The 57,671-nt window shown below is 36.4% G+C and carries 54 protein-coding genes and 6 pseudogenes; 42 read left to right on the plus strand and 18 right to left on the minus strand.

Annotated features, from left to right (window positions below):
• Window positions 1–220 precede the first annotated feature (220 nt).
• Window positions 221–1,198: an HD domain-containing protein gene (locus ABES52_RS02585; protein WP_429648641.1), complete on the plus strand. Its 978-nt coding sequence runs from the start codon at window positions 221–223 to the stop codon at window positions 1,196–1,198.
• A 102-nt stretch (window positions 1,199–1,300) separates the two neighbouring features.
• Here ABES52_RS02585 and ABES52_RS02590 read toward each other — a convergent pair whose 3' ends face one another.
• Entirely contained in the window at window positions 1,301–1,918 is a 618-nt protein-coding gene (locus ABES52_RS02590) for a YczE/YyaS/YitT family protein (protein ID WP_429648643.1), read from the minus strand.
• A 222-nt stretch (window positions 1,919–2,140) separates the two neighbouring features.
• Between ABES52_RS02590 and corA the strand changes: the two genes are divergently transcribed.
• The 3 genes from corA (at window position 2,141) to ABES52_RS02605 (ending at window position 4,114) form a co-directional block, all read left to right on the plus strand.
• Window positions 2,141–3,106: a magnesium/cobalt transporter CorA gene (gene corA / locus ABES52_RS02595; protein ID WP_429648645.1), complete on the plus strand. Its 966-nt coding sequence runs from the start codon at window positions 2,141–2,143 to the stop codon at window positions 3,104–3,106.
• Between the two features lie 284 nt (window positions 3,107–3,390).
• Window positions 3,391–3,774 (plus strand): YmaF family protein, encoded by a 384-nt coding sequence (locus ABES52_RS02600; protein ID WP_429648647.1) that lies wholly within the window; start codon window positions 3,391–3,393, stop codon window positions 3,772–3,774.
• Window positions 3,775–3,913: 139 nt separating this feature from the next.
• The gene (locus ABES52_RS02605; protein WP_429648649.1) at window positions 3,914–4,114 is read left to right on the plus strand and encodes a hypothetical protein; all 201 of its coding nucleotides are present in this window, start codon (window positions 3,914–3,916) and stop codon (window positions 4,112–4,114) included.
• A gap of 535 nt (window positions 4,115–4,649) precedes the next feature.
• Here the strand turns inward: ABES52_RS02605 and ABES52_RS02610 are convergent.
• A complete protein-coding gene (locus tag ABES52_RS02610) occupies window positions 4,650–5,516 on the minus strand; it encodes a C39 family peptidase (protein WP_429648651.1) in 867 nt (288 codons plus the stop codon).
• Between the two features lie 132 nt (window positions 5,517–5,648).
• Here ABES52_RS02610 and asnB point away from each other — a divergent pair, with 132 nt between their 5' ends.
• Window positions 5,649–7,547: an asparagine synthase (glutamine-hydrolyzing) gene (gene asnB / locus ABES52_RS02615; protein ID WP_429648653.1), complete on the plus strand. Its 1,899-nt coding sequence runs from the start codon at window positions 5,649–5,651 to the stop codon at window positions 7,545–7,547.
• Between the two features lie 31 nt (window positions 7,548–7,578).
• Here the strand turns inward: asnB and speD are convergent, their stop codons facing one another.
• Window positions 7,579–8,391: an adenosylmethionine decarboxylase gene (gene speD / locus ABES52_RS02620; protein WP_429648655.1), complete on the minus strand. Its 813-nt coding sequence runs from the start codon at window positions 8,389–8,391 to the stop codon at window positions 7,579–7,581.
• Between the two features lie 144 nt (window positions 8,392–8,535).
• Here speD and uvsE point away from each other — a divergent pair, with 144 nt between their 5' ends.
• Entirely contained in the window at window positions 8,536–9,501 is a 966-nt protein-coding gene (uvsE, locus tag ABES52_RS02625; RefSeq protein ID WP_429648657.1) for a UV DNA damage repair endonuclease UvsE, read from the plus strand.
• Window positions 9,502–9,829: 328 nt separating this feature from the next.
• Window positions 9,830–10,168 (plus strand): hypothetical protein, encoded by a 339-nt coding sequence (locus ABES52_RS02630; RefSeq protein ID WP_429648659.1) that lies wholly within the window; start codon window positions 9,830–9,832, stop codon window positions 10,166–10,168.
• A gap of 439 nt (window positions 10,169–10,607) precedes the next feature.
• On the opposite strand, the gene ABES52_RS02635 is transcribed toward ABES52_RS02630, so the two are convergent.
• Genes ABES52_RS02635 through ABES52_RS02645 form a run of 3 tightly spaced genes read right to left on the minus strand, consistent with a single transcriptional unit; the run spans window position 10,608 to window position 12,861 of the window.
• Window positions 10,608–11,279, minus strand: coding sequence for a GNAT family N-acetyltransferase (locus tag ABES52_RS02635; RefSeq protein ID WP_429648661.1), 672 nt, complete (start codon window positions 11,277–11,279; stop codon window positions 10,608–10,610).
• Between the two features lie 5 nt (window positions 11,280–11,284).
• A complete protein-coding gene (locus tag ABES52_RS02640; RefSeq protein ID WP_429648663.1) occupies window positions 11,285–11,971 on the minus strand; it encodes a GNAT family N-acetyltransferase in 687 nt (228 codons plus the stop codon).
• Window positions 11,972–12,003: 32 nt separating this feature from the next.
• Window positions 12,004–12,861: a carbon-nitrogen hydrolase family protein gene (locus tag ABES52_RS02645; RefSeq protein ID WP_429648665.1), complete on the minus strand. Its 858-nt coding sequence runs from the start codon at window positions 12,859–12,861 to the stop codon at window positions 12,004–12,006.
• Between the two features lie 144 nt (window positions 12,862–13,005).
• On the opposite strand from ABES52_RS02645, the gene ABES52_RS02650 reads away from it, so the two are divergent.
• Window positions 13,006–13,134: a hypothetical protein gene (locus ABES52_RS02650; RefSeq protein ID WP_429648667.1), complete on the plus strand. Its 129-nt coding sequence runs from the start codon at window positions 13,006–13,008 to the stop codon at window positions 13,132–13,134.
• A 91-nt stretch (window positions 13,135–13,225) separates the two neighbouring features.
• Here ABES52_RS02650 and hxlR read toward each other — a convergent pair whose 3' ends face one another.
• Entirely contained in the window at window positions 13,226–13,591 is a 366-nt protein-coding gene (gene hxlR, locus ABES52_RS02655) for a transcriptional activator HxlR (RefSeq protein WP_429648669.1), read from the minus strand.
• A 281-nt stretch (window positions 13,592–13,872) separates the two neighbouring features.
• Here hxlR and ABES52_RS02660 point away from each other — a divergent pair, with 281 nt between their 5' ends.
• Both ABES52_RS02660 and ABES52_RS02665 read left to right on the plus strand, forming a co-directional pair.
• A complete protein-coding gene (locus ABES52_RS02660; RefSeq protein WP_429648671.1) occupies window positions 13,873–14,481 on the plus strand; it encodes a class I SAM-dependent methyltransferase in 609 nt (202 codons plus the stop codon).
• 184 nt (window positions 14,482–14,665) lie between these two features.
• Entirely contained in the window at window positions 14,666–15,172 is a 507-nt protein-coding gene (locus ABES52_RS02665; protein ID WP_429648673.1) for a ferritin, read from the plus strand.
• 234 nt (window positions 15,173–15,406) lie between these two features.
• On the opposite strand, the gene ABES52_RS02670 is transcribed toward ABES52_RS02665, so the two are convergent.
• Entirely contained in the window at window positions 15,407–16,081 is a 675-nt protein-coding gene (locus tag ABES52_RS02670; RefSeq protein WP_429648675.1) for a L,D-transpeptidase family protein, read from the minus strand.
• Window positions 16,056–16,934 (minus strand): hypothetical protein, encoded by an 879-nt coding sequence (locus ABES52_RS02675; protein ID WP_429648677.1) that lies wholly within the window; start codon window positions 16,932–16,934, stop codon window positions 16,056–16,058. Before ABES52_RS02675 ends, ABES52_RS02670 begins: the two co-directional genes overlap by 26 nt.
• A gap of 133 nt (window positions 16,935–17,067) precedes the next feature.
• On the opposite strand from ABES52_RS02675, the gene ABES52_RS02680 reads away from it, so the two are divergent.
• The 3 genes from ABES52_RS02680 (at window position 17,068) to ABES52_RS02690 (ending at window position 18,116) form a co-directional block, all read left to right on the plus strand.
• Window positions 17,068–17,628: a hypothetical protein gene (locus ABES52_RS02680; protein ID WP_429648679.1), complete on the plus strand. Its 561-nt coding sequence runs from the start codon at window positions 17,068–17,070 to the stop codon at window positions 17,626–17,628.
• Window positions 17,625–17,765, plus strand: coding sequence for a hypothetical protein (locus ABES52_RS02685; protein ID WP_429648681.1), 141 nt, complete (start codon window positions 17,625–17,627; stop codon window positions 17,763–17,765). Before ABES52_RS02680 ends, ABES52_RS02685 begins: the two co-directional genes overlap by 4 nt.
• An 87-nt stretch (window positions 17,766–17,852) precedes the next feature.
• Entirely contained in the window at window positions 17,853–18,116 is a 264-nt protein-coding gene (locus ABES52_RS02690; RefSeq protein ID WP_429648683.1) for a hypothetical protein, read from the plus strand.
• 158 nt (window positions 18,117–18,274) lie between these two features.
• On the opposite strand, the gene ABES52_RS02695 is transcribed toward ABES52_RS02690, so the two are convergent.
• Window positions 18,275–18,784, minus strand: coding sequence for a YhcN/YlaJ family sporulation lipoprotein (locus ABES52_RS02695; RefSeq protein ID WP_429648685.1), 510 nt, complete (start codon window positions 18,782–18,784; stop codon window positions 18,275–18,277).
• Between the two features lie 89 nt (window positions 18,785–18,873).
• Between ABES52_RS02695 and ABES52_RS02700 the strand changes: the two are divergent.
• The 7 genes and pseudogenes from ABES52_RS02700 to ABES52_RS02730 all read left to right on the plus strand — a co-directional run.
• Window positions 18,874–19,359 (plus strand): annotated as a pseudogene (locus tag ABES52_RS02700) (DJ-1/PfpI family protein); the annotation flags it as partial.
• A gap of 44 nt (window positions 19,360–19,403) precedes the next feature.
• A pseudogene (locus tag ABES52_RS02705) lies at window positions 19,404–20,171 on the plus strand (ArsA-related P-loop ATPase); the annotation flags it as partial.
• Window positions 20,172–20,333: 162 nt separating this feature from the next.
• Window positions 20,334–20,615, plus strand: a complete 282-nt coding sequence (locus ABES52_RS02710) for an iron-sulfur cluster biosynthesis family protein (RefSeq protein WP_429648687.1) — start codon at window positions 20,334–20,336, stop codon at window positions 20,613–20,615.
• A 516-nt stretch (window positions 20,616–21,131) separates the two neighbouring features.
• A pseudogene (locus tag ABES52_RS02715) lies at window positions 21,132–21,623 on the plus strand (N-acetyltransferase family protein).
• Between the two features lie 366 nt (window positions 21,624–21,989).
• Entirely contained in the window at window positions 21,990–22,655 is a 666-nt protein-coding gene (locus tag ABES52_RS02720; RefSeq protein WP_429648755.1) for an HAD family hydrolase, read from the plus strand.
• Window positions 22,656–23,223: 568 nt separating this feature from the next.
• Entirely contained in the window at window positions 23,224–24,081 is an 858-nt protein-coding gene (locus tag ABES52_RS02725) for an AraC family transcriptional regulator (protein WP_429648689.1), read from the plus strand.
• Window positions 24,082–24,468: 387 nt separating this feature from the next.
• Window positions 24,469–24,633, plus strand: a complete 165-nt coding sequence (locus ABES52_RS02730) for a hypothetical protein (protein WP_429648691.1) — start codon at window positions 24,469–24,471, stop codon at window positions 24,631–24,633.
• A 364-nt stretch (window positions 24,634–24,997) separates the two neighbouring features.
• Here the strand turns inward: ABES52_RS02730 and ABES52_RS02735 are convergent, their stop codons facing one another.
• The 4 genes from ABES52_RS02735 to ABES52_RS02750 all read right to left on the minus strand — a co-directional run bounded on the left by ABES52_RS02735 (window position 24,998) and on the right by ABES52_RS02750 (window position 28,749).
• Window positions 24,998–25,651: a carboxymuconolactone decarboxylase family protein gene (locus ABES52_RS02735; protein WP_429648693.1), complete on the minus strand. Its 654-nt coding sequence runs from the start codon at window positions 25,649–25,651 to the stop codon at window positions 24,998–25,000.
• Between the two features lie 73 nt (window positions 25,652–25,724).
• Complete coding sequence (locus ABES52_RS02740; protein ID WP_429648695.1) at window positions 25,725–26,198, minus strand: DinB family protein; 474 nt, start codon at window positions 26,196–26,198, stop codon at window positions 25,725–25,727.
• Between the two features lie 472 nt (window positions 26,199–26,670).
• Entirely contained in the window at window positions 26,671–27,531 is an 861-nt protein-coding gene (locus ABES52_RS02745; protein WP_429648697.1) for an oxidoreductase, read from the minus strand.
• Between the two features lie 18 nt (window positions 27,532–27,549).
• Window positions 27,550–28,749, minus strand: coding sequence for a DNA polymerase IV (locus ABES52_RS02750; RefSeq protein WP_429648699.1), 1,200 nt, complete (start codon window positions 28,747–28,749; stop codon window positions 27,550–27,552).
• Between the two features lie 564 nt (window positions 28,750–29,313).
• Between ABES52_RS02750 and ABES52_RS02755 the strand changes: the two genes are divergently transcribed.
• The 6 genes and pseudogenes from ABES52_RS02755 (at window position 29,314) to ABES52_RS02780 (ending at window position 35,477) form a co-directional block, all read left to right on the plus strand.
• On the plus strand, window positions 29,314–30,327 hold the full coding sequence (locus ABES52_RS02755) for a LacI family DNA-binding transcriptional regulator (RefSeq protein WP_429648701.1): 1,014 nt from the start codon (window positions 29,314–29,316) through the stop codon (window positions 30,325–30,327).
• A 20-nt stretch (window positions 30,328–30,347) separates the two neighbouring features.
• Entirely contained in the window at window positions 30,348–31,886 is a 1,539-nt protein-coding gene (gene gntK / locus ABES52_RS02760) for a gluconokinase (protein ID WP_429648703.1), read from the plus strand.
• Window positions 31,887–32,154: 268 nt separating this feature from the next.
• The gene (locus ABES52_RS02765; RefSeq protein WP_429648705.1) at window positions 32,155–33,498 is read left to right on the plus strand and encodes a GntT/GntP/DsdX family permease; all 1,344 of its coding nucleotides are present in this window, start codon (window positions 32,155–32,157) and stop codon (window positions 33,496–33,498) included.
• 65 nt (window positions 33,499–33,563) lie between these two features.
• Window positions 33,564–33,848: an HU family DNA-binding protein gene (locus tag ABES52_RS02770; RefSeq protein WP_429648757.1), complete on the plus strand. Its 285-nt coding sequence runs from the start codon at window positions 33,564–33,566 to the stop codon at window positions 33,846–33,848.
• 113 nt (window positions 33,849–33,961) lie between these two features.
• Window positions 33,962–34,984 (plus strand): annotated as a pseudogene (locus ABES52_RS02775) (IS1595 family transposase).
• 55 nt (window positions 34,985–35,039) lie between these two features.
• Window positions 35,040–35,477, plus strand: coding sequence for a GNAT family N-acetyltransferase (locus ABES52_RS02780; RefSeq protein WP_429648707.1), 438 nt, complete (start codon window positions 35,040–35,042; stop codon window positions 35,475–35,477).
• A 443-nt stretch (window positions 35,478–35,920) separates the two neighbouring features.
• On the opposite strand, the gene ABES52_RS02785 is transcribed toward ABES52_RS02780, so the two are convergent.
• On the minus strand, window positions 35,921–36,139 hold the full coding sequence (locus ABES52_RS02785; RefSeq protein ID WP_429648709.1) for a hypothetical protein: 219 nt from the start codon (window positions 36,137–36,139) through the stop codon (window positions 35,921–35,923).
• 387 nt (window positions 36,140–36,526) lie between these two features.
• Between ABES52_RS02785 and ABES52_RS02790 the strand changes: the two genes are divergently transcribed.
• From ABES52_RS02790 to ABES52_RS02805, 4 genes are all read left to right on the plus strand, one after another.
• Window positions 36,527–36,694 carry a hypothetical protein gene (locus ABES52_RS02790; RefSeq protein ID WP_429648711.1) on the plus strand — a complete coding sequence of 56 codons (168 nt, stop codon included), beginning with the start codon at window positions 36,527–36,529 and terminating at the stop codon, window positions 36,692–36,694.
• A 486-nt stretch (window positions 36,695–37,180) separates the two neighbouring features.
• Window positions 37,181–37,834 (plus strand): TerC family protein, encoded by a 654-nt coding sequence (locus ABES52_RS02795; RefSeq protein WP_429648759.1) that lies wholly within the window; start codon window positions 37,181–37,183, stop codon window positions 37,832–37,834.
• 577 nt (window positions 37,835–38,411) lie between these two features.
• Window positions 38,412–39,473, plus strand: coding sequence for a PQQ-dependent sugar dehydrogenase (locus tag ABES52_RS02800; RefSeq protein WP_429648713.1), 1,062 nt, complete (start codon window positions 38,412–38,414; stop codon window positions 39,471–39,473).
• Window positions 39,474–40,071: 598 nt separating this feature from the next.
• Window positions 40,072–41,565 carry a flavin monoamine oxidase family protein gene (locus tag ABES52_RS02805; protein WP_429648715.1) on the plus strand — a complete coding sequence of 498 codons (1,494 nt, stop codon included), beginning with the start codon at window positions 40,072–40,074 and terminating at the stop codon, window positions 41,563–41,565.
• 641 nt (window positions 41,566–42,206) lie between these two features.
• Here ABES52_RS02805 and desB read toward each other — a convergent pair.
• Window positions 42,207–43,292: a Delta(10) desaturase DesB gene (desB, locus tag ABES52_RS02810; protein ID WP_429648717.1), complete on the minus strand. Its 1,086-nt coding sequence runs from the start codon at window positions 43,290–43,292 to the stop codon at window positions 42,207–42,209.
• Between the two features lie 491 nt (window positions 43,293–43,783).
• On the opposite strand from desB, the gene ABES52_RS02815 reads away from it, so the two are divergent.
• From ABES52_RS02815 to ABES52_RS02825, 3 genes are all read left to right on the plus strand, one after another.
• A complete protein-coding gene (locus ABES52_RS02815; protein WP_429648719.1) occupies window positions 43,784–43,927 on the plus strand; it encodes a hypothetical protein in 144 nt (47 codons plus the stop codon).
• A gap of 721 nt (window positions 43,928–44,648) precedes the next feature.
• A complete protein-coding gene (locus ABES52_RS02820) occupies window positions 44,649–44,801 on the plus strand; it encodes a hypothetical protein (protein ID WP_429648721.1) in 153 nt (50 codons plus the stop codon).
• Window positions 44,794–46,548 (plus strand): ABC transporter ATP-binding protein, encoded by a 1,755-nt coding sequence (locus tag ABES52_RS02825; RefSeq protein ID WP_429648723.1) that lies wholly within the window; start codon window positions 44,794–44,796, stop codon window positions 46,546–46,548. The genes ABES52_RS02820 and ABES52_RS02825 overlap by 8 nt, the downstream gene beginning before the upstream one ends.
• 306 nt (window positions 46,549–46,854) lie before the next feature.
• Here the strand turns inward: ABES52_RS02825 and ABES52_RS02830 are convergent, their stop codons facing one another.
• Entirely contained in the window at window positions 46,855–47,130 is a 276-nt protein-coding gene (locus ABES52_RS02830) for a transposase (protein ID WP_429648725.1), read from the minus strand.
• Between the two features lie 457 nt (window positions 47,131–47,587).
• Here ABES52_RS02830 and ABES52_RS02835 point away from each other — a divergent pair, with 457 nt between their 5' ends.
• From ABES52_RS02835 to ABES52_RS02860, 6 genes and pseudogenes are all read left to right on the plus strand, one after another.
• The gene (locus tag ABES52_RS02835; protein ID WP_429648727.1) at window positions 47,588–48,301 is read left to right on the plus strand and encodes a Type 1 glutamine amidotransferase-like domain-containing protein; all 714 of its coding nucleotides are present in this window, start codon (window positions 47,588–47,590) and stop codon (window positions 48,299–48,301) included.
• 51 nt (window positions 48,302–48,352) lie between these two features.
• Window positions 48,353–48,814, plus strand: a pseudogene (locus ABES52_RS02840) (N-acetyltransferase family protein).
• Between the two features lie 129 nt (window positions 48,815–48,943).
• Entirely contained in the window at window positions 48,944–49,225 is a 282-nt protein-coding gene (locus ABES52_RS02845) for a hypothetical protein (protein WP_429648729.1), read from the plus strand.
• A 135-nt stretch (window positions 49,226–49,360) separates the two neighbouring features.
• Window positions 49,361–49,564 (plus strand): hypothetical protein, encoded by a 204-nt coding sequence (locus ABES52_RS02850; RefSeq protein WP_429648731.1) that lies wholly within the window; start codon window positions 49,361–49,363, stop codon window positions 49,562–49,564.
• 276 nt (window positions 49,565–49,840) lie between these two features.
• Window positions 49,841–50,402, plus strand: a pseudogene (locus tag ABES52_RS02855) (GNAT family N-acetyltransferase).
• 428 nt (window positions 50,403–50,830) lie between these two features.
• A complete protein-coding gene (locus ABES52_RS02860; RefSeq protein WP_429648733.1) occupies window positions 50,831–51,271 on the plus strand; it encodes an SRPBCC family protein in 441 nt (146 codons plus the stop codon).
• 388 nt (window positions 51,272–51,659) lie between these two features.
• Here ABES52_RS02860 and ABES52_RS02865 read toward each other — a convergent pair whose 3' ends face one another.
• Entirely contained in the window at window positions 51,660–52,892 is a 1,233-nt protein-coding gene (locus tag ABES52_RS02865; RefSeq protein ID WP_429648735.1) for an MFS transporter, read from the minus strand.
• 702 nt (window positions 52,893–53,594) lie between these two features.
• Here ABES52_RS02865 and ABES52_RS02870 point away from each other — a divergent pair.
• The 3 genes from ABES52_RS02870 to ABES52_RS02880 all read left to right on the plus strand — a co-directional run bounded on the left by ABES52_RS02870 (window position 53,595) and on the right by ABES52_RS02880 (window position 57,269).
• Entirely contained in the window at window positions 53,595–54,359 is a 765-nt protein-coding gene (locus ABES52_RS02870) for an ABC transporter ATP-binding protein (protein WP_429648737.1), read from the plus strand.
• Entirely contained in the window at window positions 54,349–56,310 is a 1,962-nt protein-coding gene (locus ABES52_RS02875; RefSeq protein ID WP_429648739.1) for an ABC transporter permease, read from the plus strand. The genes ABES52_RS02870 and ABES52_RS02875 overlap by 11 nt, the downstream gene beginning before the upstream one ends.
• Window positions 56,311–56,819: 509 nt before the next feature.
• Window positions 56,820–57,269 (plus strand): hypothetical protein, encoded by a 450-nt coding sequence (locus ABES52_RS02880; RefSeq protein WP_429648741.1) that lies wholly within the window; start codon window positions 56,820–56,822, stop codon window positions 57,267–57,269.
• Window positions 57,270–57,671 lie beyond the last annotated feature (402 nt).

A 57,671-nucleotide genomic window follows, 5' to 3' on the forward strand; every position in this document is an offset into this window, starting at 1 on the left:
GCTACGCTCAAGTATGGGTCTTGCCTGGCTTCTTGTTCCCGCTGAAGTCGCCGCCTTTCGCTTCATGTTAATAACTTGCTAAAAATCAACAATGACATATAACATAGCCAATACATAAATAAGGGTTCAATGGTCTGAAAGATGCTTGTCATCTCAATGATTTTGATTAACTTGACCATGAGTATTTATCAAAAAAATAAATATGATAGAGGTGGACAGTTTGAAAGTAACAGATATCATTTATGGGGACTATATAATAGAAGGGGTTCTTGAAGAACTAATCATGAGTAAACCAGTCCAAAGGTTAAAAGGAATCTATCAAGGCGGTGCCAGTTATTTAGTCAATGAGAACTGGAATGTGACACGTTATGAACACTCAATTGGTGTTATGCTTTTAATTCGGAAACTTGGCGGCTCATTAGAGGAACAAATTGCAGGATTACTTCACGACATTTCTCACACAGCCTTCTCACATGTGATTGATTTTGTCCTGGAAAATAAAGAGGAAGATTACCATGAAAAAATATTTGAGCGTGTCATTGTGAATTCTGAGATTCCTTCTATTCTTGAAAAACATGGATACGATTATAAAGACATCTTATTAGACGATTCAAAGTGGACCTTATTAGAACAACCTGCACCTGAATTATGTGCGGATCGAGTAGATTATACTTTACGTGATATGTACCAATACGGACATATTTCATTGAAAGAGGTAAAACATTTTTTGGACCATTTAACAGTTATTAATGGTAGAATGTACCCGAAAGATATTAAAACGGCTGAATGGTTTGTAGAAACTTATTACAAAGAAGTGATTGATTTTTTTATGAACCCTTTAAATGTGTATGGTTATGATATGCTAGCGAAAACGATAAAATTAGCATTAGATAAAAATGTGATTCGTCTTAATGATTTACTTGGTACAGACGAAAGTGTATTAAACACCTTACTTTCGTCTGAAGACCGAGAGATCCGAAGTCTGTTAAAGAAAATTCATCGTCATGTACATGTAAAAGAAGATAAAAACGACTATGATTTCCATCGTAAAAATAAAGTGCGTCTGATAGACCCTTCCGTACCTTATGAAAATAAGTTAGTAAGAGCCTCAACATTATCAACAAAAGTAAAAAGCATGGGGAAACAAGCGTACCAAAAGGCTGTTACTGGAATGTACGTAAAAGTAATTTCTAACTAATAACCCATTTATCCCTAAAACAAAAAGGACTTTTATGGTTTGGAAGTCCTTTTTGTTTATATATATCAACAATTACTGTGAACATAAAGACAGCTTATAGGGTTATTTCACAATAGGTTCCTGCGTAATTTTTTGTAATAAATTTTCAAACTTTGGATAGAAGTATTGAACGACGAATCCTAATGTAAGAGTAACCATAATCGTTCCTATTCCGATGGCACCTTTAAAAATGAAGGCAAGGGTTAACGCAAATCCTTCACTAATGATTCGGGCAGTGCGCAATTTTAACCCAAAGCGTTGATGAATGGCGACCATGAGCGTATCCATCGGACTTGCTGGGAATTTGGCTTGTAAATAAATGGCGATACCAACTCCTAATGTTAGAATACCTGCAATTAAGTAACTAACTTGCAAGAAAAGATTATGAGGTGTAAATGGTTCTAACACAATTAGCAACCAAAAGTCAATAAGCGCACCAATAACAAAAATAGTAGCCGCAGCAAGAATTTCTGGTTTTTTCTTTAATAAAAAGGAATTGATAAAAATAAGTACAATTCCGTTAATAAAGATACATGTACCAACGGTGATACCAAAGACGTTCGATTCACCAACCGCAAAAGCATCCCACGCAGCTGCTCCAAGACCTGATTTAATAATTAAACCTACGCCTAACGTTAAAATGAATAAACCAACTATAAAAAATAATGCACGTTCTTTCATTCAACATTCTCCCTATTTAAATATTATGATGTCAGTCGTCATACCTCTTAAGCGGTTACATATGAGAATGATACTTAAATGAGTGATGAAAAGCAAGTAGAAATATATGAAAAAAAAGTGAAGTGAGTGTGGGAACATACTTTTAATAATTCCGATTTTAAATTTTGGAATAGATGAAATTGGTTACACTAACAATAATGCGCTTTTATTAGGGTGATTCAAATGATTCGAACGGTAGCAATCTTAGATGACTATACAGTCGTAAAAAACATTTCATTGGAACAACTTCATGAAAAAAACGTCCAATGGTTTTGGACAGATTTTAACAAACCTTTAAAAGAGGAAATGATGCAGTTAAAAGAGTTTTTTCAATTTCATCCGCTAGCCATTGAAGATTGTATTAATCAGCTTCAGCGCCCTAAATTAGATTATTATGATGACTATGTATTTTTTGTTATTCATTCATTGCAATCTAACCCATTAAAGAAATACGAAATGGACATTTTTTTAGGGACACATTTTATCGTTACTTTTCATATGGAAGATTCCAATGCATTAAATCAAGTTTGGTACCAAATAACGAATGAAAAGGTAACGGGGAGTTGGAGTCCAAACTATGTATTATATCGTTTAATCGATAAAACAGTGGACGAGTTTTTTCCTATTCTTTATGAATTAGAAGAACGAATTAATCGACTAGAAGATCGGCGTGCGTATAAAACCTATGAAAATAAAAGTATTGAACAACTTTTGGACCAACTCTTTCGGGCAAGAAGCGAGCTGTTATTTTTAAGGCAAACAATCAACCCAATGAGAGACTTAATTTATCGGATGATTAATTCAAGGCACCTGCAATGGATGCATGCAAAAGAAGCGTACTTTATGGATATATACGATCACTTAATTCGCCTAATGGATAAAATTGAATCTAATCGAGAAGTAACTTCAGATATTCGAGATAATTACTTATCAGTTAGTACTCATCGGACGAATCGAATTATGCAAGTGTTAACGGTCATTACGACCATTTTTATGCCGTTGTCGTTTCTTGCAGGTATTTATGGGATGAACTTTTCTTACATGCCGGAATTAGAATGGAAATATGGATATTTCATTGTCTTAAGCATCATGTTTTCATTAGGTATTGGCATGTATCGACTTTTTAAACGAAAAGGGTGGTTAAAATAATTTGTTATCAAGTAACTTAAGATGAAGATTTTAAGTCTCAATTAATGATGAAGATTTTAAGTCTCAATTAAATTAGAAATTCACTTTGATTTAGTAAAACATGTAAGAGATGGTTGGTAACATTAGTTACTATTTCAGTCTATTCTATTTTGTATTTAAATAACCTGCTACGAACTAATATGTTTATTGATTTTTTAACAGGCGGGAAGTGTAATTAAATCAAGCATTATACGGATTGTAGATGAATAAATTATAATGAATGTTCACGGAAGGGAGGGGGATAGATGGAAATTCGAGTTTTAGGTTTTCTTTATGAATCAACCGATGATACATCTAATCACGAATTACATTCCCATCAACTTTATATTACTTCTTGGGATGGAAAGCCGTTACATTCACACAAGATTTCAGGTGTCACATCATTTGATGCAGGTCATAACCATAAATATGCTGGAATGACTGAACCTGCACCTAGTGGAGTTCCTCATAAACATAAGTATTTAACCATTACCTCGTTTGATAATGGGCATAGGCATAAAATTAAAGGTGTAACTGGACCAGCGATTCCGTTACCAGGGGGAGGACATTATCACAAATTTAGTGGAGTAACATCTCGAGATGGAGACCCTCCACATACTCATAAATATTTCGGAAAGACAAGTCCATAAAAAAGAATGGGTGAAGCTTGGATCATCATTAATGATCCGGTTTTTTTTATTTAACCGAATTAATTGTATATGCCTATACAAAACCAACTTTTCATGAATATGATGTTGACGATTAAAAATAATTTAGGAGGTTTAATTAATGTCACAAAATAAAAAAGAAAAAGTGATTCACGTTGATAAACTGACTATTCATGCAAAAGAGGTCGAGTTCATTCATGATCGAATGAGAGAAGATTTCCCTAAGAGAGATCCATGGGATTTTTTTTGGAGGCGGCCACGGAAGGATGAGCTAAATAGTACAGATACAGATGTTCAAGAAGCACGCGAGGGACAAAATTAAGATGAATTTCATGCATAAAGAAAAAAAATAATGTATTCGTCGAATTTAAGTTTTTTTTTTAACTTTATTCATTATTGTGCATTTATCAAAAATATAACTCCAAAGATTTTAGCCCTTTTCAATTCATTTACCATTCATATTAAATGGTAATAAATAGTGAAAGCGACGAGGAAAAATGCCGGTAAACTATTATTTCTCCAATCTCTTAACGGCCCTAGAGGATTTTTTATCCCGTTCTTTTACATTGTTTCCTTGTTCTTATCAGCCTTTTTCTTCTTATGGACAATTGTTTTATAGCACAAGTATCTTCTTATGGATCTTTGTGCTTTTTTTATTTACAAAAAATAGAATTGTATTTTACAAATGGAAAGGAAAGGTCATTCTAACCTGTTTTTCATTTTTTTTATTATTAACTTGGAGAAAAATAAACAGAAGACAAACATAAACCATCCCCTCTACAAATCTGAAGAGGATGGTTTATTGAATGAGTTAATAAACTTTGTAAAATTAAATTTTTGAAGAAAAAATGAACATATTATTTCATTTTAATAGTGATTGCTTGCCTTCCCATTTGTTCCCACGCTTCAATAAATTCCTGTTTTGGTGCTTTTTTATTTTTCGTCCCGGTTAATGGGTCATTAAAATATATAAATTGTTCATCAAAGCCAGTAATTAATACCGAATGCTCCCGATAAGTGATTTTAATGGGACCTTTTGGTGTTTGCCATTCTACAAATTCATTAGGTGGGAGTTCACGATAAGTCGTATTTGTAATTACCCAAACTGGTGAACCGTTTAATAAATACGGATAGATTTCTTCAAACGACTGTCCGGTTAAATCCACGATTTGATTCGGTAAATACTTTTCCGCTAACTCTTTAATTGGTTTATGATATACGCCTAATCCCGGATTTTCTTTCGTATACATATCCCCAACGAATCCTTCATTTGGATGCCCGAAAAATATTTTTCCATTACGTCTTTGATAGGGAGTTGGATCTTTCTTTACTTCTTTAGCCAAGGTCATCTTATCGACAGACACTCCCGCATCATTTAATAACATCGCCAAACTCGTGACCTCACATCCTCTTGGAAGTTCCGGAAGTTGAGACATAATCGGTGCATCAATTAGCACGGAACTAATTTGGGGAGGATCTTGTTCTTCCAAAAAAACAGCACTTTCATTAAACACTATCTTTTGAGTAGATGTCTCTTGTGTAATTTTTTTAAATGTATGGATGGATTTGTTATTATTGATATAATATTGTAATAATGATAATAATAATATAAAAATCATTATAATACCTACAAGAGGAACGTGATTAGGTTTTTTATTTCGATAATAAAGAAGTATGGCCATTGAACAAACAAAAAAAGCAAAGAAAAAAATAGGTTCAAACATATTCAGTGAAACTCCTTTAGTGAAAATAGACAAATAAGGTAGATTAAGGTAAACAAGTTAATCATATAATATATACTACTCAAAATGCTAGGTTATAATTTTAATTTTTTGATAAATTAGGAGGGCGACATTATGTGCGGCTTTATTGGTTGCATCCATGATGTTCCAAAAACAGTGGATGAGACATGGAAAGAAACGTTTCAACAAATGAATAATATGATTACACATCGAGGACCCGATGATTGCGGTTACTATTTCGATGAACATGTGAATTTTGGTTTTCGCCGTTTAAGTATTATCGATCTTGAGGCTGGACACCAACCATTATCCTACGAAAATGAACGCTATTGGATTATCTTTAATGGGGAAATCTATAACTATATAGAACTAAGAGAACAATTACTCGCCAAAGGATATGAATTTACGACACATTCAGATACTGAGGTAATCATTGCACTTTACAGTGATGAAAAAGATAAAGCGGTTGAAAAGCTACGCGGTATGTTTGCGTTTGTTATTTGGGACAAACAAGAAAAAACGATTTTTGCTGCAAGAGATCCATTTGGAATTAAACCGTTTTTCTACATGGAGCAAGGTGAACGGACGTTTTTCGCATCGGAAAAGAAAAGCATTTTGCACGCATTAGAAAACGATGTACTGAACTACGTTGCACTGGATCATTATATGACGTTCCAATATGTTCCGGAACCAATGACCATGTCGGAAAGGATTAAAAAGTTAGAACCAGGTCATTATATTAAGAAAAAAATCGGAGAAAAATTAACCATTCATCGTTATTGGAAAGCACAATTTCAACCAATCCAACAATCAGAAGACGAACTGGTAAAAGAAATACGCAATGCCCTGTTTGATTCCGTTAAGGTTCATATGCGAAGTGACGTACCGGTAGGTTCATTTTTATCCGGAGGAATTGATTCTTCCTTTATTGCGGCCATTGCGAAGCACTACAACCCACAGATTAAGACGTTTTCTGTCGGCTTTGAACGAGAAGGATTTAGTGAAATTGATGTAGCGAAAGAAACCGCTGACAAATTAGGTGTTGAAAATATTAGCTATGTGATTACACCTGACGAATATATGCAAGAATTACCGAAAATTATGTGGCATATGGATGATCCTTTAGCCGACCCAGCTGCAGTACCCCTTTACTTTGTCGCACGTGAAGCACGAAAACATGTAACTGTTGTGCTTTCTGGTGAAGGTGCAGACGAGTTATTTGGCGGATATAACATTTATCGTGAACCACAATCTTTAGCGATGTTTGACGAAATGCCAAATACGTTAAAAGCGGCTTTAAAAACAATTGCAAACATTCTTCCAGAAGGAGTAAAAGGGAAAAGCTTTCTGGAACGAGGAACAACGCCAATCGAAGAACGATATATTGGAAATGCAAAAATGTTTGGAGTAGAAGAAAAACAAGAGCTGCTCGTTGGGCCACATCGAGGATTGGATTTTAAGGAAATAACAGCTCCTTACTATCAAGAAACAACACAATATCCGCCCGTCAATCGCATGCAATACATTGATATACATACATGGCTACGCGGAGATATTTTATTAAAGGCAGACAAAATGACGATGGCGCACTCATTAGAATTACGTGTTCCGTTTTTAGATAAAGTTGTTTTTGATGTGGCAGCTAAAATTGGTCCTGACATGAAAACGGCTCACAACACAACCAAATATATTTTACGGAAAGCGGCAGAAGGAATCGTTCCTGATCATGTGTTAAACCGGAAAAAACTTGGTTTCCCAGTTCCTATCCGTCATTGGTTAAAAAACGAAATGTATGATTGGGCGAAAAACTTAATAAAAGAAAGTGATACCGATTATTTACTAAATAAAAATGTACTTTATCGTTTATTGGATGACCATTGCAGTAATAAAGGAGATTATAGCCGTAAAATTTGGACGGTGCTCGTATTTATGATTTGGTACCAAGTGTTTGTAGAAAAGAAATATAATTTCTCAAATATTTACAATAAAGAAAAGGAATTACTTTCAATCTAATGAGTATTGGCACCCAACGATTGGGTGCTTTTTATTTTCTTGGCATATTTTTACCATAAAAAATTTCATCCATTTCATGATTTATTTTTGCTGTTATTTCATCGATTTCTTTTTTAGTTAGTTCTTCTTTTGAATAGCCAAAAAGATAATGATCGATATTAAATTCTCTAAGCTTACATTTCGTATGAAAGGTATGTTCCTGATAAACATTAACATCAATCATATCGTATTTGGATTGAATATCTTTTGGAATAAAATTTTGAATCGACGTAATATCATGATCGATAAATAATTTATGCCCATTGATATCACGTGTAAATCCTCTTACACGGTAATCAATAATCATGATGTCGGCATCAAAAGAATGAATAAGGTAATTCAATGCTTTCAGCGGAGAAATTTCTCCACATGTTGAAACATCTATATCTGCACGAAATGTACTTATTCCTTCATGAGGATGATATTCTGGATACGTATGCACAGTGATATGGCTTTTATCAAGTGAACATACGACAGAATTAGGTAAAGGACCTGGTGATTCTTTATAGGTGTCTTCGGGCACTTCAACAACAGGACCTTCTGAAACAAGCATTGTAACACTTGCCCCTTGTGGAACATAATCCTGATTAGCAATATTTAATATGTGTGCACCGATCAAATCAGATACCTTTTTTAAAATGGACGTTAACCGTTCTGCGTTATATACATCGTCAATGTAATTAATATAAGCTTCTCGTTCATTTTTCGTTTTGGTGTAACAAATATCATACATATTAAAGCTGAGCGTTTTTGTTAGATTGTTGAATCCATGTAAGGTGACGTGAGGATTCCTTGTAGTACTCATTGACATGGTCTCCCTTTTCCTTTTTTCTTAGAATCCCAATAATCGAAAAGAATCATGCAACTAATAAAAACAATTGTTCACTAAGTCGATTAATTGTTTTTGAACAAGACATACTATGGTTAACCAAGAATGAGGTGGCGAATGATGACAATTGTTAGACTTGGTTATGTCGCAATGAGTGTTCATTTACAAAATTGTTCCCCGTCACAAACAATGACATTTGCCCAATTTCAAAGAATACCTGATTGTGATGCTGCTATTCGGAAGTTAGAACGGATTGCGGTTTCAAATTTAGAAAATTGTTTACGGTTATTAAAGCATAATCTTGCTCATGATATTCGTTTTTTTCGATTAAGCTCAAAACTTATTCCTCTTGCCAATCATCAAGAATTAGAGGGGTGGAATTATATCCAGCCTCTTCGTGCCATATTAAAAGAAATTGCCGAATTTTTACATAAACATCCTATGAGAGTGGATTTTCATCCCGATCATTTTGTCTTATTAAATTCTCCCGATTCAGAGATATTAAAAATGTCTATGAAAACATTACGCATCCATCAATTGTTGTTAAACGGAATGAACATTCCATCAAAACATCGATGTGTGCTCCATATAGGAGGAGGGTATAACGATAAAGAAAAAGCGTTAGAACAATTTATTCATAATTGGGCATTTGTACCAAATGATTTACAAGAAATGATCATGTTAGAAAATGACGATACCACATTCACGTTAGAAAATACGTTATATTTATGTGAAAAACTAGAAATTCCCCTTGTTTTCGATTTACACCATCATTTAGCCAATCACGATAATAGTGATTGGAAACCTCAATGGGAAAGAATTGTTGAAATATGGAAACATTCACCATTACCGCTTAAAATGCACATCTCAAGTCCCCGAAGCGATCAAGATTTTCGTGCCCACAACGATTTTGTTGATCCGGACATGTTCATGCGATTTTTACATGACATTAAAGGTACAGTTCCACAAATCGACTGCATGATTGAAGCAAAACGAAAAGATGGAGCGTTATTCCAATTAGTAAACAATTTAAAAGGATATCCAGAAATTGAGTGGATCGATCAAGCAACTTTTTCTATTCAATAACTGAGAAAATATTTAGCATACAGTTAAGGGACCTTATTGGAAAGGTCTTTTTTTCGTGAAAGGCTTTTATAAATAGGATGAATTATTGGTGGAACAGTTTTTTACTTGTAAAAAAGAGTGGTCCTATTTGAAAGGTATGCCGTAGCGACTGGATGCTAGGGGATTAATCGTGGGTTGGTTTATCCATGGAACTATATAAAGAAAATTTATAAATCAAATAGATTGGACAATATCACTCGTCAGAAATCTCAAAAATATAAATCCACCCTAATATATGACTGCATACTTCCGAAAACTATATATTGTGGAAACTAAAGGGGGTAACATGATGTTAGCATTTTGGAAAAGGATCCATGGGATTAACTTATGGAAATTAAACAGAACGTTACTTAAAATGTCAAAATCTAAAATATCGTTAGAAGAACAAATGAACAACGGGATGATAACAATTCACTTTGAATCAAGACATTCGGAATTTCTTATTGATAATGAACAAAAGAAAGAGATTGAAGAATCGATTCAAAAACTGGAAGGTTTCGAGATTTTACGGTTAACTTTGTTAGAAGAAATTGTACCGGTTTATAAAGAGCAACGTACCTTTGGCGGGGTATCGAGATGGCTTGAGATTCGTACGAAACAAATGAATGAAGAACATGCAGCTTCTTAATTGGAACATCATTCAAAAAGAGCAGCCTTCACTTTAGCTGCTCTTACGTTTTTTTATTGTAGTTTCGATCGTATTGGCCATTGCCCAGAAGTTTATTCCTTCATTATTTATCATGGGTGTACAACAAACTTTCCTCTCTAACTTTTTTGAAGGGTGGCTTTCGTTTTATATTCGGAAGAACCACTTGAGAACGAACAGGAAAAGCAACGTTTACATTATACCTCGCAGAGATTACGAGAATTCATTTCAACTATTGAAAAGAAAGAGTAGAACCTTTCTAATCTACAATAATATCATTATGTAAACCATGATAATTCTTTAGATCTTGACCTCAATGATAGAGAAAGGTCATATTAGAAATAAAAGTCGATTTTTCCTACAAAGAGGAAGAATCGACTTTTAAATCTTAACTCCGTTTATCGTGTGTGTGCTTGAGAGATTAAATATTTAATAGTGATACAGTATCGTTCTCTTCTAAATTTTCTACCATTTCATACCAAGACTTCGGTTTGTTCGATAAGACAGAATAATAACGTTTTAAAAATTTCACAACTAGCTCAGCTGGAAGTTTATTTACGTTATCGTCCATTGGAAGAAAACAAAGGTCGAGCCCTGTAACAGCCTCTCCATCATTGTTCCAAGATGGGTGAACATAAGGGAAGTCAAGACGCTTATATCCAAGATGAGACAATACTTCACGACGTACGTATGGATCCATTGGCTTAATTCCGCCAAATTCATAATGCTCGACTCGGTAAGGATCATAAATTTCAGCAAACATTCCAAATAACTGTTTTCCGTTGGCACAGGCCCAAGCGTTCAAATCCTCTAATCGCTTTTGTGCTAAAAATCGACCGATACCAAGTCCTGCTTGGCCAATGATCGTAAAATCTGTCATGGCGACATTTAAATCTTCATAATAGCGGTACTCAGTCGCACCTACGACTTTTCCTTCGTGGACAGCCACACACACACGAATTCCCGGATCCTCTAGAGGCTCTTTCCATTGATCGAATGCTAATACTTCTTCAGGAGGAAATACCTCTTGCATCAATTCGTGCATTTTTTTAAATAAAGGGTCCTCAATACTTGTCATTCTCCGAAATTCCATTTTCATCATTCTCCTTGTGAAGGTTTGGCGGTATGAAAAGGATTTTTCCATTCCATTAGTGCTGCATAGTTACAAGATTCTTCGTCCTCTAAATAGTTAGCCACCACTTGAACAGGGGTACGTCCGCAGCGAAGAAGGAAGGTAATGACAGGGTCCTTTAATTCACCTTTTACGACCGCTTCAAGGTATTGTTCGGCCGTCATCTCATGAGCTTTTTTATGATAGCCAGGCATTCTCCCTCCGCCTAACAGACGTTCTAATCCAAGTTGAATAACGACTTCATACATGGATTGCATTAGCCATTTTCCTAATCCTAATTTGCGGTAGGCTGGGCGTACGCCAATATCAACCACATAAAGCGTATTTCCATTCGGATTATGGTTCCGAATATATCCATTATCGGTGATTTCTTCCCATGTATGAGCCGGATGATTTGGGTCAAAGTCTACAATTAGTCCAGTCATCGACCCAGCGATTTCCCCATCTACCTCAACACATAAGGCTCCTTCTGGAAAGAGCGTCACATGGTTTTTCAACTGCTCTGTGTTCCACCATAATTCAGACGGGAAGGGAGGGGGAAAGCTTTCCTGTTGAATACGGATTAAGCCAGGAAAGTCATTTTCATCATAATTTCGAATGACCGCCGGGACGGGCCGATCTTGGTCAAAGACGTAAAACTCCTTACGATACATGATTCACCCTCCTTGTAAAGAGCTAAGTCTTTTTATTTCCAATCCGGATAAAGGTCAGTTCGGCGATCGCGCCATGTAGTAACAGAACCACTTTCACGAACTTGATATAACAGTTCTAAATCAAGATCAGCGGTCACAATCATATCGTGGTTGATTTCCCCTTCGACCAAGATGCCGCGTGGAGGAAACGGAATATCATTCGGTGTAATGACTGCCGCTTGGCCGAAATTCGCGCGCATAAAGTCAACTGTAGGAAGGGAGCCGACTGTACCAGTGGTAACGACATACACTTGGTTTTCGACTGCTCTTGCATGGCTAGTGTATCGAACACGATGGAAGCCATGACGATCATCGGTGCAAGAAGGACAGAAAATAACATCGGCACCTTTCGCTTTTGCCATGCGAACGATTTCTGGGAATTCGATGTCATAACAAGTCAACATGGCAATGGTTCCTTTTTCCGTTTCGAATACTTGTAGCCCATCGCCAGGTGACATGTTCCATTCTTTTACTTCTGTAGGCGTAATATGGAGTTTTGCCTGTTCAGCGACTCTTCCGTCTGGATAGAACAAATGTGCCACGTTGTATAATCGGTCCCCTTTACGGATGACATGGGTTCCTCCGATGATATGCATCTTTGTTTTCTTAGCCAAATCGATAAATAAAGTCCGATACTGTTCTGTAAAATCAGGGAGATCTTGAATTGTTAAAGGTTGTCCTTGATCATTACCAATGGACATCAGCTGAGTGGTAAAAAATTCTGGGAATAAAACGAAATCAGCATCAAATTCTTGAGCTGTTTTAATATAATGCTCCACTTGTTGAGCAAATTCTTCAAAAGATTGGATGGTATGGAGATGATATTGAACGGCTGAAACTCTTAGTTTCATCAGCCTCCTCCTTTCTTGTCATCAAACTATGAAAATTTAGATGGCTATGATAATGTTATTATTAGGCAAATCATTTGTTTTCACAAGTACACACTTTCATGTAACATAGTGTAAAAAAGTATACTATAGTGAATAAAAGAAATAGTGGACTCTAAGAAATCTGTAGAAGTGATGACAGTCATCGATGTAGGATACAATCAAACGGGCAGCGGATTTTTTATAAAAATGGCTGCCCGTTCGTTGCTGGCTGTTTCTTTATCGCTATTTGGATAGGCTTGTATCTATACAAAAATTTGTACGCCAATTAAAGAACTGAATAAATGGTAAGAGAAGGTTAGTTTCGAGACTTTAAGGAAGAACGTATTTATTTGGCGGACTCGTTGATTTTTACATGGTCCTTCACGACCGTCTCCAAATAGTTTTTTCCCCATTCATACATAGCATCGAGAATAGGTATAAGACTTTTTCCATGTTCAGTTAGTGAATATTCCACTTTTGGTGGAACAACGGGATAAACTTTGCGATGAACAATTTGGTCTGCTTCCAGCTCTCGCAACTGGTTAACAAGCATTCTTTGGGTAATCCCTGGCAAAAGTGACTTTAACTCACCAAACCGCTTTGTCCCGCCTTTACCTAGATGCCATAATATAAGCATTTTCCATTTACCACCAATGACAGCAAGTGTCAATTCTTTTTCACAGTTATACGTCTTGCCACAAACATGTCCCATTTATTCCACCTCCATTGACTATTATAACCATTCGTATACTTAATGTCGCTACATGCTCATAAAATACATACTATTTATGCATCTTGATCCCATAATTACCATAAATATGCTTTTTTTACATTATAGTATGTTTTAGAACTACATAATAATAAAGTGTAAATTTTTTAAGGGGAATTATAGAGACAAAGTTTTTCAACAAATAAATCTACTTGTTTATTTTCTTACTCGAATACATCAAACATTCTTATTAATAACTGAACATAACTAAGGGAGGAGAGAAAATGAGAAACATCTTGCAAAATTTTTTCGGCCGACCACAAGGTTTTTTAGGAAGCATTGGTGGAAGGATTATGGCATTTACGAATAAGGAACTTAACGAATGGACATTGTCATTATTGAATATACGAAGTTCTGATAGGGTATTAGAGATCGGATTTGGTCCCGGAATCGCAGTAGAGAAGATAAGTAATATTATCAAAGAAGGAATAATCGTAGGAATTGATCCTTCAGAGATAATGCTTTCTCAAGCGCAAAAGAGAAATGAGGTGGCCATAAGCGAAGGAAAAGTAAAGCTACATCTTGCAGAAATTGAGAATCTGCCTGTATTTGACGAGACATTTGATAAAATTTTTTCGATTAATTCAATTATTTTTTGGAATCAACCTATAAAAAGACTAAAAGACTTACGCAAATTGATGAAGCCAAACGGATTGATTGCCATTACAATCCAACCACGCTCTAAGGAGGCTAATAATGAAATCGCACTCGAGGAAGGTAAAAAATTAGTACAGTATCTCAAAGAGGCAGGGTTTTCACAAATTCATCTGGAAGTCAAAGAAATGAAGCCTGTTTTAGCTGTATGCGCTATAGGTGTTAATCCATCGAGTTAGCAATCCGTTTGCAAATAGTTCCATTACTTTGTAAATAATAACAAAATGATCATTGAATTTATGATCGAATCAATATAGTTTATACAAAAAAAGTCAATTTGTAAGTAATATTTTTGTCTTTAAGGTAATCTAATGAATAAGTCACATGATTTAGCAATCATTCATTATGAAAGGAGAACTCCACATGCCGAGCCAAAAGCTTGTTAACGCACTTGTTGAACAAATGAATTATGAATTCGAATCAGCCAATATTTATTTAGCGATGGCAGCATACTGTCAAGCGGAAAATTGGGATGGGTTTGCGAACTTCCTTTTAGTTCAAACAGAAGAAGAACGCTTTCACGGAATGAAAATTTTCCGTTACTTAAATGATATTGGGGAGCGTGCGATGATTACGGGTTATGATACTCCGAAAAACGATTTTGAATCGATTTTAGACTGTTTTGAGTCTGCTTATGAACACGAAAAAGAAGTAACTAAGCGCATTTATGCTCTTTCTGACTTAGCCCTAGATGAACGAGATCACGGTACGATTCATTTCCTTAAATGGTATATTAATGAACAAATCGAAGAAGAAGCGATGTTTGATCACATTATTGTTCAATTAAAACGGCTTAATAACGATACCAATGGTATGTTTTTACTTGATCGTGAGTTTGCTGCAAGAACATTTACTCCTCCACAAGAATAAAATTTGGAAAAAATGGGGAAATGTTCAATTCGACCTTTTCTTTCAAATAGGATTGTCCCAAGAAACTAATCGTTGTTTTTAGTTTCTTTTAAATGGAGATGGGGATTAGTAAAGCTTGGAACGAAAATCCAAGCGTTTTTCTATTTAAGAAAAGGGTAAATGTGTAAAAAAGCAAGAATGACATTCATGTGCATTAAAATGTTAATGGTAATTGTGAAAAAAGGGAGGGACCAATTATTCTAAAATACCTAATAATATATACTCTCTTTTAGTTACTACACCCGTTTCTGGTAAATGATGAACTCTTTGAAATAAATGAACAGCTCTCTCAGTTGTCTTATCAAAAATTCCATTTACCTTCCCATGATAAAAGCCCATTAGTTTTAGTCTTTCTTGGACGATTTGAACCATATTCCCTTTTGAACCGAGAGATAAATTTTTTAAATCTCCATTTCCAATACCTGTGATAGGTCCTACTATATGTACAACCGTACCTTTAGATACGATTTCAAATAACTCTTCCACATCCTCGTTTCGCATTCTGATACAACCACTGCTTACATTATTACCGATCAACCAAGGTTTATTTGTTCCGTGAATTCCATACTCTCCCCAAGGTACGTTTAATCCTAACCAGCGAGTGCCAAAACCACCTCCCCACGATCTAGATTTTTTGGTAATCATAAATGTTCCAATAGGCGTAGGCGAATCCTCAGTTCCAGGTGATATTTTATATCTCTTGATGACTTTTTCACCTTCAATTACGTAAAGCTCTTTCGTCCATAAATCAACCTTAATGAAAATTTTTTGAATTTTTTCACTGTGGACTTCACTAAATGGAGATATAGTTAAAAAGATGACCATAGAAATAAGAACAAAAAAATTAGTTCTTCTTATTTTGTTTTTCATCTCGATATAACTCCTTCAAAAAGTATTGTCCGTCTATATACCAGCGATCAATGATACTATCTCTTCTAATAATGAAATGGATATCCATTTTTTCTCTACCTTTATTTCTCTTATAGAATTCAACTTCAACTGGGATTTTCATTAAGATTTGTTCATTCATGTCGTTCACAGGTGATAATGACCTATTTGTGATCTTAAAATAAGTAAAATCGTTTATTATTTTGGTCAACGGAGATAGGGTCTCTTTCGCAACCGTTAGTTCTAATAGTTGGTGATCGTGAGTGTTAATAGCTATTGCAAATATTTGAATTAGTTCATATGGGTCGATGCGATTCATGTAATCATGAATCTTTCCACCAGCTTTTAATATCATTATTTTATGAGATAAATCCATATGATCTGATCGATGGGTTGTACTTCCCCAAAAATGAATACAAAAATGTCCCGGAAAACCATTTTTAATAGCACCTGCACCATGAGGCATTCCATGCATGGATGCAGCAATCATCTGGTCATCAATAAGAACGATGATGGCTCTCCTATTCCAACTCCATTTTCCATTGTATATTTCTTTCATTATTTTTGTGTCTTTTCTACTTAGTGGTTGGACATCAGCATGCTTATTTCCCGCTCTTCTTTGAACTCTAAATTGTAAACCTGTTTCCACATCAACAACTGTAAAAGTTGTTCCTTTAGGCAGAATTTGATTGGCGATATCCCAATGCAAAACTTCAATCATATAACTAATAGGGGTATCGTTGTCTTCATAATAATCTTCATTAGCTAATGCTTTCATTGGAAGGATCAAAAAAATAATAGAAAGGATCATCATATGATATCTTAACTTCATCATTACATATACCTCACATTACATAAATTTCTTTTTTATTTTTAGCTACAAGAAAAACGAAATTGACGGTAATTATTAGAAATTGATGTTTGTTTAAAAATTGGACTCGGAGAACAGGGAGAAGATAATAAACTGAGTGAAAATAGGTTCGACCAAAATGGCGAATGACGAAGATAAGATGGCTTTTCTTTTAGAGGTTTTTGTAAGAAGACTTAGCTATTATAAACAGAAGATAGACAGTCATATATCTACTGTGGACTGTTTATTTGAAATTATTGTGCGCGAGGAGGAAACGATCAAAGAACTACTCTTACAGGAAATAAAAGGGAAAGAGAAGATCGGCCGCGGAGATTTTGCTCATTTTTTGTTAAGAGGGCTCGAGTTCGTGCGAAACAATCCGATCATTCGCCGCGTTTATTTTGAAGGAGAACTTGACATGCTGATACGAAAGCTGCCGAAGGAACGAATTGAAAACCACATGGAGAAAGATGCCCATGTACTTTTTCCGCTATTGGAAGAGTGGGAGAAAAAAGGGATGTTAAAGGAAACGAATCGTGATGTCATAATGAGTGTCATTCGTGCTTATTATTTTGCCTTCGTTCATGAGCAGCAAATAGGCTCTGAACATATTTTGCAAACAGCGCAATTTCTAGCAGAAGCGATCGCTGAAAAACTAATAAAGGATAAAGAGCAATGATTGAAGTGAATGAGGCCGTGAAATTGTTTGTAAATAACACCAATGAATGGTTTTGGGTGCAGTTTGTTATTGGTTTATGTATTCATATTTTGGTTATTGATTTACTGTTGAAGAGATTTCAACGAATGATTGGTTGAATCATGATAAAAGATGATGAGAACCTTTTATATTATTACCTATTTAGAGCAAACTATTAGAAACTTATTAAATACAGGAGTGGGAGCATGAAATTACAGGGAGACATTATTTCTGGTGAGTTTAATCAGCTGAAGAATGAATTTTATTTACAAAGAGTGAAACATTTTACGACAAATTCAACACTTAATGAAAATCAGTTAAAAACACTTTATGATTATTTAAATAAACATAAAAATGAAGGTGATGGACAAATCCTTACTTTGTATGATCAAATGCCTGTCCGTTTGAGTCAAGAAGAAATCAACCAATTGATGAATGAGCTGGATAAAATAAAGAATTGGTTTCATTAATGATAATTAATCAAAGCGGGGGAATTGAGTATTAAAATTTGTTATTATTTAAAATGAGATGATAAATCACATGATAATATTCAGAACGTAAACGATATTCTTTTATCTGTTTGTAAATTAAAAATGGAGGAAATAATGATTATTTCCTCCATTAATATTTATCGTGCGTTTGGAAATACACGCAGAACCATTTCATTAAATTCTTCAAAAAGTCCTTCGATTGGTTCTCCACGTTGAAGTTTATTTGTATAATCGGTCATACGATCAACAAAATCAGGGTTCGTTGAAACAAAAACATTTTGAATATTTCTGTCTGCTTGTTTTACTGCGTTTGAAATTTTATTTTCAACAGCTCTTGTCATTTCCCCTTTTGGTTGATCATCAAGCATTACTGCAACATAGGCATTGCGATTTGTGACAATGACATTTGCTTGGCGTACTCCTTCTAAGTTTTCTACACGATTAGCGGCTTCTTCTGCTATTTCCATTCTAGTTTGTTGGTTCGTACGGGGGGTTATATCCTGAGCTCGATTGTTGTCCCTTTGGTCATAGCGGACATTTTGTACATTGTTGTCCATATTCCTTGCTTCATCGTTAAAATTTGTTGCACAACCAAATACAAGTGGAATGGTTAAAGTAAATGTTATCACTAACTTTACATGTTTCATCAATATTCAATCCCCTTTCAAAATGATATTTATTGTTAATTTGCTTCTATTTTTCTTTTTTATGTACTGAATAGAAAGTATTTAGAGAAAAAAACGAAAAAGTTGAGTTAATCATAAAGAAACTCGATGCAAATATTAATAAATCAGGTTTGACAGATCGAGTTCATTCGTACATTGATGAGATAAGTCATGCGGATGCAGTTTTATTTGCGAGTGGTCCAGGAATAAGGAAGCTTTGTAATGATGAAAATTATCTAAAAAGATTAAAGATAGACCCATCTAAACAGTTGGTAGGTTCTATGTGTTCAGGCTCTCTTATTTTAGGAGCTCTTGGTTTGTTAAACGGCAAGAAAGCAACTACATATCTAACAGCAAAAAGGGAGTTAGAGAAGTTTAATGTTTATGTAGTTGAAGAATCATTTGTTGTTGAAGGTAATATTGCAACTGCAGCTGGTTGTTTAGCAGCACAAAATTTAGTTGGATGGTTTATTGAAAGGCTTTTGAGTAAGAAAGTAAGAGATGCAGTAATAAATTTAATTCATCCTGTTGGACAGGGGTTATCTTTGAATGATTAACTTATTAGCAGGTAGCGAATGTTTAGTGAAGCATTTCTACTCCGAGAGGTGGCGTAGGCAAAACAACCATTGCTTCGGCCATCGCGGTGGGGTTAGTCGAAAAAGGACATCGGGTTCACTTAACAACCACGGACCCTGCAGCCCATTTGGATTTTATGTTTCCAAATCAAAATCATGATGTAAAGGAACTTCTTACCATCAGTAAAATAGATCCAAAAGCAGAAGTAAAAGCCTATTCACAAGAGGTATTGTCAAAGGCGCTGGAAGAGTTAGAGGAGGAAGAACTCGCTTATTTAGAAGAGGATTTAAAGTCACCTTGTACGGAAGAAATCGCTGTATTTAGAGCGTTTGCTGAAGTAGTCGCCAAATCCGAAGGAGAAATCGTGATTATTGATACAGCTCCAACGGGACATACCTTACTCTTATTAGATGCGGCTCAATCCTATCATAAAGAACTAGTCCGTTCGACTGGAGAAGTACCTGAGAGTGTCGCGAAGTTACTGCCCCGTTTACGAAATCCAAAAGAAACGAGTGTTGTTATTGTGACTTTGGCAGAAGCAACACCTGTTCTAGAGGCACAACGCTTACAGGAGGATTTAAAAAGAGCAAACATTGAGCCGAAATGGTGGGTTATCAACCAAAGCCTATATGCAACCGAAACGATTGATCCCGTATTAAGAGGAAGAGCACATGCTGAAAAAACATGGATTCAGAAAGTCCAACAAGAATTAGCTTCTCATTGCGCTGTTATCCCTTGGCAGCCAGAAGAGAAAATTGGATACGACAAGGTAAAAGAATATACTCAAGATTAACAAAGCTGATCCTACCCGGAGAGAATCGTATGATAAAAATACCGTACATCACAAAAATCAAATTTTTATCGGTGGAGCAGCATGAAATGAAAGAAATATTGAAACGTTTGTTTCACCTGAAGGTTAACGAAAAACTACTTATTAAGAAAGGATAAGGGAAATATGGTGATTACTGATCAAGCAAAACTAGCATTACAAGATATTTTAAAGGAAAACGGTAAAGAAGGGATTCGTCTTTACTCTGCAGGTGAAGGATGTTGCGGTCCACAACTTGGTTTATCATTAGAAGATCCTCAAACTACAGATCGGGTGGAGAAAATTAATGGTATTCAGGTAGCGATTGATGAGCAAGTGTCTTCTATCATCGAAGGAATTACACTAGATGCAGAGGAAACAGGAGAAGGTATCCATTTTGTCTTATTAGGGTTAAATCAAAGTTGTTGAAATCAAATTAAATAGGCTAAAAAAGCTGACGACGTAAAAAAAGTTGTCAGCTTTTAATTTAAGCTAATAAATATACTTCAAATATTAAAATAAAAGTTTGCATTAAAAGGCAAAGCATTGAGACCAGTCATGGTGCTCCTTATTAGCTCAGAACTGGCAGGCTTACCGGAATGAACATATTACACACTATCTTTAGAAAGAATCTAGTCTTATCGTTTGTAGGTTTGTCATGACGATGCCGACGTGATCAGAATCTTTATTATATTCCATTGAAGGAGGAACTTCATTTGAACATGTTGAAAATTATATTTGTCAATTAATAAGAGAGAAAGGGTGGTACTATTCAAATCATTGAAGTGAAAGAAAGCCAAGATGATGCAAAAAAAAGATGTTATTAATAGTGAATGCTGCCCATTTTCATCTATTTGTGATTGTTGTTAATTGTATTTTGAAAAGCGTTATGGCCCATAGCTAGTTCCTTTACTGTATAGAATTTTGAAGGAGTTGATTAATCGTTTGAATATTCGTGGCTTTTGTAAAGAGGATTGGTTGCAAGTGAAGGAAATTTACGAGCAAGGAATGGCAACAGGACAAGCAACGTTTGAAACGGCAGTACCATCATTAGAAAAATGGGAATCGACTATTGCCGCAAATTAATGTTTAGTTGCTGAAGACGAAGAAAGCATTCAAGGCTGGTGTAAGATAAGTAAAGTATCTGATCGCTGCGTGTATGAAGGAGTGGGGGAGGTTAGTGTGTATGTTCGAGAAGTGAGTCGAGGAAAAGGAGTTGGCAAACAACTTTTACAAGCTATTATCAAAGAATCAGAGGAAAAAGGCTTTTGGACATTAACTGCTGGCATTTTCCCTGAAAACATACCAAGTTTACGTTTACATCAAAGTGTTGGATTTCGTAAAATCGGCATCCGACAACGGATAGGAAAGTTAAATGGGGTATGGCGTGATGTCGTGTTACTCGAACGTCGTAGTCAAATTGTGGGTATGGATTGATATGACTATTAGGTGAAATTACTATTTGCCTATAAAAATAGTGACAGCGTTATTCTAGGATTCGATTTCAAACCAAATAATTCTGTCAAAAAATTAGAACTATGTATAATGGTGTCATTTAGCCAAGTGATAATCATTGTAAAATAAAAATTAAATTATGATTCAAGTGTTCCATTTTCACGGTCATGCACTATGAATTACTTTTGACAACAAGCTTGATTTCAACTTTTGGAAAACAACAACCAAGCCGGATATATGTAAACTTTCCATTGATGGAAATTTCAATTATTGATTGTGTACTATTGATTGTGTACGGTTGTGGAAAGACTCGTATTTTACTAATTTTTATGGAGGAAAAAGAAGTTGATTAAAGCACTAGTATTTGATTTTGATGGATTAATTGTAGATACTGAGTCACTTTGGTTTGATGTGTATAAGGAGGTACTAGTCGAATATGACTGTGAGTTAAAGTTAGAAGATTTTGCATTAAGTATCGGAACGAAAGATGACGTGTTGTACGAGCGACTGACCAAAATAGCACGAAAGCCTATCAATCGTATAGAGATCGATCGAAAAACACATGAGCGGTATCAACAACAAATGAGTCAATTACACCTACGTGAAGGGGTAAATGAGTATTTAAAAGCGGCAAAAGAACTTGGTTTGAAAATAGGTCTGGCATCTAGTTCAAGCAGAAATTGGGTGCAAGGCTTTTTAGAGAAGTTTAACATCAAGGAATTTTTCGAAGTTGTAAAAACATCAGATAATGTTAAAAAAGTAAAGCCTGATCCTGAACTCTACTTACAGGCCATTCAGGAACTTGGAGTGAAACCATACGAGGCTTTGGCCTTTGAAGACTCAAAAAATGGTCTGATAGCAGCTACTAAGGCAGGGTTACATTGTGTTATTGTCCCAAACTCAGTTACCAGCTTTTTAGACTTTTCCGGACATTTACACCGCCTATCATCCATGGAAGAAATTGAATTAAAGGATTTGTTGCATTTAATCGAATCCAAATTAGTGAAAGAATGAAAAATAATTTAGCTGAAGATGATGTGTTTATTGAAGCTATAAATAAAATAGGGTATAAATTCGTATAATAGTTTCCTGAAAAGGCGTTTTTTTTTTAGAAAAGGACAATGGCGAGCAGGTACTACCCATATACATATAAACGAGTATAAAATCAAACATTAGAATGATAATATTGTGTTAATAAATTATCGGCAGTTATGTTCAATAACAATATAAAGGTAATTGCGTCCTGTTATAAATCACCCAAGTGGGAGCCACGGGTTTGATGTTCGTGATGATAACAAGACATCTCGTATAGCTATTGAGCGAGTTTTGGAGTTCTGTAGAGAACATTTGATTCAAATTGAGGATATTGATTAAATCTTAATTACTTCAGAAAACGTTGGTTCGATTTATAACATCAATAAATCAAGCTAGCTTCAAAATAGTCTTCAACAGACTGGTGCCATTCTTTAATAAGAATCGGCACTTTTTCATTTTATAAGCGAAACCGCAAAAAAGATCAAAAAGTTAATCTTCGTATAAGTATAATATGGATAAAAGGAATAAACAGGAAGTGGTGAAGATCTTGAGTTACTTAAAGCAAATACAAAGGGCGGTTGATTATATTGAAGAAAATCTAAGTAACGAACTATCGATTACGGAGATATCACAACAGGTAAATTTCTCAATGTACCATTTTCATCGAATTTTTCAATCCTTTGTTGGAGAGTCATTAACAGAATATATAAGAAGGCGCAGGCTAACGGCTGCAGCTCACTTACTTAGAAACACAAATCTTCGCATTATTGATATCGCTAGCGAATATGGATTTAATTCTCAAGAAGCATTCACGAGAGCATTTAAAAAAATGTTTGGCATCACCCCCGGAATGTATCGCAGACAAAAACAGAGACTTTTGCTAAAAGAAAAACCGCGTTTAACAATTTCAATGTTAAAACATTTTGAGGGAGGCTTATTAATGGAACCAAGGATTGTAATTAAAGAAGGATTTACTGTAGTCGGCATGAAGTGTTCAACTACATTAAAAAACAATAAAGTTCCACAGTTGTGGGATGAATTTCTCTCAAGAATACATGAAATAAAAAATAGATCAGATGATAAAGTAGCCATGGGAATTAGTGAATTTTGCAAGAATCCACATGACGAAGAATTCACTTATGTTGCATGTGTACCTGTAATGAGAATCGACGAAATCCCCGAGGGAATGGTAGTAAAGACCGTTCCGAGAAATAAGTACGTTGTTGTTACGCACAAAGGGAGTCTGGAAACGCTTGGGAACGCATATGATTTTATTTATGCTACTTGGCTTCCAAAGTCGGGTTATGAACTTGCCGAAGCGGATGATTTCGAAGTGTACGATGAGCGATTTCTTGGACCAGAAGATGAAAAGTCTGAGATTGATATATATGTACCCATAAAATAGCGTTGTGTATAAACTTAAAGGGTAATATTTGATTACCTTTAATCGGATAGGGTACTAGACTAAGAATTATTTCATAAATTTGGTATTAATATAATTTATTAAGCAAAAGAGCGCGATGCTTAAATAAGGCATCGCTTCATATGTTCAATCGGGGCCAGCGTCCCAGTAATAAAATGGGGCCTTTTCTTTCTCAAGAAACTAGGGATTGGCTGCTTTTTTTGATCACAATTATTAATAAGAGGTTTTAAAGAAATGAGTGCGTTACGAGGGAGATTATAGAGTGAGATTAGTCTAATAATAATATATTTGGGGTAATGAATAGGTAATTGGTAAAAATAAGAATGACTGGACAGATTCGCTCGTTAATGATTTAGAAAGGAGAAAAAAATGGACAAAAAACGAATGGAGAATAAACAATCTAAAGAGTTAAAAAAGAAGCCGGAAGATGATCTTTATGGAATCGATACTGAGACTAGCTTACAGTCAGTTAACTTCGCAACAACTGAAAATCCTTATTTAAACCAACATTCCCAAGAAGAGCCTGATGACTAAAAAATTTATCGTTTCGATTTTAAGCATATAACGATTTTAAACCCTAGCACGCTTCATTAATGGGATGGACCATTCCATGGAAGACCGGAGTTAGTCGAACAAATGACAGAAGAATTAAGAGAATTGCTAAAGTAATCAATATCACTCAAGTTCATGTTTTTTCTCTAAGCGAAACGTTGCAGCTAGCAAACTTCTTGAGAATCCGAAAACGTTGATGGATTAACGATATATAACATCCTGTATAAACAATAAATTCAGAAATACTAAAACCCCTTGAGCTTCAAGGGGTTTTGTAGAATAGAACTACCGAAAGAAATAATGATGATGTTAACTAATTTTTATAGAGGACATTCAAGAGGGGGACTTATTCACCATAGCTCTGAATCATATTCGCGATATGAGTATAAGCACCACCTGCTCGTAAAGCGGCTGCTACTAGAATAGCCTCCGAGAGCTCTTCTTTAGTCGCACCTTCTTTTTGAGCAGATTTTGTATGAACGTCAATGCAGTATGGACATTCCGTGGTATGGGCTACAGCAACAGCTATTAACTCTTTTAGCTTAGCACTCAATTTTCCTTCTTTGGTCGCTGCATTGCTAAAATTGTTAAATGTGCTAAAACCATCAGGGGCCCATTGTTTCAAATTAGCTAGTTTTTTTAGGTTCGAACGGCGGTAGAGGGTGTCATCTGCTTCCTGATCTAGTGCATTTTGCATATGGGTACTATGAGTCATTGCCCCACCAGCTTCAATAGCAGCTGTTACAAACGCTGCTTCCACCAATTCTTCAAGGGATGCGCCTGCTGCTTTTGCATTACGGGTATGCACATCAATACAATAAGGACATTCAGTAGCGTGTGCCACAGCGACCGCGATGATTTCTTTCTCCTTCTTTGTAAGCGCGCCTTCTTCCATCACAGCATGGTTAAATTTTTGAAAAGCTTGATATTGTTCAGGAGCTAATTCTCCCAGCTTAGCAAGATGACGTAAATTTTCCTTTTGATATAAGTTGTTTGCCATTATTCTCCGTCCTTTCTTTATGGTTTTAGAGTTAATTTTTTAAAATCCGTTGTATTATATGTAGATGGTCTGGTTATTTAGAAGAAATCGATCGATATAATCGCTTAATGGTTTCGACATGTAATGCTTCATGGTAAAAGCTAAACAATAATGTCTCACCCAATGTGTAAAACGTAATGCCTGCTCGGTTTGTAAATGGAGTTGGCAGTTTTTCATGCAAACGTCCTTGAATAAAGTCTTTTATTCTTGTTTTTTGTTCTGTCAAGACCACGGCAATCTCTGCTAATGATGGCGGCGTTCCTTCCCATTCTGCCGGTTTCGTTCCGGCACCGAAAAACTGCTCATATTCTTTTGGAATACCCATTTCTTCTCCTAAAACTCGAAAGACGAGCTTTTCCTGAACGGATGCAATGTGACCAAAGTTCCAGCGAATATTGTTGTTAAAACCTTTTGGAACGATATCCGAAATCTCTTCTGGAATTTTTTTTATCATTTGCTCAGTAATCCCACGCACGGTTTCCAAATGACGAATAATTGTTGGTTCCAAGAAAAACCCCTCCCAACTTTTTAAATGATCCTAGAATAACTATTTCTTGGTCTTCACGTTTATTCCTTTCAATAGGAAGATTTTTTAGGTTTGAATTCTGGTTTCGGTACGAAAATAAATGCAGAAATTAAAAAAACATAAATTTTTCCTGGTTCTAGTGTAAAAAATCAATTAAAAACCTAAGACATTCTGACTAGTAAGGACAAATGATAAAATTTAAATATTCTACGTGATTGGGAGGGAGATTAAATGTTATTATTTAGATGGTTAAGCGGAAGAAGAAAATAGCTCTTTAATTAAAATAGTATCTGTTATCAATTGTTGTTGATTTTTGACCAAAAGAAAAACCGCATGATGAGCGGTTAATTGAACGATTGAACCCCATGTGAAGTAACTAAATATATCGTTAAACTGTTACTGAACTGACAAACCCGATTCTTTATCTCCATGTTTTTGAACTAAAGTTTCACCATCATGAATCTCCCCATAACCGTTTCGTTATCATCCGCTCCCACCAGTTCCACGGAAGTACATTTTTTAAGATAATTCCTAATTTCACGCCTTTGCCAACCGGATACCGCAATTTTGGAGAGGGAGACTTTGCCACTTGCACAATCTGTTGGATCACTTCATCCGGAGGAGGTGCCGTGTCAGCAACGTGGTTGACATATTTCCATATGGACTTCACCTTTTTAACATAAGGGGAATTCGGATTGATCGTTACCGCTCCTAACCCTTTTGACCAGATATCCGTTTTATAGGATCCCGGTTCAATCAACACAACATGAACGCCGTACGGTAGCATCTCCAAACGCAAAGACTCACTGAATCCTTCTACCGCAAACTTGGATGCTGCATAAGGCCCCATAGAAGGGAATCCGATCCGTCCGCTGATACTGCTTATATTCACAATCTTGCCGCTTCTGCGTTCTCTCATCGACGGCAAAACCGCTTTTGTAACTGCTACTAAACCGAAAAAATTGGTTTCAAATTGCCGCCGCCATTCTTCAACAGCAAGTTCCTCCGTGAAGCCGCCTGTTGCATACCCCGCATTGTTCACCAACAGATCAATTCGACCATAACGGTCCATCACATCCTGAATTACAGTTTCCACAGCGGAAAAATCGGTTACATCCAATTGGACAATTTCCATCTGATTCGTTACACCTGCTTCTTTCGCCACCGCTTCCAGCCGTCCTTTGTTATCCAAGTTCCTCATAGAAGCCAGCACGCGATAGCCTTCGCCGGCAAGTGCTACACATGTCAGCAACCCAAAGCCGCTTGAAGCTCCTGTAACAAACGCAACCGGTTGTTTGTCAATAGTTTGATTCACAATATTCCCTCCAACGTCTTACCGTTTCTTTCTCCACTCGAACCCTCTTTGTATAACCGAATCTCCATATTTTTCAACGAGTTGTTCGATTGCTTGAAATAAAGGTTCGCGTTTAGCATCTTCTTCATAGGAAAATAAATCAAGCTGTTTAACAGCGTGTTTTCGATCGACGACATCAAGAGCCGTAACCCCTAATAGTCGCACAGGGTCTCCTGTCCAATGTTTTTTAAATAGTTGAACGACATGATGAAAAATATCTTTCATGTGAAGGGCGGGATTCTCTAACTTTTTGCTTCGGGTGACGGTATGAAAATCAGAGTAGCGAATCGTAATTTGAATATTCTTCGTTACAACCGATTTTTGTTTCATTCGTTCACAGACAGAACGAGTCAATTTCTCCAACGTTTCTACCAGTGTCTGCTCATCAATGACGTTATGCGGAAGTGTGGTAGAGTTTCCTATACTTTTGATCTCGGCAGCAGCATTCGGATCCACAGGATGATGGTCAACACCGTTCGCACGTTCCCGAAGATAGACACCATTTATCCCTAAGGTATTTTTTAATAAGCCTTCCTGTGCTTTTGCTAAATCCCCGATGGTATAAATACCGATTTCATGTAATTTTCTTGCAGTTTTTTCGCCAACTCCATGCATTTTTTGAACGGGAAGCGGCCACAAGATGTTGGGAACATCCCGCTTGCGAAGAACGGTAATTCCTAATGGTTTTCTCATGTTACTAGCCATTTTCGCTAAAAACTTGTTTGGTGCGATTCCAATACTTACGGGAATTTGGTAGGTCTCAAGCAGCCCTTTTTGAATCCGATTGGCAATCTCTAAAGGGGTTCCCATTTCGTAACAATCCGTTATATCCATATACCCTTCATCAATCGATGCCGGCTCTAAAAGAGGGGAGAAGTTCGATAGAAAATCAAAGATTTTTGCACTCATTTCTCGATACAGGTCAAAATTCGGAGGACGTACTACCAAATCTGGGCACTTCTTTTTTGCTTCCCAAAGTGACATAGTAGTATAAACGCCTTTTTCCCGCGCAAGATAGTTGCAGGTAAGGATAATTCCACGGCGTTCTTTTGGGTTTCCAGCTACGGCTAATGGTTTGTCACGAAGAGAAGGGGAGTAAGCAGCTTCTACAGATGCGAAAAAAGCGTTGCAATCAATATGAAGTATTACCCATCCATTTTTGGGATACATCTCTTTCATAGAACCACCTTATTCCAATTTTTAAAACCATGCCCACTAAGATGTGTACCAAACATTTCTATGAAAATATTAACACTCCACACGCCTGAAGAAGCGGGATTCTTGAGTAATTTGAGAGATGTATTTTTCTAGCATCTCAATATGATCTTAAGATCAGGGTGTCCTAAGACATTGCGTAAAGCAACTTAGGCTGGTTGACTGTTACTATCAACCACAATTGCTTATTTGCTCAAAAGTTTTTCTATCTTTTGTTTGACGGACTTAATTGATGATACGCTCGTAATTTACTTTATGTTCGAGCAACCTTTTCCAACGAGCGAACACCTGTTTTTATTTTATCACCATCATGCGCTGTGGAGCAATGAAACGGTTATAAGACAGCCTTTGCTCGGAAAAGAACTACAAACTTTTTTCAATTTTTTGGATGTATTTACTTGAAAAAAGAAAAAATTGAAAAAATTAATTGTAAAGCGCTTTCATATTGTTTATAATGCAACTAAACCGGTTTATTAAAAAAGGACATAACGAACTAAATCGATTTAGTTAAAGAGAGAAGGGAAATCCTTGAAAAAAGTAACCATGGCCGACGTTGCGAAACGGGCGAATGTTTCAAAAAGTACAGTGTCGCAATATTTGAACAAACGCTATGATTATATGGGCGAGAAAACAAAAAAGCGTATTACAAAAGCGATTGAAGAATTAGGTTATCAACCAAATTTTATTGCCCGAAGCTTAAAACAAAAATCGACAGCAACGATTGGCGTTATCGTTTTCAATGTTTTGCAAATGCTCACAACACAGGTGCTGCGGGCAATCGAAGATGTCTGCCAGCAACGTGATTTTCACGTCATTGTCTGCAATACAGATGACGATCCAGTGAAAGAGAAAAAATATATTGAAATGCTGCGCGCGAAGCAAGTCGATGGATTAATTATTTTCCCAACGGGGAAAAATGTCAATCTATATGAAAAAATGGTGGAAGAACAATTTCCACTCGTGTTTGTTGACCGAATGGTTCCTGAAGTAGAGGTAGATGCGATTCTACTTGATAACCATCAGGCGGCAGCATTGGCTGTCGATTATTTTGTCCAGCAAGGATATGAACGAATTGGCATTGTTACGCCGCCGATCGCACCCCATGTTATTCCAAGGATGGAGCGAATTGAGGGGTTTCGTCAAGCACTTTCCGACAATAGGCTTCCGATTATAGAAGAGTATATGGTGGGGATGGAAATTCCTTCGATAAAAGGACGGTTAGCCACCTTGTTTTCTTCCTCACACCCTCCGGAGGCGTTATTTGCCATTAACGATTTAACGTTGATGGAAATTCTAACTTTTGTTAAGGATTATCATTTGAGAATACCAGATGATATAGCACTCATTAGCATCGACGATGTCCCGTTTGCCCATATTTATACACCGGCATTAACAACGATCGCCCAACCGACATTTGAGATGGGGAAAAAAGCAGCAGAGCGGCTGTTTATGCAAATCGAACAAAAAACGAAACATCGTCCGCAAATTTTACGCTTTCCACCTACGTTCATCGAACGGGGGTCTGCGAAACGAAGAACGTAACATGAAAGAGGGAAACGACAGTGAATAGAGAAGTTGTTATTGGAGTTGATATTGGAACAACAAGTACAAAAGCAGTCGTGTTCGGGGAACATGGACATGTGCTTTCATCTCACGCGGTGGATTATCCGATTGTGCAGCCGTATCCTAGCTGGGCAGAGCAAGACCCGGATGTGATTTTTTCTGCTGTGGTCGAAAGTGTAAGCGTTACCATTGCAAAGGCGAATGTGACTTCCAAGCAAGTCAAAGCAATCGGATTCAGTGCGGCGATGCATTCGCTAATAGCACTAGATGCATCAGGCCATCCGCTTACCCGCTGTATTATTTGGGCGGATAATCGCAGTGTTGAGCAAGCGGAGCGTCTATTGAACGAGATGGACGGATTAGATATTTATAAGCGGACGGGAACGCCGATTCATCCGATGTCGCCCCTTCCAAAATTGCTTTGGTTCAAGGAAAGTATGCCGGAGTTATTTGATAAAGCCGATAAATTTGTTTCGATAAAAGAATATGTGTTGTACCGGTTATATGGTCAATACGTGGTCGACTATTCCATTGCCTCGGCAACGGGACTGTTCTGTTTAGATACGCTCGATTGGGATGCGGAAGTTCTCCGCCTTCTTGGTATTTCAAAAGCTCAGCTATCGAATCTTGTGCCAACGACACATATAATGCGTGAAATGAAAAAGGAATGGGCAGAACGAATGGCGCTTGCTCCTGATGTACCTGTTGTTGTCGGAGCTAGTGACGGCGTGCTTGCAAATATTGGCGTCGGTGCGGTTTTGAGTGGCGAAGCTGCCATTACGATCGGAACGAGCGGTGCGGTCCGTACAATTTCATCCGTGCAAAAAACCGATGAAAAAGGACGAACATTTTGTTATGCGCTTACACCAGATCATTGGGTTGTCGGCGGACCGACCAATAACGGCGGAATATTGCTGAGATGGCTGCGCGATGAGTTTGGCGGACAAGAGCGTGAGGTGGCGAAAAAACTTGGTGTCGATCCATATGACTTATTGACAAAGTATGCTGAGCGCGTTCCTGCCGGTGCGGAAGGATTGCTGTTTCTCCCGTTTTTATCAGGAGAGCGCGCACCATACTGGAATGCAAACGCAAGAGGCACGTTTTTTGGCATTAGCCTTCATCATAAGCGGGAACATTTTATCCGAGCCGTGATGGAAGGGGTATGCATGAGCGTCTTATCTGTAGTGTTAGCGATTCGTGATGTCACAGGACCGCTGTCGGAAATTCGCGTTTCGGGTGGATTTGCGAAATCAGCGTTTTGGCGGCAAATGCTTGCCGATATGATGGGAAAAGAATTACTTGTTCCTGAAACGCATGAAGCTTCTGCTTTAGGGGCTGCTTCACTGGCTTTGTATGCCCTTGGTGAAATTCCGTCATTAGATACAGTCAAATCATGGATTCGTATTTCATCCCATCATATTCCAAATGAAGCCAATACATTTATCTATTCGGAATTATTCGGTATGTATGTACGATTATATGAACGGTTAAAAGATGAATTTGATAGTATCGCTTCGTTTCAGCAAAAGTATTCTTAAACGGGGTGAGATTTTCCCGAATACTAAATCGGTTTAGAAATCGAACATTAGGGAAGTTTGCGATTGTCAAAGGTGCCATTGTTGGATAGTGATTAAAATGCATCACTTTTTTTGTAAACGGTTACTTATATACCAGATTACTATCAATCATGATGCAATATCGCTCTTTAAATGAAGGCATGTTGTGGACAAGTGATTGCTGTATGCAGAAATGAGTTTGAAACTCATAAAATAAATAATCATTTAAGGGAATGGGGGAGTTAAAGTTATGTCTGGATCTGCTTTAATTTTAATCGTGATTGCTGGAATTAGCTTACTTTTATTTCTCATCATACGTTCTAAATTACATGCATTTGTTGCCTTGTTATTAGTAAGTTTGCTCGTAGGTGTTGCAGCTGGTATGCCATTAAAAGGGGTCATTGAATCTATTCAAAACGGAATGGGTGGTACCCTTGGTTTTGTTGCCGTTGTTGTTGGTTTAGGAGCGATGTTCGGACAAATGTTAGAAGTATCAGGCGGTGCAGAGCGGCTGGCGCAAACGCTCATAAAAAAATTCGGTGAAAATAAAGCACAATGGGCGCTTGGTATTACTGGATTTATCGTTGCGATTCCTGTATTTTTTGATGTTGGTTTTATTATTCTTGTTCCGATTGTTTATGGATTGGCAAAGAAAACAGGCCGGTCTCTTCTTTACTACGGAATTCCGCTGTTAGCTGGCTTAGCAGTTACACATAGTTTTATCCCGCCAACACCTGGGCCCATCGCTGTCGCTGAGTTAATTGGTGCTGACCTTGGTTGGGTTATTTTATTCGGATTTATTGCTGGTATTCCAGCTATGATTCTAGCAGGTCCAATGTTTGGGAAATATATTGCGAAAAAAATCCATGCGACGATACCAGATTATATGGAAATCGAAGAGAAAAAATTTGATAAAGATCTTCCGAGCTTCGGACTCATTGCTAGCATTATTTTCATTCCTTTAGTGTTAATTTTAGCTAATACGGTTTCTGGTGTTGTCCTTCCAGAAAAAAGCGGATTGCGTTCTTTCTTTACATTCTTAGGGCATCCATTTGTCGCTTTAACGATCGCAACACTACTTGCTTTTTACCTATTGGGGCAAAAAAGAGGGTTCACGAAACAAGAAATTCAAGGTATTGCGACAAAAGCATTGGAGCCTGCTGGAATTATTATTCTCGTAACAGGGGCAGGCGGCGTGTTCAAGCAAATTTTAATTGATTCTGGCGTTGGGAACGTGTTAGGAGATATGATGGCTTCTTCTTCACTGCCGCCAGTTTTATTGGCATTTTTAATTGCAGCAATTGTTCGCGTGTCACAAGGTTCAGCTACAGTAGCGATGGTAACATCTGCCGGTTTGATTGCTCCTTTGATTGAAACGCTTGGCCTTACTGGACCAGTGCTAGGTTTGATCGTTATCGCTATTGCGGCTGGTGCAACGATCCTTTCCCATGTGAATGATTCTGGATTTTGGCTTGTCAACCGTTATTTCGGCTTAGATGTAAAAGACACGCTAAAGTCATGGACGATTATGGAAACAATTATTGCTATTGTCGGTTTTGCGGTCGTATTGGTTCTTAGTTGGTTTATTTCATAGTTTGTATGCATAATTAATTACCTTTATAGTCATCCTCATACAGAAGTAATAGACCGTTATAGTAGATTAGGTGGAGGAATAGACAGCAATTAATTGAAGCCGTAGCAGAAAAAGCAGAGTTAACAAAGAAAGATGCAACAAAAGTAGTAGATGCAGTATTTGAAGTTATTCAAAACTCATTAGCAAATGGTGATAAAGTACAGCTAATTGGTTTTGGAAATTTTGAAGTTCGTGAACGTGCTGCTCGTACGGGTCGAAATCCTCAAACTGGGGAAGTAATTGAATTTCTGGCAAGTAAGGTTCCTGCGTTTAAGCCAGGTAAACAATTAAAAGAGACGGTAAATAACTAGGTATAGTCTTGAGTTTTTATTATAGGCTCTGTTAAAGAACATTGTTGAAATTTGAAACCCAACCAAGTTCTTGCTTTAATTGCAATTAGAACAAAGGTTCGGGAGTGTAAATGATGGACAAAGCGTTCAGTAACCTATTAAAGTACATCGACAAGTTACCCCATACTAAAAAGGAACAAGTATATCAATGGTTAAAACGTTATGTTGACCCCACCTCTTCCGTTGGGATTAATTAACGAAATGCGGGAAACCCGTTTTAAAGATGGTTTCGAGTGCCCCCATTGTACATCTGAACACGTTGTTCGATTCGGAAAAGTCAAGAGTCGTCAACGGTATCGTTGTAAAAGTTGCCTTAAAACCTTTACGGATACGACTAACACTGTTCTTTATCGCACCCGAAAAGGTGACGAATGGATTATATTTGTTGACTGTATGTTCAAAGGCTACTCCCTGCGTAAATCGGCTGAAATCGTAGGGGTTACTTGGGTTACACTTTTTTACTGGAGACATAAACTGCTATCCGCCTTAAAGCAAATGGATTTTGACCATTTTGAAGGTATCGTTGAAGTTGACGAGACCTATTTCTTGTACTCTCAAAAAGGGCAACGTGGCATTACAGAACGGAAGCCTCGAAAACGTGGAGGAAAATCCAAACACAGAGGAATCAGCCACGAACAAGTATGTGTTCTTGTTGCAAGAGACCGTACAAAAGCAACCGTCTCCAAAGTATCTTATATGGGGCGTATTGTGAAAACCAAAGTTGAAAATATCATTGGTTCTAAACTATCGTCTGACAATGTGCTTGTTACCGATGCTTGGAGAGCATACAAAACCTATGCACAAAAAAAGGATTAGAGCATTACCGAATCAAATCCGATGGTGAAAAGCACGTTATAAAAGGCTTATATCACATTCAAAATGTCAACAGTTTTCATTCTCGGATGAAGAAGTGGATTGACCGTTTTAAAGGTGTCGCTACCAAATATCTTGATAATTACCTTGCTTGGTTCTTGTTTGTAGATAGTCGCAGTAACGAAAATACCAAGCAACATATAAAAGAGCTTCTGCTTACATCATTTGTATTTGAAATGACAGAAACTTATGATAGTTTACGTCTATCTAAGTTCAGTGCTTAAAAAAGTCATTAACGGGCAATCGGCTTAAAAATATTGGGAGAGGAGAACTCAATTTATGGAAATAAGGAAACCAAACGATTCGGAATATAAAAAGATTTTATCACTTTCACCACAAGCATTATTCGATGGTACATTAGGCGAGGCAAAACCGTCAGATGAAAAAGTCAAACAACTTATTGAACCATTATTGCAGAAAGGAAGCTATTATTTAATAGCAACTGAAGGCGATATTCTAATGGGTTGGATTCTTATAGGAACAAGTAAAGACCAATTTACTGAAAAGATATATGGATTTATTTATGAATTGTTTGTGTTAGAAGAATTTAGAGGAAATGGAATTTCAAAACGATTGATGGAGACTGGTATCGAACATCTTAAACAAGATGGATATTCAGAGGTTCGTTTAAGTGTATATGCAGGAAATCAAGCCATTAAACTGTATGAAAAATTGGGATTCAAAATTAGAACCTTTACAATGAGTATGCCCATTTAAAACAACTATCTTTATTTAACAGCTAATAGGCTGGTTTATTGAGAATTGGGGAACCAATAAAAATGGTTTCCCAACATTTTATCGAAAAATCAACATTAAACATTAACAGAGCCTTATTATAAAAAGGGTCATGTAAAAATACCTTCAATGATTTCCATTGAAACGAGCTGAATAAATAAGAAAAAGCCGCGAGCCACATTCGCGGCTTTTTCTATAAGCTTTTATTCTGTTGAAAAAAACAATGAGGAGACTATAAAGATAGAAATACGCATGAGGGGAAACGAAAATGTATATTAGAGATATCATTTTTCAGTCATTTACAATTTTGATTTCTGTTATCGTCGCAAATAAATTTTTTGTTTATTCATCAAAGAAGTAGTAAATACATTGTTTTCATTTTAGCAACAATTTATAAGAAAACACCAAAAAAACGGAGTCAGTTTTTATTCAACCTGCCCCTTTAAATTACCTATATATTCGTGTAGTTTGCTTTCTTCATACTCATTTAGTTCTCTCATAGGAATAATCGATTGAGTAGCAGGATTTGTTCCACGAACTTCAGCAATTAATTGATTACCTTTGAAGATATTGTACGTTGGTTTTCCATCTGAACTTTCTATTGGTTCGTGACGAAACATCGATTTTGACTTACTTTCTTCCACTTAAATACATCTCCTTTTTTTAAAATACTTTTTTATAGAGTAGCATAACTATAGTCAAATGTTTGATATAGGGGGGAATGCATAGCCCAACGAACCAACAAACTTTTAAGGTATAGAGCTAGTTGGGAAAGGTTTAATTTGGCCTTCATTTGAGTGTCTGTGATCAACTGCTTTTATTGTTCTTTTTGTGTAAATGGTATAGGTAAGGTCATTTTTTATTTTCCCTTTTATCCATCTAAGTATCCGTAAAATGTCATCTTTAAAGTGATTAACACAAGATTACATCGGATTTTTCTTTAAATAAGTACCAAAACTCCGTAAATTGACACCTATATATTAAAGAGAATGAAATATTACCACTTATGCATACTATATATAAAAAGGAGAATGTCTCTTATTAGTAAATGGAACAAAGAAAGTGCACCAAACAACAACTTATCTGCAGCTGACTTTAAAATTTCTGAAGTCGAAACAGAGCATGAGTTTTCAGAAGAATTATCAGATGGAATGGAAAGAAACGAGTACATAAAGGACCAACAAAGAAAAAATAAATAAAAAAACTCCTAGTCATAAAACATGTAAAACGTGCTGTTATAAATGAAAAAAGTTTTAAAAGATATCTAAAAAAGGAAAGAGGCCCTAAATGATTGTAGAACCGGGTCGCGAGGAAGGATATTTGAAGTACCGAAAAGCAAATAAGTTGAGACAGGTGAAACTCCTGTAGGTTAATACTGTGGGGGGCGTAATCTCTCCTAGCCTTTACATACGAAAGGAGTGCATGTTTGAATCCTGTCGGAGGCATCATCTTTTTCTCGGGTTAATCGACGAACAGGTGCGATGCTTAATGAACGGGCATCGTCTTTGTTATTTGTAAACAAAAGTATGGTATGGCCCAGGGCTTTTAAGGTAATAGCAATTATACAAATCATACAAACCGTTTAAAATGTTTGGGATGGATGAACACTAGTGAGGTCAACACTTAAGATGACATCATAACAATCATTTGTCAGGAGGATAAAAGTGGAATTCTTAGGACTTGATATGTCAACACTCATGAAAGTTATTATGGTTGATCTCATTCTTAGCGGAGATAATGCAGTTGTAATTGCATTAGCGGCTAGAAATATACCTGCAGAACATCAAAAAAAAGCGATCTTTTGGGGAACATTCGGTGCGATTGTTTTGAGATTAATTTTCGCAGCCATTATTGTTTGGTTATTGAGAATTCCGTTGATTTCTGCAATTGGCGGAATTTTGCTTGTTCGAATTGCTTATAATTTACTCGCCGGAAAAGATAAAGAACACAAAGCTGGGGGGACCACGGTTGCATCAGCAGTTAAAACAATTATTATTGCAGATGCGGTTATGTCACTAGATAACGTTTTGGCATTAGCGGGTGTTGCACACGGGTTCCTACCAATCTTAATTGGTATTTTAATTTCTATTCCAATCATTATATGGGGAAGTCAACTCATATTAAGAGTTATGGAAAAGTTTCCTATTATTATTTATGCGGGCGCTGGTCTATTAGCTTATACTGCAGGTGAAATGATTGTTGGAGATCAAAAAGTAGATGAATTTCTCCATTCTATAGCTCCAAACTTAAAACAAATTATCCATGTTGGATTACCAATTGCATTAGTAATTATTGTAGTAGGAATTGGGTACTTGAAAAGAAGTAAAAAAAATGATTGAAGCCTGTACGAAGATTAAACGAATGGGAATGTTTTAGTGAAATGAAAAAAGGTTTTCGATTTATCCTTAGACAAAAAAGTGCATACATTTCAAAATTAGTGGTAATCCTTTTCTTATTGAAAGATCGGACGCTTTATATAAACATAGCCATAAAGTTGACGGTTTGAGCTAAGCAGTAATATAACTGTCTATTTAACATATATATATAATTGTTTAAATTTCCGTATCATAGTTTTTGAAGTCTGATCATCTTGTTTATGATTTTTACCTTTCCTATTCGCTCAAAAGTAACATGAGTGAACTGAAGGGTTAATTTTTTTAAAACCAATTTTATTCTTGATGAAAATTGACAGAACTTTTAGATTAATAATTGAATAAACCTGTGAATGCTTATTTTGAACAATTAAGCGGCTGTAGAAGGTGATAAATCAATCATTTCAGGTAAGTGCAGTTTTACTTTTTTTTTTTTGCAAAATTTATCTCAGCTGCTAAGTTCGATGCAGATGATTAGCAGCATAAATCGTCCAGCAGACGGACAAAAGCTGGAGAATTTATTCTCATCGGGAGGGAAAAGTTGATGAAAAAATATCCTCTCATCATGATCAGCATCATTTTTCTTTTAATAGGCTGTTCAAATGAACAACAAGAAGATCTTCAAGAGGAACTACAAGTAAATAACAACAGTAATATGGAAATCATCACGCAAGATTTAAGTGTGCCATGGGCGATCGACTGGGATGGTTCATCTTTTTATATTTCAGAGCGGACTGGCTCAATAGTAAAAATTACAGGCAATAAAAAAATTAGACAGAATCTACATTTAGAAAAGAAGCTTTCAACAGCAGCTGAAGCTGGTGTATTAGGTTTTGTGCTTCATCCTGAGAAAAGGAATACCGCCTTTCTTTACTATACATATGAGGATGAAAGCGGGCGATTTAATCGAGTTGTAGTAATACGAGAGAAAAATAATGAATGGTTTGAGGAAAAAGTTTTGCTTGATCACATTCGAAGCGGTGACCTTCATCACGGTGGAAGAATAAAAATCGGACCTAACAAAAAATTGTACGTCACAACTGGAGATGCGACAGTACCGATGATTGCCCAAGACAGGACATCTCTTAACGGAAAAATTTTACGAATGAATCTTGATGGTACCATACCGGACGATAATCCTTATGCCAACTCCCTTGTCTATAGCTATGGACACCGCAACCCACAAGGCTTGGCATGGGATGAAACGGGTCAGCTTTATAGCTCTGATCATGGCTCAATTGGACATGATGAAATCAATCTAATTAAGCCGAAAGGAAACTATGGCTGGCCTATTATTCAGGGAGATGAGACAAGAGAGGGGATGATCGCACCTTTGTTCCATTCGGGGGATGATACATGGGCGCCATCTGGAATTGCCTATCATCAAAGGATATTGTATGTTGCACAGCTCCGAGGGGAAGGGATTTTAGCATTCGATTTAAGAAATAAAACATATAAACAAATTGTTTCCAACGTAGGTCGCGTGCGGGATGTATTCATATTGGGAGATCATTTATATTTTGTCACAAACAACACGGATGGAAGAGGGACGCCAACCGTTCATGATGACAAATTGATCAAAATTCCAATACGGAAAGCTTTTTGATGCAAGGTTGATGCAAAAGAAGTGTTTTGAACTTTATTTTTTAAACCTCAATTACTGATTTCGCAAGGCATTTTAGGGTAACATACCCATCCCTCAATGTAGAACCGTGTATCGAATTTTGATAGCGAATATGGTGTTTCTGAAGTAAGTATTTATAAATGGATTCTAAATACGTAATTGATTACTGCATCCTACCACCAAACTAGTGAAAAGTTCAGTAAATAGGGAGACTAAGGTAAAGGGTACTAGGCACGTGTCGAAAGCGATATTCAGGCATGGTTGATGTAAAGACATTCTTGTTCAACAATCGGGCGCATTTCTGTAGGAACGCGCCTTTTTTACTTTTGGGCCAGATTCTTAAATAAAAGAGGGTAATTCTTCAAATCAATATTTTTCAACCGGGGCAATTTAGTCGAAGTTAATCATTTAAATAGATGAGGATATAAAGGAGATTAAATTTTTTTGAAGGTAAATGTATTAAATTTTATAAGTTGGGAAGCACTCAAAATGCATAACTGTACTATCTAACTGAATAAGATGACGATAAGCCTTCATTTTATAGCTCAGGGTCTGATAAACATTGTTTAGGAGGAAAAGAATGTCAAGTTATATATATCCTGAGTTATCACCTGATCAAATGATTTCGATTATCAGAAATGGACTTAAAAAAACCGAAATTCCCAAGAAGATCATCATTGTTGGTGCAGGTATGGCAGGACTCGTCTCGGCCTCTTTACTTAAGCAAGCTGGACACCATGTTACAATTCTTGAAGCTTCCGGAAGGGTGGGAGGACGGGTCTATACGCTGCGAGCCGATTTTAGGGATGGGCAGTATCTTGAAGCTGGTGCGATGCGTATTCCAAATAATCATTTCTTGACTTTGGAATATATAAAAAAATTCCAACTTCCGGTTAATGAGTTTATCAATTCGACTCCTAACGACATTATCTATTTAAGAGGAAAAAAAGCTCGTTTAAAGACATATGTACAGAACCCTGATATTTTTGGCTTTTTGGTAGCCCCACATGAAAAGGGGAAAACCGCTACGGAGTTGCTTAAATCAGCAATAAAACCCGTGACAGATTTTATTAACCAAAATCCACGGAAAAATTGGCCTGTGGTGGTAAAACAATTGAATCAATACTCGATGGAAGCTTTTTTGAAAGATAACCCGTTTGGAGTAACGTTATCTCCGGGGGCCGTCGATCTACTCAAAGTACTTCTTACAATAGAAGGATTTCCTGAGCTTTCTTTCCTGGAACTGTTACGTGAACTATTGGTTTTGTTTGCCCCTAATATTCGCTTCTATGAGATCACGGGCGGTAACGACCTACTTCCTAAAGCTTTTCTCCCTCAATTGAAAGATAATATTCTGTTCGGACAAAAGGTGAAGAAAATTGTACAGCACAACAACCAAGTAACCATTCATGCTGTCAATAAAATTTTCGAGCCATTTCAAATCACCGGTGATCTTGCGATTATAACCATTCCTTTTTCAGTCTTACAATTTGTGGAGGTTGAACCAGTTAACTCTTTTTCTCACGAAAAATGGAAGGCGATTCGAGAACTTCACTATGTGGGCTCTACGAAGATCGGTATCCAATTTAAGAGCAGGTTCTGGGAAAGGGAAGGCATGTATGGTGGAAAAACAGCTTCTGATCTCCCTATTACGCTTACTCATTACCCGAGCTATGGCCTCGGTAAACCAGGACCGGGTGTTGTTTTGGCTAGTTATACATGGGAGGATGATGCTGTACCTTGGGACAGTTTGTCCGATGAAGATCGCTTCGAATATGCATTAAAAAACTTGGCTACCATCCATGGTAAACAGGTGTATCGTGAGTTTGAAACAGGAGCGTCCCACAGTTGGATTCGAGATCCATATTCTGGTGGAGCTTTTACGATGTTTAAACCATATCAGGCAATGGAACTATCTCCTTATATTTCCACTCCCGAAGGAAGAGTTCATTTTGCTGGCGAACATGCCTCATCTACCCACGCTTGGATCCAAGGTGCAATCGAATCCGGAATACATGTTGCACATGAAGTCAATAACTTACCAAGAACTTTCTTCAGTCCTAGTCACTTATAAAAAAGAGGATAATAGTGTAGAAACATTACCCTTCAATATACTTTTACCTGTTTTGCACAAAACTAAAACTTACAATTATTTGCATGATTAACATAATTATGGATTATCGGTAGTTCATCTTTCCATTTAGTGGTGCCGTTAGCATAAGAAAAAAATTGAATATCAAGGCGTTGAGAAAATTAAATATAAAAATTGATTTTATCTTTATAGTCATTCCTATATTTTTCCTTGTTTTTTCAATTTATGATTATTTTACTGTTTGTGAAGGTTGCGTAAAGATTGATTTACATTACTTTTTTATTCATTAATAGCTTTAATAATCTATTTTGTATCTAAAAAAAGAAAAAATAAATCATAATTTCTTAAACCAAAGGGTGCTTTCGTTTAAGAATTAGATACTTAAGGTTGACCAATATTTTTTAGTGAAATATAGGTCACCCTTTTTTTATTAACAAGGTTTTCATGCGATCATTTGTCTTGTAACCATTAACATAATAGTATTTCTAACCACAGCTTAAATTTTTTACTTATGTCGGTTTTCCAATTTGAACTTAAATAGTTGCTATTACAAATTCTATACAAGCAAAAAAGGAGAGCCGTTCACTTCTTACAATGACGAGCTCTCCTTATTTTTTATCCTATCAATCTTTTGACAAACTTCGGGCGGTGTCTGGCACGTCATCCACCTTCCGATATTTAATGAAGGTTGGATTTAGTCCGTTTCCGAGTGTGCCGTATGCGTGCCCTTGGCGCGGTTCGATGAGTTCGTGCTGCTGATAATACACACGCGGCGTCTTCCAAAGTGCAATGAGCGCTTTTCTCATCGGCATTTCATGATAGCGATCCGGCCACATTTTTTTGAGATGTTCTTTCACGAGCGGATAATATTTTGAACTCATCGTTGGAAATATATGATGCTCGGTGTGATACGAAAAGTTAAAATGCAAGACATCGACCCATTTCGGAACGGTAACCGAAAGGCTGTTTGCAAGCGGATCGTTGACCGGTACTAATGGATTTAAACGATGATTGGTCGAAATGTAACTCATGACGATGAAGTTTCCAATCAAGAGCGGCAAGAAAAAGGCAAAGAACCACTTTCCAAATCCGATGACAAACAACAAGCTAATCCACGTCGCCCAAGGCAATAGAAACTGCCAAAACACGACTTGACGATTTTTCGGCTCAAAATCTTTGAAAAAATAAAACAGCATCCGAATGGAATGAAGCGTAAATGTGATCGTCAATGCACTAAAGGCAAAGAACGCGCGAATCACAAGCGGAATTCGATATACCCAGTGCAATAAACGACTTTTCGCTAACTTTTCTAAACTCGGCCATGCATCAGGGTCCAATTCCTCATGTTGGGTATACACATGATGATTGACGTTGTGCCACTTTCGCCACAACTTCGGACCTGTGCATAATGGCCAAAATGCAATGGCTCCAAAGAAATCGCGCAACCACGGACGACGAACGACCGTACCGTGTAAAATTTCGTGACCTAAAAACCCTAGTGACGCAAAACTAAAACCAAGTACGAGAGAAATGAGGAAATTCCACAATGGATGAAGATTCATCAAGGAAATGACAAAGAGTCCACTGATCGCAATGATGAGGTAGACAAGACCACCAAACAAACGAGAAGGAACGGGCTGAAACACTTCCTTCGGCAAGTGCGGCGAAATTTTCGACGCATACCAACCGAACGTATAAAATTCTTTCATTCAAATAGATCTCCTTTCAAATATACCGACCATTCTTACGGAATGGATGCACTACTCCGTAATGAGAAGCGCGAAATCACACACAAAAAATATTAAGAATTTTCAAACCAAATCATTCGTTTTCATCGTAACACCTACAAGTTTATCCTGTCAAACTTTTTTATTACTTGGTAATATTATCTAGTGTCAATTCCTTTCTCTTTCTGAGATGGGGAACTAACCAATATATGGGATAAAACGTGTGAAAATATGAATTGTTTGCGGCCAAAAATAGTAACATTTTTAAATGGGATGTATGAAAATAATAAAAGTAGATAAAAGCGAAGTCGAATGTTTGAAAAAAATAGTTCGAACATTAGCTAGTATAAATGGTTTGCGTACGATGATAGATAATGACATTCATTAAAAAATGCTTTAAGGAATTAGAACCACTTCCCGGTACAAAAAAATAATACTGATCGCTAATATATTTTTTAAAGGGTGCTAGGCACGTGTCGAAAATCGTCGCAGAATATGAATACGATGCGTGGAGGAATATACTCTCACAAAGTGGAACACTTGCATCCGACAACCCTTATTGTTACGCAGCCTATCGTTATGATAAAACAATCGGCCTCTATTACTTGATGGTATGATATTTAGTCTGCTGATACCGGCCGATTCTTTACACGTGGCAAATTCCCGGTTTTAAATTATGATCCTAAGTCTATAAATCAGTATGCTTATGCCCATGGAAACACAGATACAGAGATACATAATTTCAAAAAAACGTTTCCAGTCATATCCGCTGTTTTTTATTTAGCATGTCACACAGCAAATAGCCATGGTACCCAACATCTGTCGAAATGGCAAGGTTAATAAAACCTTTAGATCCATTGTATGGTATCTTCTTTATAAATAGTTTTGCACCTAGCAATCTCTAGAAAACTCCCTGGATTTGAATAGGATTAAAGTAGATGAACAGATAAAGTATAACTAAAGCAACATCAGAGATGTTTTAATGAAAATGGAGGTCTCAATGTCAACGGTCAGACCCTTATGAGACATCCTCTTTATGTGGATAATCTGCCTTGAATTCTGGTTTCTTGTTAATATAGGAATATTTATAAAGTTTTTATGTGGCTTTGTTATAAAAAAATGGTAACAACTTAAACATTTTTATTGATTCCAACGTTACGTGAAGTTTTATGATAGTGTCAGAAGGGGGAAAGAACGATGAAAAAGGTGTATCCAATCGGCGAGATTGCGGAAAAAACGGGTCAAACAATACGAACTCTTCACTATTAAGATGAATTTTGGATTTTGAAGCTGTCACGTATATCGAGTTCTGGACGCTGATTTTACAGTGAAGATGAGATGATTACATTACAAAAGATTGTGGCACTGAAGTTTTTAGGTTTTTCCCTTGAAGAAATTAATCCATCTCCCTTTTCCAAAGAAGAAGAGGAGTGGGTTGCAAAAGCTGTTGAAATATTTTTAGAGAACGAAGGGGGCGAACTGAATGGATAAGAATCGTAATACACCAAGTATAGACAATTGGAAAGCTTTCTGGGAGTTAATCAAAAGCACGAATCCGCCAAAATGGATTTTTGTCACTGCTATTACTCTTAGTTTGATTGAGACAGGAGTTGGACTCATTGTACCATGGTTTACTAAGTCTCTTGTTGACCAGATTGCTGCATCTACGGTAGAAACCTCGATTATTATTTTGCTAGCTGCTTCATTTATTGTTCAAACGGTATCTTCTGGCTTTTCCTACTACTTTCTAACTTATATAGGAGAATATGTTGTTGCGGCGATTCGTAAAAAGCTTTGGGATCAAGTTTTGTTGTTGCCCATCCCTTTTTTCGACAAGCATCAATCCGGAGAAACGATGAGTCGAATTACTCAAGACACAAACACGGTAAAAATGCTTATCACCCAACACTTAGTTACGTTTCTGACTGGATTCATTTCGGTCATAGGGGCGATTGCCATCCTTCTCATTATCGATTGGAAAATAACACTTATCATGGTAACGGCTGTTCCCGTTTCACTCTTGCTTCTTTGGCCATTTGGGCAAAAAATGTACAAAATTTCAAAAGCTACCCAGGATGAAATGGCCAGTTTTTCTGCCCATCTTGGCAGAGTTTTATCCGATATTCGTCTTGTAAAAGCTTACTGTGCAGAGAAAGCAGAGCAAAAAAACGGAGAACAAGGGATTCGTCATTTATTTCAGTTTGGTTTAAAAGAAGCGAGAATACAGGCTGCCATTTCCCCTTTTATGACGTTTGTGATGATGTTCGTGTTAGTCATCTTAATCGGTTATGGCGGCGTTCGCGTAGCTTCAGGCACGCTTTCGGCTGGCTCTCTTGTAGCTATCATTATTTACATGTTTCAAATCGTTTTTCCTTTTAGCCAAATGGCTGTATTTTTCACCTCATTTCAAAAAGCAATGGGCGCAACAGAACGAATCCAAAGCATTTTATCCTTAGAGAAAGAACCAAGTGACAGCTTACTTACGGTGCAAAATCCTGAGCAAGACATACATTTTCGAAATGTTTCTTTTTCTTATAAAAAGGGAGAGCCTGTACTCAAACAAGTAACGCTCAATATTCCTGCAGGGAAAACAACGGCTATTGTTGGTCCGAGCGGCGGTGGGAAAACAACATTGTTTGCTTTGTTAGAGCGATTTTACACACCCGATGAAGGAGAAATATTGCTTGGTGAAACAAATATTGAAAATTTTCACTTACATTCGTGGCGCAGTCAAATCGGTTATGTCTCTCAAGAAAGTCCAATTATGTCAGGAACGATACACGACAATATTTGTTATGGGCTAAATAGAGACGTTTCCGATGAAGAAATAGAACGAGCTGCCAAACTGGCCAATGCAGCAGAATTTATCGATAGGCTCCCAAAAGGGTATTTGACTGAAGTTGGGGAACGGGGAATTAAATTATCAGGTGGACAGCGACAGAGAATTGCCATTGCCCGCGCTCTTATACGCAACCCAAAAATTCTTCTTCTTGATGAAGCAACCTCAAACCTAGACAGCTCATCGGAAGTTCTTGTTCAAAAGGCCTTGCAGCGGCTAATGGAAGGAAGAACAACACTTGTCATTGCTCATCGACTTTCAACCGTTATCGGCGCAGACCAAATCATCGTATTAGAGAACGGAACCATCACCGGGACCGGAACACATAGCGAATTACTCCAAACCCATCCGCTTTACAGAGAATTGGCCGAACAACAACTACAAACAATATCGGAGTAAACACAAAAATAAATTTTTTAGGGGCGTTACGGGTGCGACTTCGATGTTAAATTTTTTATACTCAAGTTTTCTTCTCCAGCAACTCACTGCAAGATTTTCAATCTTACCCAAAAGTCCAACTTAATCAAATACTTGCTCTCAATGTCAAACAAGCAATGAAGGGAGCGATGTTTGAATCAAAAGGTAATCAATTGCCCCGCATGGAATCATAATACGTACTTCTTGGTAGATCTAACACTTCACAAAGGGTTTGAACGGGATGTTGATCTTTAAACTGATCGATCACTTCAACTAGTTCTTGGCTATTTATTTTTTGGCGAATATGGCCATAGCCTTTTTTAAAATTTCATTCTCCTCTTGTAAGCGACGTAGTTGTTTTTGTAACTTGGCATAATCATCTGGTGTGACAGTTGATCCATCTTCCAAGTTCATAGGAGAAGATCTCTTAATCCATTTATAAATGCTTACTTCAGAAACGCCATATTCGCTACTTAAGTTTTTAACAGAAGTACCTAAGTGATAAAGTTCAACAACCGTTCTCTTGAAATCGTCATTAAATGATTTTGACACTACTTTCCCCATAAGGACACATCCTTTCACTTTATAGTCTTGTCAATTTATCAAGAACTTAACTAAGATGTGTCCATGAAATTATACTAACACCAGTGATTAAAATTATTTTTCATTATAAAAATTTTTGAAAACTCACGGATTGTCTAAAAAACTTTGGGAAAGGGTTGAAGATAAGAATTATCGGAAATGTGGTACAGAAAAGAAATTTGAGGTGTTTAAGAAGGTGCAAGCAATTGTCGTTACTTTCGTATGGAAGTCCGAACTCCATACGGAAAATGTTGCTATTATGCATTGAAAGCCTCTAACAAACGATTGACTCGAAAGGAAGCCGAGGAAATGGTTCGCAAGATGGTCCATAAGTATGAAGACCATCGAATGTATAGAGAATGGTTGAAAAAGGATTTGATTTTTATTTGTAGAAATTATCTGTATGGAAAATCTTTCTTTTTAGAAAGGAAGTAATAAGATGCGACAAATCATTGCTCTAGGCGGCGGAGGGTTCTCAATGGAACCGGATAACCCGTTATTAGATCTGTACATATTGAAACAAGCAAAGAAAACTACTCCAAAGATTTGTTTTATCCCTACTGCAAGCGGGGATTCAGATATTTATATATCAAGGTATTATAACTTTTTTAATAAACAAAATTGTAACCCTTCTCATTTATCTTTATTTAAACCGCCAACAAGAGATTTAGAGGGGTTTTTACTGGAGAAGGATATTATTTATGTTGGTGGAGGAAATACAAGAAACTTATTAGTTTTATGGAAAGAGTGGGGGTTAGATAATATTTTGAGAAAAGCTTGGAACCAAGGGATTGTTTTAGCTGGTATTAGTGCTGGTTCTATATGTTGGTTCGAGGAAGGCGTCACAGATTCATTTGGAGAAGGATTAGAACCAATTAAATGCTTAGGTTTTCTAAAGGGCAGTAATTGTCCGCATTATGATGGAGAGTCAGACAGAAGACCTTCGTATCATAAACTAATTGATTCTGGAGACTTACAAGCTGGTATTGCAGCGGATGATGGAGTTGCTATCCATTATATAGAACAAAACATAAGTAATATAGTTAGTTCTAGACCAAAGGCAAAGGCTTATAAGGTTTATTTAAATCACAAGGATATGAAGGTTATTGAGGAAGAGCTTCAGACGAATTTTTTGGGTGAAATGAGAAATTAGTACCCAGAAAGTTTGAATAATTGGTAAAATTCTTTTATACATAAAGATACAATGGAGGGGAAAAGGGATGGGACTATCAGAACAGCTAATCAAGAAGATATTCCGCAACTTTTAAATTTAATGTATCAATACATTGTGGATTTTTATAAAAGACCTAAACCAACGGAAGAGTCACTTAAAGGATTGATGCAACATGTGCTGGATAACCCTTCCAGCGGAATACAATTTATTGTAGAACAAGATGGAAGAGTATTGGGTTTTGCAACCCTGTATTTCTCCTTTAGCACTCTTCAGGTGAAATAAATGGCTATTTTAAATGATTTGTTTGTTATACCCGAAGCAAGAGGGCAAAAACTAGGTGAGAAACTGTTTAAAACGTGCTTGTCTTATATAAGAGAGAATAATTTTGCCTGTATGACATGGGAAACTGCAAAGGATAATTTAGTTGCTCAATCTCTTTACAACAAAATGGGAGGTCAATTGTCTGAATGGTTAGTTTATGAAATCAGTTAGTGTATCCAATAGTTTTTTATTAAGCTATCCTGAAAATTAATATTTTCATTCATCTGATGGTGCCGTATAGATGTGGCATGGGTGGCTATGATTCAAAAAGTTATTATCAACAAAAGGGGGGATTTTATAGTGTTAGACAAGAAAAAAGTAGGAAATATATTAGGTGTCACGTCTTTGTTGCCTGTAATCATAAGTATCATTATTTTCTATGTTGAAAGAGGTCCAAATGCTGATGTTTATTTCGTGATCACAATTTATGGCATCTTATCAATTATTGGTATTTTATTCGCGGTGTTCTCGTGGTTGATGACGAAACGTTTCTTTCTGCCAATTATCAGCTTGATAGGAAATGGAGCGGTTTTGGCCATTACTTTTCTTTTGCTATTGGCAATGGGGATTAGTGAACCATAAAAAAATATTCTTATTCAAAGATTCTGCCCGTAGTTGCAATCTTTCTTTTTCTCCTGTAAATACACGAAAGTAGGTGGCATATAAAATATAAAAATGGAAATGAGTAAGTTTATACTTCATGGCGATATATTGATTATGAAAGTAAAGATTGATGGTGTTGATTATACATTTAGCATTAGGTGGAAAGCACCGAAGAAACCTTATGATGAAACTTGGGAACTTGTATCATATGCGAAAAATTCGACTGGTGAAAAAGATTTAAGTGAAGAACAAATTAAGAAGTTTATGGATACAGTTAATCCTAAAATGAATTGGAATATAGCAAATTTTCAAAAGTAAACTTCTTGAACTAACGGGTGTTTAGTTTAGTAAAAGATAAAAGGAGCATACATATTATACATGACTAATATGTACGTTCCTTTATTTTTTAAGTCTTTTTATAATTTAGGTCTTGATAAGCAATGGGTTCTTTTTTATTTGCTAAATTATCAACATTATTGTTTAACAGAGCTTAAATTTTAAATTAAGTCTTAAATATTATAAGTGAGCCACAAATGTAAATAAGTTTAGATTGAAAAACAGACATAAGTAAGCTTAAAATTCTGCAAAACATGCTTGCTTCCTCGAATACGCTCCTCATTTCATATTCTGTATAACCTGATATATGGTGTGGAGAATCCAGAATGGAAAAAGTATGATGCTCCTTATTATCCGCTTGAATTTTGTACCTTTGGAAAGTTTTCTAAGAAAATGGGAAGAAAAAATGAATGTTACGGATGTACCAAGCCAAATGATTATGGAATATCAAGGTCAAATTATAGGCATGGTTAGCTATTATTGGGAGGATAAGCGTACACAATGGCTTGAAATTGGGATCGTCATATATTCTCCTGATCATTGGAATGGTGGATTTGGAACGGAAGCATTATCTTTATGGATTGACTATCTCTTTGAAAATCTACCCATCGAGAGAGTGGGGCTGACGACTTGGTCTGGAAATCAACGAATGATAAGATGTGCGGAAAAATTAGGAATGCAATTAGAAGGGAGAATGAGAAAATGCCGCTACTATAATGGCGAATACTATGATTCCATTCGGATGGGTATTCTTCGAGAGGAATGGGATGAGTTTAAAAAGAATAATCCTTTATTCAACTTCCATGAAAGAACGTGTTAACTTTTATCATCTGTGGTGAGGCTCGTTTGATGGTTAGCTACGGGCGACATTAGCTGAATAAGAAAATTATTCAACTCGTGGTTAATTGGCTCATTCAAACTACCAATTAGAACATAAACTGGTGAGTTTTGTTACAATGTTAAATTAACATATTTAAGTTAAACAACAGGAAGGTGTAATACAATGACATATTTTATGTACATATTTTGCTTAATAGTATGGGGACTTAATTTTATTGCGGTGAATTGATATGTTTAAAGATGCCGCTCATTCCGTCATGATTAGCTTTCATGAAGAACCATCCAAGTATGCTTCTGAGTCTATTTCCTTCTATGAAACGAAAATTATTAACAAACTTTTTGATCTAGCAAAAAAATATAATCCTTGTAATATTACGACATAACCTAAATTAAGAAAGGATGATTTGTATGAACACTGAATCAAATGTCAATGTAAGGGTCACTCGTCAATTTAGCGTATCTCCTGAGAAAGTTTTCGACGCTTGGCTGGATCCTGAGATGATTGGCAAGTGGATGTTCGGACCTGATCTCCGTGATGAAGAAGTGCTGCGCATTTCCCTCGACCCGCGCGTAGGAGGATCGTTTTCTTTCGTTGTGCGTCGACAAGGGCAGGAAATTGATCATGTAGGGGAGTATCTTAAGATGGACCGGCCTCGCCGTCTCGTGTTCACCTGGGGGGTGGCGGACGTAGAGGGAAGCTCACGTGTGATGATCGACATCGTACCGCTGAAGAATGGGAGTGAGCTCACCTTGACCCACGAGTTGCATTCGGACTGGGCGGACTTCGCGGGCCGTACCAAGGATGCCTGGACAAAAATGCTCGATGTGCTAGCAGAGAAACTTAGCTAAGAGATAAAACCATACGAAGGAGTATTTAAAGTAGATCATTCGGGTGGGATGCGGTGAGATTGAATAGGAATACTTGAGACTTACCGATGGGTAGTTCAAAATAGACGAGAAAGGTATGAGTTTTGCGTTCGTTCTAGCATTGATCTAAATGAGAAAAATCGACTCATTGCGGGTTAGATTTTTTAAAGATCAGCACTTACTGGCTGTGTTTTCCATTTTAAAAAGTAAAATATGCCAAAAAAATAAGCTGTTTGAACATATTTGTAGCTAATATGTTCAAACAGCTTTTTTATATTCATTAGACAAAAAAACAACTTTTCCTCATCTAAGGTACTGCCGCAGTATAGCTAGCTAATGAGTTTTGTTAGTTACAATAAGTATTGTTTTTTTATTCGGCTTCAGCCGTTTTAAGCATTTGAAACATCGGTAGCATCACCAGAATGCCAATAATGAAGATTGCGGCAGAGGCCTGATAAATCGTAAAAAGGGAGAATTGTTTTTTCAACAGACCAGCCAAGCTCATCGTAATAACCATCGATCCCATGAACAGTGGGGTTAATATTCCGTTAACACGACCTACGAACGTTTCGTCGGTATTATTTAGTATAATCGTGTTTATGCCGATATGGAGAGCAGGCATGAATAGACCGATAAAAAATTCAGCCAACAAGGTCAGCCAGAACATGGTAGACCAACCCATAACAAAAATTCCTGCAGCCATACTTCCCATCCCCAGCATCAGCAGGACGTGCGGCGCAATCCGATTGGAAAATACCATCGCTAAAGCGCCACCGATGATCATCGCTGCTCCATGGGCTGCAAACAGCCATTGCAAGTATTCTTCTTCCAGACCAAGACGCTCTGTTACAAGAAAGATGGCCAACGGGTGGATTAATCCAAGCCCAAACCCAGCAGCCATGAAGCCGCCTCCCAAAGTCACAAGAATCTTGCGCGACCACACATATTGAAAGCCGAGCTTCATTTCATGCCAGAGCGATGTCTCACTTTCGTCCTTTTTCTCTATCCGATCGGGAGGCAATAAGGTCAGTACAAGAGCAGATAATAGAAATGCTATACCTACTACCGCCATAGAGATGTTGATACCGAATTGTTGAAAGACGAAGGTGCCTAATATCGGACCAATGATCATGAAAATAGCCATCATTGTCTGGAATAAGGACATTCCCGCCTGCATCTGTTCTCCAGAAACGTGTACTTTAAACAGCTTCATCCCCGAAGGCTGAGAGAACTGCGATAGGATGGCGGAGACGAATGTTGCGAGAAAAACCGCCTTCCATGTGCTAAACAGGAGCGCCATTAATATGACAAAAATCGATAGAGCACTCAAAAGGTCGCACCAGATCATCGTTCGTTTCGGTCGCCAACGGTCGGCGAACGTACCGCCAATAAAGGAGAAGATAAAAATCGGTGCAAATTCGGCTACTGATATAAGTGAGACGGCAAGTGGATCCCCATTTGTTTTCTCCGTAACAAACAATAGAATCGCAAAGTTACGTACCCAAATGCCAATCTGAATAAACAAGCCAGCCGTCATAATCGTTTGGATGAAACGATTACGTAATAGTGAAACCATAGAAGGATTTGTGTTTGTTGATGACATCAGAATGACCTCTCTAATTTTTAAAATGTAAAAACAATATAAATTCTAGTCTCGACAAACGAGCGAATATATGTTCCTATTACCAAATCAATTATCTGTGATTGGAAACAGATTGTCAACTGTTACCATTTTATCTTTTAAACAGAAATATTCACATAAGAAATCCTTGTTTTTGGAACTACTTATGGCGTTGCAGAGAGAATATAAGATAAAGTAAAACGCTTGAAGCGAAAATGAAAAAGCTTCGTAAAAGTATATTTTAGCCAGATGAAAAACAAAAATGGATCCCAAGGCACAACTTTAACCATTCAATGGGTAAAGGGGAATGGACATTAAAAAATACACAAAGAAACAAATATAAATATTGTATTAAGTGGCATTGGCTTAAAAATAAGGATCGTAGATGATTCGAAAACAGGTTTGAAATAGATTCTGCACATTAGGCTGAATGAAAACGAACTCGTACGAGGAGCGGAGGTACCCTAAATGGTAATGAGCATAGGAGTAGGGTTTATGATGAGAATGCGAGCGTTTGTTAACAGCTTCAAATATTTCACAAAAATGTAAAAAATTTTTAGCATATAGGATGGATGAAATTCTTATGGTTACTTAAGATGATGATAAGGAAAACGAGTGGCATTTTTAAAATGATGGAAGAATACCGCTTGAATATATACTTCTATTCTCAAAGGAGGAAATACAATGGTCATTTTAGAGGCTAGTAATATTGTTAAAATATACGGAGGATTTGGTGGTGAAAGTTCAACTACTGCGTTGGGCGGAGTGAGCCTATCCATTAATAAAGGAGAGTTTATTGCGATTATGGGCCCATCTGGAAGTGGTAAGACTACATTGCTTAATGTATTGAGTGGAATTGATAAGCCTACTTCAGGTGAAGTAATAATCGCAGGCAAAAAAATAAGTGAAATGGCAGTTGATGAATTAGCTCTGTTTCGTCGTAAACATTTAGGGTTCGTGTTTCAGGAATTTAACCTTTTAGATAGTTTAACAGTTAAAGAAAATATCATTCTTCCAATGATACTGGAAAAGAAAACATCAACCGAAATGGAAGAAAAAGTTCAAAGTCTTGCCAACCTTTTCGAGATTGAATCAATCCTAAATAAATATCCATATCACATATCTGGTGGACAGCAACAAAGAACGGCTGTTAGTCGAGCATTAGTGAACGAGCCTAGTATTATTTTTGCCGATGAGCCAACAGGAAACTTGGATTCTAAATCATCGGCAGTTATTATGGAATGCTTTGAAAAAATCGTTCACGAGCTTTCGACAACTGTTCTCCTTGTTACCCATGACGTTTTTGCAGCTAGCTATTGTCAGAAAGTTGTCTTTATAAAAGACGGTCTAATTCATTCCTACATCGTAAAAAAAGGAAGTAGAAAGGAGTTTATAAATCAAATCATGGATAACCTTGCTATCATAGGAGGAAGAAACCATGTCTTTTAATCAAATTGTGTGGAAAATGGCAAAGGTCCACTATAAAAAATATATTTTATACTTTTTATGCAACAGTTTTGCAGTCATGTTTTTCTTTATGTTTTCAACTGTTTATTTCAACGAGCAAGTAGTACGAGTTAAGAAGTTAGAATCGATCCAATATGTTTTAACAGTCCCAGGGGTTGCCCTTGTTGTTTTTACTGTTTTTTTCATTAGTTATGCACACAATATTTTTATAAAAAGAAGGAGAAGTGAGATCGGACTATTCATGACTTTAGGAATGTCCAATCGTGATATAAGCAAATTATTACTATTAGAAAATGTGATCATTGCCATCTTTTCGATTATTTCGGGTATTTTATCAGGAATAATATTTTCTAGACTATTTTTTTTACTACTAATGAATAGTGTGGGATTACAAGAGGTTCCTTTTCAATTAAATAGCAAAATGTTCGTATATTCGATCATTACTTTTTTAATCGTATTTTTCATTGCAGTTGGGCAATCACTCTTCCTCATACTTAAACGAAGTGTTATTCATAGCTTAAAAAGTGACAAGATTGCAGAAACAATAAAGATGAAAAATCCACTATTGGGTGGTGTAGGGCTGGCTATTATTATTGGATCCATTCTTGGGCTATATTATACGTATTCAGATCCTAAAGCGGGTGAGTTCCTGCTTTTTTGGGCAATTGCAACATTAATAGGATTGTACATTAGTCTTTATCAGTTTACTAGTTTATTTATAGAGCTTGCTAAAAAATACAAACCATTTTATTATCGTCGATTATTATTTATGGCGAGTCTAGATTACAAATTTAAGCAACTGACATCTATACTTATGCTCGTTACTGTCATGATAATGATAACTATACTGTATAGCACAATAATATTATCCACCTACATGTTAAATGAAAAGCAAGTAATTGATAGGAATCCTTTTGATATAGCATTTATCCAAACAGAAAATAAAAATAACTTGGCTTTAGAAGATCTTTACTCAATCGTTGACCAAAAAGAAAATCCCGTCCAAAAACATCTGGTGATACCGATATATACCTATTATCAAAAACAACCATACAGTGACTGGTCCTACGTCTATCATTTTATGGCAGTGGACCATTTTAATCAGTTAACTTCCAATCAGTTTAAATTACAAGATAATGAATTTGTATACTATATAAATGATGACCCAGAAAGCGAAGGAAGTGGTAATGATTATAATCAAGATGTTATCTTTCCAATCAGAAATGAGAATGTAACTTACACACGAAAGGAAACAATTATAGAAAAAAACATCAACAACCTAAGTAATCTTCATGACTTTATAATTGTAAGTAATTCCGAATTCGAGTCTCTAAAAGATAAATTAGATGGTTTTGAATCAAATCTTCATTTAATCAATGTTGCAAACTGGAAAAAGACAACTAATACTGTTGAGAGACTAGAAAAGAGTTTTAAAAGCTACAATGTAAACACTCCACCAATTGTTGATGTTCGGGTAGAGAATGCTTCAGAAGAAGACTTATTTCAGGTTGCCTCTAAAGTGGAAGATTATAATCACAACAAAAATTCTAATGGTATATTATTCTTTGTAACCTGTTTTTTAAGTGTCATTTTCTTCTTTGGATCGTTTACTCTATTATATTTAAATCTTTTTTCCGAGATTGATAAGGAAAAAGACAAGTATAAAAAACTTAAATATATAGGGGTTACTACGAAGGAAGTAAATCGAATCATTTCAAGAGAGATAACAACCCTATTTTTTGTCCCAACCCTTGTTGGAACTACCTTAGCTTTCCTTTACATCGTTGCTATGGCAAAGGATATTGGTGGAATCACAAAAAATCCTGAGATACTATTACACTTCCTCATTGTTGCAGTAATCTACCATTCCATACAAGTAGGATTTTTCCTATATGGCAGAAAGAAAATGTTTTACTATCTAACTGGACATTAATGTAAGTGTTCAGGTTAGCGGAGGAAGGACTACATAAAAAAGAGAGTTTAAGTTAATTGGAAAAAGAATATTTTTCTATTGTAATTCAACAGTTTAAACATTTTAAAGAACGAGCGGAACAATGAGTTACACTTGGGGCCAAGTGGTACAACATTTCCCTGCAGTTATCCTCAAGATTGTCAAACGAAAACTAAGTATGTACAAAGCTTCTTGTCTTTTTGTACATTATTTTTTGTCTTTCTTGGATTTAATACCAACCAAAATAATTCTGTCAATTATATGTGGATCAATACCGATAAAATGATTTACAATTTGAACAATGTTCGTTTTAAAGGTGAAGGTGGGCGAAGTATAATGATTTACAAGAGTGCTAATTTCCAACACATAATGACATCAATGGAGATGTTGACTCTTACTATGTTTTTAGATGAGACGTTTCCTTTAAATGGTAAAATGAGTATGTAGATTGTTAACAAATGTACTTACATTAGCAGGGCAGGGGTGAATATATGAAATTTGCTACTAAAATAATGATGCTATTACTTATTGTTTTCCTAATGGCTTGTAGTAAACAACTAGAAAGTGGAAAATTGATTCATGAAGAGCAAACTACCACAAGTGGTCAATGGGTAGGAGGGAGTACAGTAATAGTAGCTTATAATGATAAGGAATTTGAAGATTTATGGAACTCTTTTAACATTGAAGAAAACCGTCCTGATGTTAATTTTGATAAAGATGCTATATTATTTGCACATACAATGGAAAACTCTTGTCCCAAACAAATCAGTAAGTTTCAACTAAGTGATGACGGTAAAAAGTTAATTATTGAAACATCTCAAAAAGGGTCTTATTGTAATGACATTGGTATTCCAAAGTTATTTGTGTTTCAAATGGAAAAAGATATGCTGGATCGTGTGGAGACAATATCTTTTGAAGGAAAATCTTTTGCTCATAGGTGACTAGAATGTTTTTTTAGTGGCAATAAAAACCGCTGAAAATTCTAACATTTTATGGCAGTGGACCATTTTAATCAGTTAACTTCCAATCAGCTTAAATTCACCCGAAGAAATTCCAACAGATGAAAATATTATAAAAGTTGAATGGGTAGATTTAGAATTAGCAGATGAATTAATGCCATATCATCCTGAAGGAATATCTAAATTAATTAGAAATACTGGAGCAAAATACACATTACAAAAATAAGAAAGATAAATTGCTATAAACTAAGAATAGAATAAATGAATTTATTTGCATATTGAGTGGATATATTTGTGTCAAAAAGCTGACAGAATTATTCCAGGATTAAAAACGCGAAAAATCGCGTTTTTGCATTTTTTGTTCAGTCATCATATATTATGTTG

The sequence above is a fragment of the Aeribacillus pallidus genome, from assembly GCF_050478865.1.
Taxonomy (GTDB): Bacteria; Bacillota; Bacilli; order Bacillales; family JACDOC01; genus JACDOC01.

Bases quoted from the DNA above. Each gene is read 5' to 3' on its own strand.
- ABES52_RS02600 (WP_429648647.1), top strand. From the start codon at position 3,391: ATGGAAATTCGAGTTTTAGGTTTTCTTTATGAATCAACCGATGATACA.
- ABES52_RS02675 (WP_429648677.1), bottom strand. From the start codon at position 16,934: ATGATGAAGTTAAGATATCATATGATGATCCTTTCTATTATTTTTTTG.
- ABES52_RS02750 (WP_429648699.1), bottom strand. From the start codon at position 28,749: ATGAAAGAGATGTATCCCAAAAATGGATGGGTAATACTTCATATTGAT.
- ABES52_RS02610 (WP_429648651.1), bottom strand. From the start codon at position 5,516: ATGTTTGAACCTATTTTTTTCTTTGCTTTTTTTGTTTGTTCAATGGCC.
- asnB (WP_429648653.1), top strand. From the start codon at position 5,649: ATGTGCGGCTTTATTGGTTGCATCCATGATGTTCCAAAAACAGTGGAT.
- ABES52_RS02850 (WP_429648731.1), top strand. From the start codon at position 49,361: ATGAAAGTAAAGATTGATGGTGTTGATTATACATTTAGCATTAGGTGG.
- uvsE (WP_429648657.1), top strand. From the start codon at position 8,536: ATGACAATTGTTAGACTTGGTTATGTCGCAATGAGTGTTCATTTACAA.
- ABES52_RS02640 (WP_429648663.1), bottom strand. From the start codon at position 11,971: ATGTATCGTAAGGAGTTTTACGTCTTTGACCAAGATCGGCCCGTCCCG.
- ABES52_RS02735 (WP_429648693.1), bottom strand. From the start codon at position 25,651: ATGGCAAACAACTTATATCAAAAGGAAAATTTACGTCATCTTGCTAAG.
- ABES52_RS02880 (WP_429648741.1), top strand. From the start codon at position 56,820: ATGAAATTTGCTACTAAAATAATGATGCTATTACTTATTGTTTTCCTA.
- ABES52_RS02710 (WP_429648687.1), top strand. From the start codon at position 20,334: ATGGTGATTACTGATCAAGCAAAACTAGCATTACAAGATATTTTAAAG.
- hxlR (WP_429648669.1), bottom strand. From the start codon at position 13,591: ATGGGACATGTTTGTGGCAAGACGTATAACTGTGAAAAAGAATTGACA.
- ABES52_RS02835 (WP_429648727.1), top strand. From the start codon at position 47,588: ATGCGACAAATCATTGCTCTAGGCGGCGGAGGGTTCTCAATGGAACCG.
- desB (WP_429648717.1), bottom strand. From the start codon at position 43,292: ATGAAAGAATTTTATACGTTCGGTTGGTATGCGTCGAAAATTTCGCCG.
- ABES52_RS02825 (WP_429648723.1), top strand. From the start codon at position 44,794: ATGGATAAGAATCGTAATACACCAAGTATAGACAATTGGAAAGCTTTC.
- ABES52_RS02820 (WP_429648721.1), top strand. From the start codon at position 44,649: ATGATTACATTACAAAAGATTGTGGCACTGAAGTTTTTAGGTTTTTCC.
- ABES52_RS02875 (WP_429648739.1), top strand. From the start codon at position 54,349: ATGTCTTTTAATCAAATTGTGTGGAAAATGGCAAAGGTCCACTATAAA.
- ABES52_RS02790 (WP_429648711.1), top strand. From the start codon at position 36,527: ATGTCTCTTATTAGTAAATGGAACAAAGAAAGTGCACCAAACAACAAC.
- ABES52_RS02805 (WP_429648715.1), top strand. From the start codon at position 40,072: ATGTCAAGTTATATATATCCTGAGTTATCACCTGATCAAATGATTTCG.
- ABES52_RS02635 (WP_429648661.1), bottom strand. From the start codon at position 11,279: ATGGAATTTCGGAGAATGACAAGTATTGAGGACCCTTTATTTAAAAAA.
- ABES52_RS02645 (WP_429648665.1), bottom strand. From the start codon at position 12,861: ATGAAACTAAGAGTTTCAGCCGTTCAATATCATCTCCATACCATCCAA.
- ABES52_RS02665 (WP_429648673.1), top strand. From the start codon at position 14,666: ATGCCGAGCCAAAAGCTTGTTAACGCACTTGTTGAACAAATGAATTAT.
- ABES52_RS02670 (WP_429648675.1), bottom strand. From the start codon at position 16,081: ATGAAAAACAAAATAAGAAGAACTAATTTTTTTGTTCTTATTTCTATG.
- ABES52_RS02765 (WP_429648705.1), top strand. From the start codon at position 32,155: ATGTCTGGATCTGCTTTAATTTTAATCGTGATTGCTGGAATTAGCTTA.
- corA (WP_429648645.1), top strand. From the start codon at position 2,141: ATGATTCGAACGGTAGCAATCTTAGATGACTATACAGTCGTAAAAAAC.
- ABES52_RS02590 (WP_429648643.1), bottom strand. From the start codon at position 1,918: ATGAAAGAACGTGCATTATTTTTTATAGTTGGTTTATTCATTTTAACG.
- ABES52_RS02800 (WP_429648713.1), top strand. From the start codon at position 38,412: ATGAAAAAATATCCTCTCATCATGATCAGCATCATTTTTCTTTTAATA.
- ABES52_RS02870 (WP_429648737.1), top strand. From the start codon at position 53,595: ATGGTCATTTTAGAGGCTAGTAATATTGTTAAAATATACGGAGGATTT.
- ABES52_RS02730 (WP_429648691.1), top strand. From the start codon at position 24,469: ATGGACAAAAAACGAATGGAGAATAAACAATCTAAAGAGTTAAAAAAG.
- ABES52_RS02630 (WP_429648659.1), top strand. From the start codon at position 9,830: ATGTTAGCATTTTGGAAAAGGATCCATGGGATTAACTTATGGAAATTA.
- ABES52_RS02660 (WP_429648671.1), top strand. From the start codon at position 13,873: ATGAGAAACATCTTGCAAAATTTTTTCGGCCGACCACAAGGTTTTTTA.
- ABES52_RS02605 (WP_429648649.1), top strand. From the start codon at position 3,914: ATGTCACAAAATAAAAAAGAAAAAGTGATTCACGTTGATAAACTGACT.
- ABES52_RS02830 (WP_429648725.1), bottom strand. From the start codon at position 47,130: ATGGGGAAAGTAGTGTCAAAATCATTTAATGACGATTTCAAGAGAACG.
- ABES52_RS02795 (WP_429648759.1), top strand. From the start codon at position 37,181: ATGTCAACACTCATGAAAGTTATTATGGTTGATCTCATTCTTAGCGGA.
- ABES52_RS02685 (WP_429648681.1), top strand. From the start codon at position 17,625: ATGATTGAAGTGAATGAGGCCGTGAAATTGTTTGTAAATAACACCAAT.
- ABES52_RS02860 (WP_429648733.1), top strand. From the start codon at position 50,831: ATGAACACTGAATCAAATGTCAATGTAAGGGTCACTCGTCAATTTAGC.
- speD (WP_429648655.1), bottom strand. From the start codon at position 8,391: ATGAGTACTACAAGGAATCCTCACGTCACCTTACATGGATTCAACAAT.
- ABES52_RS02695 (WP_429648685.1), bottom strand. From the start codon at position 18,784: ATGAAACATGTAAAGTTAGTGATAACATTTACTTTAACCATTCCACTT.
- ABES52_RS02865 (WP_429648735.1), bottom strand. From the start codon at position 52,892: ATGTCATCAACAAACACAAATCCTTCTATGGTTTCACTATTACGTAAT.
- ABES52_RS02690 (WP_429648683.1), top strand. From the start codon at position 17,853: ATGAAATTACAGGGAGACATTATTTCTGGTGAGTTTAATCAGCTGAAG.
- ABES52_RS02780 (WP_429648707.1), top strand. From the start codon at position 35,040: ATGGAAATAAGGAAACCAAACGATTCGGAATATAAAAAGATTTTATCA.